This is a genomic window from Saccharopolyspora sp. NPDC049426, assembly GCF_040676935.1.
In the GTDB taxonomy this organism is placed as follows: Bacteria; Actinomycetota; Actinomycetes; order Mycobacteriales; family Pseudonocardiaceae; genus Saccharopolyspora.
Genome location: NZ_JBFAPZ010000018.1, coordinates 1 through 54,662 on the forward strand (window position 1 = coordinate 1; position 54,662 = coordinate 54,662).

At 67.9% G+C, this 54,662-nt stretch carries 59 protein-coding genes and 2 pseudogenes; 20 read left to right on the forward strand and 41 right to left on the reverse strand.

Annotated features, from left to right (window positions below; genetic code table 11):
* Positions 1 to 116 precede the first annotated feature (116 nt).
* The 8 genes from AB0J78_RS29545 to AB0J78_RS29580 all read left to right on the forward strand — a co-directional run bounded on the left by AB0J78_RS29545 (position 117) and on the right by AB0J78_RS29580 (position 6,647).
* On the forward strand, positions 117 to 1,247 hold the full coding sequence (locus AB0J78_RS29545; RefSeq protein WP_363794664.1) for a C40 family peptidase: 1,131 nt from the start codon (positions 117 to 119) through the stop codon (positions 1,245 to 1,247).
* Positions 1,244 to 3,127 (forward strand): TraM recognition domain-containing protein, encoded by a 1,884-nt coding sequence (locus AB0J78_RS29550; RefSeq protein ID WP_363794666.1) that lies wholly within the window; start codon positions 1,244 to 1,246, stop codon positions 3,125 to 3,127. The genes AB0J78_RS29545 and AB0J78_RS29550 overlap by 4 nt, the downstream gene beginning before the upstream one ends.
* The gene (locus AB0J78_RS29555) at positions 3,124 to 3,798 is read left to right on the forward strand and encodes a hypothetical protein (protein ID WP_363794668.1); all 675 of its coding nucleotides are present in this window, start codon (positions 3,124 to 3,126) and stop codon (positions 3,796 to 3,798) included. Before AB0J78_RS29550 ends, AB0J78_RS29555 begins: the two co-directional genes overlap by 4 nt.
* Positions 3,799 to 4,012: 214 nt before the next feature.
* On the forward strand, positions 4,013 to 4,474 hold the full coding sequence (locus AB0J78_RS29560) for a hypothetical protein (RefSeq protein ID WP_363794670.1): 462 nt from the start codon (positions 4,013 to 4,015) through the stop codon (positions 4,472 to 4,474).
* Positions 4,475 to 4,521: 47 nt separating this feature from the next.
* Positions 4,522 to 5,220 carry a GGDEF domain-containing protein gene (locus AB0J78_RS29565; RefSeq protein ID WP_363794672.1) on the forward strand — a complete coding sequence of 233 codons (699 nt, stop codon included), beginning with the start codon at positions 4,522 to 4,524 and terminating at the stop codon, positions 5,218 to 5,220.
* Entirely contained in the window at positions 5,217 to 5,600 is a 384-nt protein-coding gene (locus tag AB0J78_RS29570) for a WhiB family transcriptional regulator (RefSeq protein WP_363794674.1), read from the forward strand. Before AB0J78_RS29565 ends, AB0J78_RS29570 begins: the two co-directional genes overlap by 4 nt.
* Before the next feature lie 62 nt (positions 5,601 to 5,662).
* Positions 5,663 to 5,911, forward strand: a complete 249-nt coding sequence (locus tag AB0J78_RS29575) for a hypothetical protein (RefSeq protein WP_363794676.1) — start codon at positions 5,663 to 5,665, stop codon at positions 5,909 to 5,911.
* Between the two features lie 544 nt (positions 5,912 to 6,455).
* A complete protein-coding gene (locus AB0J78_RS29580; RefSeq protein WP_363794882.1) occupies positions 6,456 to 6,647 on the forward strand; it encodes a MerR family DNA-binding transcriptional regulator in 192 nt (63 codons plus the stop codon).
* A gap of 269 nt (positions 6,648 to 6,916) precedes the next feature.
* Here the strand turns inward: AB0J78_RS29580 and AB0J78_RS29585 are convergent, their stop codons facing one another.
* The 8 genes and pseudogenes from AB0J78_RS29585 to AB0J78_RS29620 form a co-directional block, all read right to left on the reverse strand.
* Positions 6,917 to 7,108 carry a hypothetical protein gene (locus tag AB0J78_RS29585; RefSeq protein WP_363794678.1) on the reverse strand — a complete coding sequence of 64 codons (192 nt, stop codon included), beginning with the start codon at positions 7,106 to 7,108 and terminating at the stop codon, positions 6,917 to 6,919.
* Positions 7,109 to 7,120: 12 nt separating this feature from the next.
* Entirely contained in the window at positions 7,121 to 10,021 is a 2,901-nt protein-coding gene (locus tag AB0J78_RS29590; RefSeq protein ID WP_363794680.1) for an RHS repeat-associated core domain-containing protein, read from the reverse strand.
* A 64-nt stretch (positions 10,022 to 10,085) separates the two neighbouring features.
* The gene (locus AB0J78_RS29595; protein ID WP_363794681.1) at positions 10,086 to 10,685 is read right to left on the reverse strand and encodes a hypothetical protein; all 600 of its coding nucleotides are present in this window, start codon (positions 10,683 to 10,685) and stop codon (positions 10,086 to 10,088) included.
* Positions 10,685 to 11,305 carry a hypothetical protein gene (locus AB0J78_RS29600; protein ID WP_363794683.1) on the reverse strand — a complete coding sequence of 207 codons (621 nt, stop codon included), beginning with the start codon at positions 11,303 to 11,305 and terminating at the stop codon, positions 10,685 to 10,687. The genes AB0J78_RS29595 and AB0J78_RS29600 overlap by 1 nt, the downstream gene beginning before the upstream one ends.
* A gap of 801 nt (positions 11,306 to 12,106) precedes the next feature.
* On the reverse strand, positions 12,107 to 12,514 hold the full coding sequence (locus AB0J78_RS29605; RefSeq protein ID WP_363794685.1) for a vitamin B12-dependent ribonucleotide reductase: 408 nt from the start codon (positions 12,512 to 12,514) through the stop codon (positions 12,107 to 12,109).
* 288 nt (positions 12,515 to 12,802) lie between these two features.
* The gene (gene mobF, locus AB0J78_RS29610) at positions 12,803 to 17,896 is read right to left on the reverse strand and encodes a MobF family relaxase (RefSeq protein ID WP_363794687.1); all 5,094 of its coding nucleotides are present in this window, start codon (positions 17,894 to 17,896) and stop codon (positions 12,803 to 12,805) included.
* 332 nt (positions 17,897 to 18,228) lie between these two features.
* Positions 18,229 to 19,278, reverse strand: a complete 1,050-nt coding sequence (locus tag AB0J78_RS29615; protein WP_363794688.1) for a hypothetical protein — start codon at positions 19,276 to 19,278, stop codon at positions 18,229 to 18,231.
* 458 nt (positions 19,279 to 19,736) lie between these two features.
* Positions 19,737 to 20,572: pseudogene (locus tag AB0J78_RS29620) on the reverse strand (transposase family protein).
* Positions 20,573 to 21,131: 559 nt separating this feature from the next.
* On the opposite strand from AB0J78_RS29620, the gene AB0J78_RS29625 reads away from it, so the two are divergent.
* Positions 21,132 to 21,737 carry a hypothetical protein gene (locus AB0J78_RS29625; RefSeq protein ID WP_363794690.1) on the forward strand — a complete coding sequence of 202 codons (606 nt, stop codon included), beginning with the start codon at positions 21,132 to 21,134 and terminating at the stop codon, positions 21,735 to 21,737.
* On the opposite strand, the gene AB0J78_RS29630 is transcribed toward AB0J78_RS29625, so the two are convergent.
* The 6 genes from AB0J78_RS29630 to AB0J78_RS29655 all read right to left on the reverse strand — a co-directional run bounded on the left by AB0J78_RS29630 (position 21,633) and on the right by AB0J78_RS29655 (position 24,154).
* Complete coding sequence (locus AB0J78_RS29630) at positions 21,633 to 22,274, reverse strand: hypothetical protein (protein ID WP_363794692.1); 642 nt, start codon at positions 22,272 to 22,274, stop codon at positions 21,633 to 21,635. The genes AB0J78_RS29625 and AB0J78_RS29630 overlap by 105 nt on opposite strands.
* Positions 22,271 to 22,705: a hypothetical protein gene (locus AB0J78_RS29635; RefSeq protein WP_363794694.1), complete on the reverse strand. Its 435-nt coding sequence runs from the start codon at positions 22,703 to 22,705 to the stop codon at positions 22,271 to 22,273. The genes AB0J78_RS29630 and AB0J78_RS29635 overlap by 4 nt, the downstream gene beginning before the upstream one ends.
* 69 nt (positions 22,706 to 22,774) lie before the next feature.
* Positions 22,775 to 23,152: a hypothetical protein gene (locus AB0J78_RS29640; protein ID WP_363794696.1), complete on the reverse strand. Its 378-nt coding sequence runs from the start codon at positions 23,150 to 23,152 to the stop codon at positions 22,775 to 22,777.
* Between the two features lie 215 nt (positions 23,153 to 23,367).
* Positions 23,368 to 23,709, reverse strand: coding sequence for a hypothetical protein (locus tag AB0J78_RS29645; protein ID WP_363794698.1), 342 nt, complete (start codon positions 23,707 to 23,709; stop codon positions 23,368 to 23,370).
* The gene (locus tag AB0J78_RS29650; protein ID WP_363794700.1) at positions 23,706 to 23,906 is read right to left on the reverse strand and encodes a hypothetical protein; all 201 of its coding nucleotides are present in this window, start codon (positions 23,904 to 23,906) and stop codon (positions 23,706 to 23,708) included. The genes AB0J78_RS29645 and AB0J78_RS29650 overlap by 4 nt, the downstream gene beginning before the upstream one ends.
* A complete protein-coding gene (locus AB0J78_RS29655) occupies positions 23,903 to 24,154 on the reverse strand; it encodes a zinc finger protein (protein ID WP_210971765.1) in 252 nt (83 codons plus the stop codon). The genes AB0J78_RS29650 and AB0J78_RS29655 overlap by 4 nt, the downstream gene beginning before the upstream one ends.
* Before the next feature lie 156 nt (positions 24,155 to 24,310).
* Here AB0J78_RS29655 and AB0J78_RS29660 point away from each other — a divergent pair, with 156 nt between their 5' ends.
* Both AB0J78_RS29660 and AB0J78_RS29665 read left to right on the forward strand, forming a co-directional pair.
* Positions 24,311 to 25,144, forward strand: coding sequence for a helix-turn-helix transcriptional regulator (locus tag AB0J78_RS29660; RefSeq protein WP_363794702.1), 834 nt, complete (start codon positions 24,311 to 24,313; stop codon positions 25,142 to 25,144).
* 6 nt (positions 25,145 to 25,150) lie between these two features.
* Entirely contained in the window at positions 25,151 to 25,354 is a 204-nt protein-coding gene (locus AB0J78_RS29665) for a DUF397 domain-containing protein (protein ID WP_363794704.1), read from the forward strand.
* 370 nt (positions 25,355 to 25,724) lie between these two features.
* On the opposite strand, the gene AB0J78_RS29670 is transcribed toward AB0J78_RS29665, so the two are convergent.
* The 26 genes from AB0J78_RS29670 to queC form a co-directional block, all read right to left on the reverse strand.
* The gene (locus AB0J78_RS29670) at positions 25,725 to 26,279 is read right to left on the reverse strand and encodes a hypothetical protein (protein ID WP_363794706.1); all 555 of its coding nucleotides are present in this window, start codon (positions 26,277 to 26,279) and stop codon (positions 25,725 to 25,727) included.
* Between the two features lie 152 nt (positions 26,280 to 26,431).
* Positions 26,432 to 27,451 (reverse strand): DUF4192 domain-containing protein, encoded by a 1,020-nt coding sequence (locus AB0J78_RS29675; RefSeq protein ID WP_363794708.1) that lies wholly within the window; start codon positions 27,449 to 27,451, stop codon positions 26,432 to 26,434.
* Between the two features lie 399 nt (positions 27,452 to 27,850).
* Positions 27,851 to 28,126, reverse strand: a complete 276-nt coding sequence (locus tag AB0J78_RS29680; protein ID WP_363794710.1) for a hypothetical protein — start codon at positions 28,124 to 28,126, stop codon at positions 27,851 to 27,853.
* Positions 28,123 to 28,497 (reverse strand): hypothetical protein, encoded by a 375-nt coding sequence (locus AB0J78_RS29685; RefSeq protein WP_363794712.1) that lies wholly within the window; start codon positions 28,495 to 28,497, stop codon positions 28,123 to 28,125. Before AB0J78_RS29685 ends, AB0J78_RS29680 begins: the two co-directional genes overlap by 4 nt.
* A 102-nt stretch (positions 28,498 to 28,599) precedes the next feature.
* A complete protein-coding gene (locus AB0J78_RS29690; protein WP_363794714.1) occupies positions 28,600 to 28,893 on the reverse strand; it encodes a hypothetical protein in 294 nt (97 codons plus the stop codon).
* On the reverse strand, positions 28,890 to 29,402 hold the full coding sequence (locus tag AB0J78_RS29695) for a hypothetical protein (RefSeq protein WP_363794716.1): 513 nt from the start codon (positions 29,400 to 29,402) through the stop codon (positions 28,890 to 28,892). Before AB0J78_RS29695 ends, AB0J78_RS29690 begins: the two co-directional genes overlap by 4 nt.
* A gap of 301 nt (positions 29,403 to 29,703) precedes the next feature.
* On the reverse strand, positions 29,704 to 29,877 hold the full coding sequence (locus AB0J78_RS29700; protein ID WP_363794718.1) for a hypothetical protein: 174 nt from the start codon (positions 29,875 to 29,877) through the stop codon (positions 29,704 to 29,706).
* An 82-nt stretch (positions 29,878 to 29,959) separates the two neighbouring features.
* A complete protein-coding gene (locus tag AB0J78_RS29705) occupies positions 29,960 to 30,406 on the reverse strand; it encodes a single-stranded DNA-binding protein (RefSeq protein WP_363794720.1) in 447 nt (148 codons plus the stop codon).
* A 316-nt stretch (positions 30,407 to 30,722) separates the two neighbouring features.
* The gene (locus AB0J78_RS29710; protein ID WP_363794722.1) at positions 30,723 to 31,634 is read right to left on the reverse strand and encodes a bifunctional DNA primase/polymerase; all 912 of its coding nucleotides are present in this window, start codon (positions 31,632 to 31,634) and stop codon (positions 30,723 to 30,725) included.
* Between the two features lie 80 nt (positions 31,635 to 31,714).
* Positions 31,715 to 32,152: a hypothetical protein gene (locus AB0J78_RS29715; RefSeq protein ID WP_363794724.1), complete on the reverse strand. Its 438-nt coding sequence runs from the start codon at positions 32,150 to 32,152 to the stop codon at positions 31,715 to 31,717.
* Between the two features lie 515 nt (positions 32,153 to 32,667).
* Positions 32,668 to 33,258 carry a hypothetical protein gene (locus AB0J78_RS29720; RefSeq protein ID WP_363794726.1) on the reverse strand — a complete coding sequence of 197 codons (591 nt, stop codon included), beginning with the start codon at positions 33,256 to 33,258 and terminating at the stop codon, positions 32,668 to 32,670.
* A 155-nt stretch (positions 33,259 to 33,413) separates the two neighbouring features.
* Complete coding sequence (locus AB0J78_RS29725) at positions 33,414 to 33,833, reverse strand: hypothetical protein (RefSeq protein WP_363794728.1); 420 nt, start codon at positions 33,831 to 33,833, stop codon at positions 33,414 to 33,416.
* A gap of 232 nt (positions 33,834 to 34,065) precedes the next feature.
* The gene (locus AB0J78_RS29730; protein ID WP_363794730.1) at positions 34,066 to 35,913 is read right to left on the reverse strand and encodes a hypothetical protein; all 1,848 of its coding nucleotides are present in this window, start codon (positions 35,911 to 35,913) and stop codon (positions 34,066 to 34,068) included.
* Positions 35,914 to 36,024: 111 nt separating this feature from the next.
* Positions 36,025 to 36,189, reverse strand: a complete 165-nt coding sequence (locus tag AB0J78_RS29735; protein ID WP_363794732.1) for a hypothetical protein — start codon at positions 36,187 to 36,189, stop codon at positions 36,025 to 36,027.
* Positions 36,190 to 37,042: 853 nt separating this feature from the next.
* Positions 37,043 to 37,324 (reverse strand): PIG-L family deacetylase, encoded by a 282-nt coding sequence (locus AB0J78_RS29740; protein ID WP_363794734.1) that lies wholly within the window; start codon positions 37,322 to 37,324, stop codon positions 37,043 to 37,045.
* A 154-nt stretch (positions 37,325 to 37,478) separates the two neighbouring features.
* Positions 37,479 to 37,703 carry a 5'-3' exonuclease H3TH domain-containing protein gene (locus AB0J78_RS29745; RefSeq protein WP_363794736.1) on the reverse strand — a complete coding sequence of 75 codons (225 nt, stop codon included), beginning with the start codon at positions 37,701 to 37,703 and terminating at the stop codon, positions 37,479 to 37,481.
* Positions 37,682 to 38,032: a hypothetical protein gene (locus AB0J78_RS29750; protein ID WP_363794737.1), complete on the reverse strand. Its 351-nt coding sequence runs from the start codon at positions 38,030 to 38,032 to the stop codon at positions 37,682 to 37,684. Before AB0J78_RS29750 ends, AB0J78_RS29745 begins: the two co-directional genes overlap by 22 nt.
* Complete coding sequence (locus AB0J78_RS29755; RefSeq protein WP_363794739.1) at positions 38,032 to 38,211, reverse strand: hypothetical protein; 180 nt, start codon at positions 38,209 to 38,211, stop codon at positions 38,032 to 38,034. The genes AB0J78_RS29750 and AB0J78_RS29755 overlap by 1 nt, the downstream gene beginning before the upstream one ends.
* Complete coding sequence (locus AB0J78_RS29760; protein ID WP_363794741.1) at positions 38,211 to 39,335, reverse strand: glycosyltransferase family 4 protein; 1,125 nt, start codon at positions 39,333 to 39,335, stop codon at positions 38,211 to 38,213. The genes AB0J78_RS29755 and AB0J78_RS29760 overlap by 1 nt, the downstream gene beginning before the upstream one ends.
* Positions 39,328 to 39,909 carry a phosphoribosyltransferase family protein gene (locus AB0J78_RS29765; protein ID WP_363794743.1) on the reverse strand — a complete coding sequence of 194 codons (582 nt, stop codon included), beginning with the start codon at positions 39,907 to 39,909 and terminating at the stop codon, positions 39,328 to 39,330. The genes AB0J78_RS29760 and AB0J78_RS29765 overlap by 8 nt, the downstream gene beginning before the upstream one ends.
* Positions 39,906 to 40,691, reverse strand: a complete 786-nt coding sequence (locus AB0J78_RS29770) for a radical SAM protein (protein WP_363794745.1) — start codon at positions 40,689 to 40,691, stop codon at positions 39,906 to 39,908. The genes AB0J78_RS29765 and AB0J78_RS29770 overlap by 4 nt, the downstream gene beginning before the upstream one ends.
* A 191-nt stretch (positions 40,692 to 40,882) precedes the next feature.
* Positions 40,883 to 41,896, reverse strand: a complete 1,014-nt coding sequence (locus tag AB0J78_RS29775; protein ID WP_363794747.1) for a glycosyltransferase family 2 protein — start codon at positions 41,894 to 41,896, stop codon at positions 40,883 to 40,885.
* Positions 41,893 to 42,261, reverse strand: coding sequence for a hypothetical protein (locus tag AB0J78_RS29780; RefSeq protein ID WP_363794749.1), 369 nt, complete (start codon positions 42,259 to 42,261; stop codon positions 41,893 to 41,895). Before AB0J78_RS29780 ends, AB0J78_RS29775 begins: the two co-directional genes overlap by 4 nt.
* An 83-nt stretch (positions 42,262 to 42,344) precedes the next feature.
* On the reverse strand, positions 42,345 to 42,893 hold the full coding sequence (locus AB0J78_RS29785) for an SUMF1/EgtB/PvdO family nonheme iron enzyme (RefSeq protein WP_363794751.1): 549 nt from the start codon (positions 42,891 to 42,893) through the stop codon (positions 42,345 to 42,347).
* 4 nt (positions 42,894 to 42,897) lie between these two features.
* Positions 42,898 to 43,677, reverse strand: a complete 780-nt coding sequence (locus tag AB0J78_RS29790; protein ID WP_363794753.1) for a reverse transcriptase domain-containing protein — start codon at positions 43,675 to 43,677, stop codon at positions 42,898 to 42,900.
* Between the two features lie 200 nt (positions 43,678 to 43,877).
* On the reverse strand, positions 43,878 to 44,645 hold the full coding sequence (gene queC, locus AB0J78_RS29795) for a 7-cyano-7-deazaguanine synthase QueC (RefSeq protein WP_363794755.1): 768 nt from the start codon (positions 44,643 to 44,645) through the stop codon (positions 43,878 to 43,880).
* Between the two features lie 753 nt (positions 44,646 to 45,398).
* On the opposite strand from queC, the gene AB0J78_RS29800 reads away from it, so the two are divergent.
* From AB0J78_RS29800 to AB0J78_RS29840, 9 genes and pseudogenes are all read left to right on the forward strand, one after another.
* Positions 45,399 to 46,715 carry a helix-turn-helix transcriptional regulator gene (locus AB0J78_RS29800; RefSeq protein WP_363794884.1) on the forward strand — a complete coding sequence of 439 codons (1,317 nt, stop codon included), beginning with the start codon at positions 45,399 to 45,401 and terminating at the stop codon, positions 46,713 to 46,715.
* A 16-nt stretch (positions 46,716 to 46,731) separates the two neighbouring features.
* Entirely contained in the window at positions 46,732 to 47,616 is an 885-nt protein-coding gene (locus AB0J78_RS29805; protein ID WP_363794886.1) for a phosphotransferase, read from the forward strand.
* Positions 47,617 to 47,703: 87 nt separating this feature from the next.
* The gene (locus tag AB0J78_RS29810) at positions 47,704 to 48,549 is read left to right on the forward strand and encodes a helix-turn-helix transcriptional regulator (RefSeq protein ID WP_363794757.1); all 846 of its coding nucleotides are present in this window, start codon (positions 47,704 to 47,706) and stop codon (positions 48,547 to 48,549) included.
* A 63-nt stretch (positions 48,550 to 48,612) separates the two neighbouring features.
* Entirely contained in the window at positions 48,613 to 49,206 is a 594-nt protein-coding gene (locus AB0J78_RS29815; RefSeq protein ID WP_363794759.1) for a TetR family transcriptional regulator, read from the forward strand.
* A 57-nt stretch (positions 49,207 to 49,263) separates the two neighbouring features.
* Positions 49,264 to 49,782 carry a PaaI family thioesterase gene (locus AB0J78_RS29820; RefSeq protein WP_363794761.1) on the forward strand — a complete coding sequence of 173 codons (519 nt, stop codon included), beginning with the start codon at positions 49,264 to 49,266 and terminating at the stop codon, positions 49,780 to 49,782.
* A 10-nt stretch (positions 49,783 to 49,792) separates the two neighbouring features.
* Positions 49,793 to 50,080, forward strand: coding sequence for a recombinase family protein (locus AB0J78_RS29825; protein WP_363794763.1), 288 nt, complete (start codon positions 49,793 to 49,795; stop codon positions 50,078 to 50,080).
* Between the two features lie 401 nt (positions 50,081 to 50,481).
* Positions 50,482 to 51,863 (forward strand): annotated as a pseudogene (locus AB0J78_RS29830) (fatty acid desaturase).
* A 5-nt stretch (positions 51,864 to 51,868) separates the two neighbouring features.
* On the forward strand, positions 51,869 to 52,060 hold the full coding sequence (locus tag AB0J78_RS29835) for a ferredoxin (protein WP_075850121.1): 192 nt from the start codon (positions 51,869 to 51,871) through the stop codon (positions 52,058 to 52,060).
* A 3-nt stretch (positions 52,061 to 52,063) separates the two neighbouring features.
* Positions 52,064 to 53,287, forward strand: a complete 1,224-nt coding sequence (locus AB0J78_RS29840; RefSeq protein WP_363794765.1) for an FAD-dependent oxidoreductase — start codon at positions 52,064 to 52,066, stop codon at positions 53,285 to 53,287.
* A 674-nt stretch (positions 53,288 to 53,961) separates the two neighbouring features.
* Here AB0J78_RS29840 and AB0J78_RS29845 read toward each other — a convergent pair.
* On the reverse strand, positions 53,962 to 54,183 hold the full coding sequence (locus AB0J78_RS29845) for a hypothetical protein (protein WP_363794767.1): 222 nt from the start codon (positions 54,181 to 54,183) through the stop codon (positions 53,962 to 53,964).
* Between the last annotated feature and the right edge of the window lie 479 nt (positions 54,184 to 54,662).

Here is a 54,662-nt window from a genome sequence, read left to right on the forward strand (position 1 = left end):
CGGGATTGCCCCCCGATCAAGTGAACCAGTCCTCACCAGGCACGCAGCTCCACCTGCGGCGGATCGCCCCAGGCGAACCCGCTGCATTGGAGACAGGTGGGGACCGGTAGGCGGCCATGTCGGGGTCGAGCAAGGGCACCGTGTGGTCGATGGTCGCCGTCGCGCTGACGGCCTTCATCGTCATGCCTGCGGCGATGGTCGGGGTCGCGGTTCTGGCGGTCTCCGGAAGCCTGGGCATCGCGTTCGGCGGCTGCCACGGCGACGGCGGCCCCGGCGGGGGCGGGCAGCAGGTCGGCGACCAGCAGTGGTCCGGCGAGCAGATGACCAACGCCCAGACCATCACCTCGGTGGTCCAGCAGCGCCACCTGTCCAAACGGGCCGCGGTGCTGGCGATTTCGACCGCGATCGTCGAGTCCCGGCTGATCAACGTCCACTACGGCGACCGCGACTCGCTGGGGCTGTTTCAGCAGCGCCCGTCGATGGGCTGGGGTTCGCCGGAGGAAGTCACCAACCCCGCCTATGCCACCGGGAAGTTCCTCGACCACCTGGTGCAGCTCGACGGCTGGCACACCATGCCGCCCGGGGTGGCCCAGCAGAAGGTGCAGGCATCGGCGTTTCCCGACCGCTACGCCCCGCAGGAACAGCCCGCCAGCGCGCTGATGGACAAGTTCTGGACCGGCCCGGACAACCCGGTCCCGCCGCCGAGCGGCGGGGATACGGCCCAGCAGGCATCGGCCAGCCAGTCCGCGCTGGGCTGCCCGGACCAGGGCGCATCGAACATCCCGCTCGATCCGGCCAAGCTCCCGCCGGGCTTCCAGCTGCCGAGTGACCCGAAGCAGCGTGCGGCCGTGGAGTTCGCGCTGAGCAAGCTCGGCGCCCCGTACGTGTGGGGCGCGAAGGGCCCGGACGCCTTCGACTGCTCCGGGCTGATGCAGGCCGCGTGGGCCCACGCCGGGGTACCGATCTCGGCGGGCACCTACGGCCAGAAGGACGACGGCCGCGCCGTCGGATCACTGGCCGAGATCCAGCCCGGTGACCTGGTGTTCATCCCCGGCTCGCTCGGCTCCCCGTCCGATCCGCGGCACGTGGGCATGTACGCCGGCCACGGCGTGATCGTCAACGCCTACGACTCTTCAACCGGCGTGATCCTCGAACGCCTCGATGCGTGGGCGCCGCAGATCGTGTCCATCCGGCGGGTCGCCGAACCCACCACACCACCACCGCCGCAAGGGAGTCCGCAGGCATGAGCAGCAACCACCGCATTTCACCCACCGCCGATCGCGACCTCGCGCTGATGGGCGTGCTGGTCTCGGTGCTCGGCGCGCTGCTGGCCCTGGCCGCCGGGCTCATGGCCGGCGCCGCAGCCGCCACCGTGCTCACCGGTGGCCCCTGGGCCATGCCCACCTTCGATACCTGGGTATCTGGCGTGTTCGCCGTGCTCGGCAACCCCGCCGATCCGGCTGCGGGCCTCGGAGCACCGTGGGCCCCGGCGCTGGCCGGGCGGCCGGGCTTGTACTGGGCGGTCACGCTGGCGATCATCGCGATCGCGGTGGCTGTCCTGGCCACGCTGGCCGGGCTGGCCTGGCGCCGGTTCGGCCCGTCGCAGCCCGGTCACGCCAGCCGGGAGGACATCCGCCGCGAGCTCTCCCTGGAGGCGGCTCGGCGGACCGCCGAGTGGACCCGGCCGAGCCTGAGCCCGCGCGAGCGGCGCCGTGCACCGCTGGAACAGGTCGCCGCACCACTGCACCGCGGCCCACACCGCCAGGTCATGTGCACACCGCTGGAAAACCCCACCGGCGCCTTCGCACCCACCCAATCCGGCAAGTCCCGCACGGATCTTGTGCACAAAGCGCTCGCCGCACCGGGCGCGCTGCTGTGCAGCACCACGAAACCCGACTTGGTCGAGTTCGCCGCGCTGGCCCGCACCCGCCGCCGAGAAGCCGGTCCCGTGCTGGTCTTCGACACCACCGGCGAGGTGCACTGGCCCGCCAAGGTGCGCTACTCGCCGGTGACCGGGTGCCAATCGTTCACCACCGCGCGCCGCCGCGCCGAAACGCTCGTCGATGCCGCAGCGGTGGGCCTGGAAAACGTGGGCGGAAACGACAAGGTGTTCCGCGAGCGCGCGAAGATGGTCGTGCAGTCCTACCTGCTCGCCGCCGCCCACGCCGGGCGCGGAGTCGCCGACCTCGTCCGGTGGGCGATCACCAAACCGCCGGACCAGGAGCCGGTCGAGCTGCTGCGCGAGCACGGCTTTCCGGAGCTGGCCGACAACCTGCGCTCCGAGATCGGCATGGTCGCCGAGACCTCCGACGCGGTGTGGCTCAGCGTCCGCCGGGTCATCGAGCCCTGGCTGGACCCGCACCTGCGCGAGCTGTGCTCCCCGAAGCTGGGGGAGGAGTTCGATCCCCGCAGCTTCATCGGTCAGCAGGGCAGCCTGTTCCTGGTCGCCGGGGAGCACCAGGCCGACCAGGTCCGGCCGGTGCTGACCGCGCTGGTCGAGGACATCCTGACCAACGAGCAGGAGATGGCGCTGTCGTACCCGTCGCGGCGTCTTGACCCGCCGGCCACCAACGACCTCGACGAGCTTTTCGACGCCACGCCGGTGCCGCGACTGCCCGAGGTCCTGGCCGACTCGGCCGGTCGGGGCGTGATCATCCACTGGGCCGCCCAGTCTCTGGCCCACCTGGACACCCTCTACGGCGAGAACGGGCGCCGCCAGCTGCTGGACAACACCACGACGCTGACGCTCTGGGGCGGCATCAAGGACCCCAAGACCCTCGAGTGGATCTCCACGATCGCCGACCACCACGAGCGGCGGCGCTACCAGCAGCAATCCGACGGCCTGTTCGGTATCGGCCGCACCTCGGTCGGCACCGAGTCCGTGCCGACCTACCGGCCCGGCGCGGTGCGCACGGTCGACCGCGGCCGCGTCCTGGTCTTCCACCGCCACCTCAAGCCGATCCTGGCCCGCACGGTCGACGTCAAGCGCCGCCGCGACTGGAAGTCGCTCAAGGCCGACGTCGACGCGGTGCGCAACGGCGAGGTCCCCGTGTCCCCGGATGGATACGCCCTGACCACCTCCGCGCAGCCCACCGCGCCCGCCTACCAGGAGGTCAAGCCGCTGTGAGCGAGGACGACATCACCCCGAACCGCCGCCGTCGTGAACCCGCAACGGACGAGCCCAGCGAGCACGATCCGGCCGACACCGAGGAGCTGGACAAGCAGCTCGGCGCGCTCACCGAGGTCGTCGGCGGGCTGGCCAAGAAGGTCAACTCGCTCCGCGAGCGCATCGACGCCCTCGAAAACGGCGACACCGGCGACGACGGGGACGAGCAGGACGACACCCACGACCGGCCCGCCGCGTGGGTGGTGTTCACCCCGCCCGCCGCGGCCGAGGAGCACCAGCACCGCAAGGACGGCCACAGTCCGAACTGGACACTGGACAACTTCGTGGCCTGGTACAACGCCACCTACGTAGGACGGGCCGGTGGTCCCGCCACGCCGATTCCCGGGTGCTGGCGCCAGCATCCCGGCCTGGCGATGGAGGTCGCCACGCTCGCCTACAGCTGGCGGCGGGCCAACGTCGGCGCCACCGCCAACGTGCGCGACGCCCAGTACTGGCATCACACCTGGCGGCCCGGTTTCGCCGCCCGGCTCACCGAGTGGACCCACGCGCACTGCCTGGACGGACGACACCGCCCCGCTGGGGCCGACGCCCGCCCTGACCGCTTCACCCAGGCCACGTCCGGCCACACCAGCACTGAAGAAGTGCACGTCAGAAAGGAAGTTGCGTCATGACCGCTACCGCTCCGCGCCACTTCAGTCCTCGTCCAGCACCAGGACTGCGCTGCCCGGAATGCCAGGTACCGACCCGCTGGCTGCCGTACCCGTTGCTGCGGTGGTTCTGCGCCGATTGCGAGGTGTCCTGGCGCAATCCCTGCCAGCCAGGACTGCGTGAAAACCCCAGCGCCACCGCCAATCCGTTCGCACCAGCACTCGTGGAGATCCCGTCATGACCGACTACGACACCCGCTCCTACACGGCTCGCAGTGCCATTCCCGCTGCTGAGCCGACGCCACTGCACACCGCGCTCCGCGTCATCGGCGTCGAGCACACAGTCCCGGAGATCCTGCCCGGCAGCCTGCTGGCCAGCCGCGGCGAACGGGTGTGGGCCACCGGATCGCTGATCGCGATGTTGGAGGACGTGACCTGGGAAGTCATCGCTCCGCACGTGCCCGACGACCGCGCACTGGTCGGCTGCGGCGGCGTCTACGAGCACACCGCACCGACCCTGCCGGGCCAGCGGGTGCGCATCGAGGTCTACCGCACCTATGTGCCCGAGGGCGGAGGAAAGCAGCTGTGGACCGTGCGTGCGGTCAACGTCGAGACCGGTCAGCAGGCCGGCGTCTTGCACCACGAGGTCGCCACCCCGAATCGCGCGCGGTTCTACCGACGGCTTCGCGCGCGGATGTGAGGAAAACCAGCACGTGACCAGCACAACGACGCACAGGGAGCCCGACCATGATCTTCCTCGAATGGCGCCCCGCTGCACCGGCCTCGTCGCGCTCGACGACGGCCCTCGGCGCGGCCGCGGCCACCGCCGCAGCCGGGTGGGTGCTCACCGCCACCCGGCTGCACGCCCGCACGCGCCAGCTGCACCGCGCCCACCGTGACCCCGTCACCGGACTGCTCACCCGAGCGGCCTTCGAGCCGGCGGCCCAAGCGGCGCTGTGCCACCGAGACTGCACGGTCGGCCTGGGCGACCTGGACGGGTTCAAGGCCGTCAACGACACCCACGGCCACCAGGTCGGCGACGAGGTGCTGCGAGCCGTGGCCACCCGGTTGAAAACTCAGCTCGGCCATCTGGCCGTCGTCGGCCGGATCGGCGGTGACGAGCTGGCGTTCGTCACCCGCGGACTCCGCCCCGTCGATCTCGACGCGTTGGTCTCCGCGCTGACCGCACCGATCTCGACCAATGCGGGCCTGCTCCGGGTCGGGGTCTCGCTCGGCATCAGCACCCTCGGCCGCCAGGCCGTGCTTTCGAACGCACTGGTCGCGGCCGACCTGGCCATGTACGAGGCCAAATCCACCCGGCAGGGCGGCGGATGGCGCGTGTGCTCGCCGCGCTCCCACGCGGCCGCCTTACCCGCACTGTGCCCCGCGCCCCGCCAAGAAGCCCGTGGCCTCGGGCCCGCGACACAGGAGGTGAACCAGCGATGAGCGCACACTGGGAAGACGACGCCGCCTGCCGCGGCACGATGCTCGAGCTGTGGTTCGGCCCGGATGACTACGAGGAACCGGTGGACCAAGCCCGGTGGCGGCAACGGCGCGCGACCGAGTTCTGCGCGACATGCGCGGTGTGGACTGAGTGCCTGTCCGCCGAGCTGGTGCGGCCGCTATCCGAGCAGCACGGAATCCGCGGCGGGCTCACCCCTCGCGCGCGGGAGCGGCTGCTGGCGCGGTGGCGCGAGGCCGGGCTCGTGCCCGAGCACCGCCCGCCGGACGACGTCGACGTCGTGCGCACGCTACTCACCGAGTCAGCCGAGTCAGCCGAGTCAGACCTGCTGCCTGCCAGGCGCTACTGCTCCAGCAATCAGTGAGATAGTGGCGCCCGGCGAGGTGGCGCACGCGATCGCCCGTACAGGATCGTCAAGGGAGCAGGATGCCGATCTGGTTGCTCATCATCATCGACGTCGCGGCCGTCGGTTTCGCCGTGTTCCTGGCCTTCAAGCTGCCGCACGACCCGTGGCGAATCACCCCGTCGCTGGTGGTGACGTTCCTGCTGACGATTCTGCTGGGGGCCACCATTGATCCGCGGGCGTTCCTGCTCACCACAGGCCTGGTCGCCGCGTTCGCCACCGGCCGCACCGTCTACCGGCTCCGGCAGTCCCGCTCGACCTCGAACAAGTAGCACCGCGCACTTGGGTTTGGCTTAAAAGCCCGAGCCGGGAAAGTGCTTGGATCCCTGAACAGGCTGTACAGGCTGGCGTTTCCCCGTCTTTCGCCACAGTTGGTGACGGGCCAGTTACGGTGATCGGCATGCAGATGGGGACCGGGATCTACCTTCAGGTGTACGAGATCAAGTCGAAGTTCGTCTTTCACCACAGAACGCTGGCTGAGCCCGCTGGATCTGACCGACCCAGATGGTCCGACGACGCGCGTGGTGCAGTTCGGGCACATGATGGCCGTCTGAAAGCTCACCGCCCACGAAATCCCCACCCGGATCAGCCGCAACTCAGCCCTGCTCAGCCTGGCCAGCGACCTCCCCGCAGCAGTGCTCTCCACCCTGCTCGGACTCAGCGAAACCGCCGCCGTCCAGTGGGTGCACCGAACCAAACGTGACTGGCACGCCTTCCTCCGAGCCCGAGGGTACGAGCAAGACCAACAGCGGGAGCGAGGGAAACAGGCTTGACCTTCGAGCCGGGTCAAAGGTTTACCGTCGGGAGGTGAGCACGATGCGGATCTCCCAGCTCGCCGAACGCACCGGCACCCCGGCCACGACCCTGCGGTTCTACGAAACTGCGGGACCACTGCCCGCCGAGCGGACTCCAGCCAGCTACCGGATCTGGATCATGCTCTCAGCATGGGCGGTGACCAGTGGTGTCTCTGCTGAGAGCCTGGAGACTTTCCGCGTCTTGCTGCCTTAGATGTCGCCAGTGGTGGGCGAGGTAGAACCGCGCCCACCACTGACCACCAGGGCCCCGGCACGTGACCGTCAACACCGTCTCCAGCCCGACCTTGCCGGAGATCATCGCCACCGCGCGGAGTCGTCCCCGGCGAACCTGCTTAGCGATGTAGCCGTGTCCAACCTAAGCAAAGTGCGGACAAATTGCCCACTCTCGTCGTGCAGCATCTCGAACATCGCATGGATATCGTCGATACATGAGCGCAGCTAGTTAACCCGGCCCACGGAGGCCTACCTGTTGCGCCCGCGACTTACGCGGTCCACATACACGAGAATAGCAATATAGACGCCAAATGAGAGGATCAAAACCGGAATCCAAACGACAGCTGGAGCATCGTAAAGACTGGTGATAAGCATGGCGGTCGGGGTCAGGATGACACCAAGGGTGACGATCGTCCAGAACTTTATTCCTCGTCCGGCCATGCTTCTCTCCTCTTAGCAGACCAAGTTCGATGCGGCTCCAAATGCTACACCTGCCCCGGCAATGACAGCTCCTGGAAGAGTTCCAACTCCGGTTGCAGTGGCAGCGAGACCAGCATACGTGAAGATCTGGCCGGCTCCCCACAAAGTCCAAGTGCAAGCATTGAGGCCTATTGAATCCATTTTGTTGATGGGGTCGCCGAATGCGTAGGTGTAGGGATTGATTTCTTGTCCGCTGGGGTCGGGTTGGGTGAAGCGGGCGTGGTGTGGCTGGTAGTAGCGGTGGCCTAGGTGGTAGCGCCCCTGCGGGTCGTGGAGCATGCCGAGCCAGCGCAGGGGGTTGTGGTTGGCGGCTTGGCCGGTGGGTGTGGGGTCGCCGTAGGGGGTGTAGGCATACGTGCCGGTGACTTGGCCTTCTGGGGTGACCAAGGCGTGCACGGTGCGCTGCGGGTCGGTGTGCGGGATGTGGCGGGGACCACCGAGGGTGTCGAAGGCGATGGGTCGGCCGTCGGGGTCGCGGATGATGGTGGTGCGGACGCCGTCGCGGGTGTAGGCGCCGAGTCCGAGGGCGGTATGGGTGTAGGTGTCGTGCACGGTGCCGACGGCGGTGCCGTAGAGCCCTTCCAGCAACTGCACCGCGTCGCTGGTGGCGTAGGCGAATTCGGCGAGGCGCCCTTCGGGCCCGGTGGTACCGGTGAGCTGGTAGGTGGCGCTGTATTCGCTGATGACCTGTTGTTCGTCGGCGGTGAGTTGGCCGGCGCGGTCCCATCCGAGTGGGGTGGTGTCGATGTGGGTGTACTCATCGGCGGCGTTGATGGTGAAGGTGTGTTCGTTGGTGCTGGTGAGGTTGGTGGCGTCGTCAAAGGTGTAGGTGTAGGGCCCGGCTTGGGTGAGTCGGTTAAGCCCGTCGTAGGTGCACAGCGTGGGTTGACCGGTCGGGTGGGGGCTGAACCAACCGGTGATTTCGCGGATGAGTGTGGAGTCGGCGGCCGTATCGGTCTCGTAGCGGTAGGTGCTGCGGTCGAGCAGCACGTTGGCGTTGTCACGGGCTTCCACGGCGGTGACGCGGCCGGAGAGGTCGTAGTCAGTGTGCTGGTGGAACCCGCCCGGGTAGTGGGCGTCGGTGCGGCGGTTGGCGGTGTCGTAGTCGAAGGACATCACCGCCCCGTCGGGCAGCGTGAGGGTGGTGCACCGGTAGGCGGCGTCGTAGCCGTAGCGCACGGTGGCACACGGTTGTTGCAGCCAGACGATGTTGCCGGCCGGGTCGTAGCCGTAGCCGACGGTTTCCAGCACATCGCCGGTGGTGGTGCGTTGTGACTGCACCTGGCCGCGTGGGGTGTAGGTGTAGTTCATGCGGGCGCTTGGTGAGTGGGTGGCGGTGAGGTTGCCGTTGCGGTCGTAGCTGCGCTGCTCGCGCACGTCCCGGATTCCGCCGGTGACATCGGTGATGGCGGTGGGCCGGTCGAGCAGGTCGTAGGAGTGCTCCAGGACGGTTCCGTTCCCATCGCGAACTGTGTGCTGGCGGGAGAGTTCGTCGTAGGTGTAGTGCTCGACGCCGCGTGGGTCGGGCGGGTGCACCGCCGTTTGTTGTCCCAGGCTGTCGTAGTCGTAGGTGGTCACCGCGCCTTTGCCATCGGTGCGGGTAGCCACGCTGCCATCCAGGTTGTAGGTGTAAGCGAGGACTGTGATGCCGAGGTTGGTGTTGTAGGCCGACAGCAGGTTCCCGGCCGCGTCGTAGTCGAGTTCGACCTGGGTGCCTTGCGGGTCGGTGATGCTCGTGGGCTGGAACGGATGGTTGGTGTCGGTGTAATCGATGCTCATGGCCGCCCCGGTGGGCAGTTCGGTGCCGATGAGGTTGTTGGTCGTGGCGTCGTAGTCATAGGTGAACGAGGCCCCGGTGGGGTCGGTGGTGGTGTTGACGTCGTTGTTGGCCGTCCACGTCGTGCCCCGCGCGTGGCCGAGCGCGTCGGTGGCTGAAAGCTGGCGGTGGGTTGAGTCGAAGGTGAACGTCGAGGTGTTGCTGTTCGGGTCGGTGACCTCGGTGGTCGATGTGCCGTAGACGTAGGCCCAGGTGGCCACTGCCGCCCCGCCCGGTAGGGGTTCGTGCACGGCGGTGACCCGGTTGGTGGTGTCGTACTCGGCGGACCAGGTGTGGCCGTTCGGGTCGATGAGCTCGATCAGGTTGCCGCTGGTGTCGTAGCTCAGGTACGTGGTGTTGCCGCCGCGGTCGTCGAACTGCAGCAGGCGCCCGTCGGTGTCGTGGACGTAGTTGCCGAACACGTGCCCGGTGGGGTCTTCGATCGATTCCAGCTGGGCCTGGGCGTCGTAGTGCAGCGTGGTGACGCGCCCGCGGGTGTCGGTGATGGTCTCCACCCGCCCATCACCGCGGTGCGCGAAGGTGATGGTTTGCCCGTTGCGGCAGGCCTGGCTGGTCAACAATCCGGTGGTGTCGAAACGCCAGACTTCCTCCGAGCCGTGGAACACGAGCCGGTAAGTGGAGTCGGGTTCGGTGTGCAGGGTGGCGTTGATGCCAGCCGGACTGATCCAGCCCCCGCTGCCGTCGGGTTGGAAACTGGCGTACCAGCCGGTGGGGTCGACCAGGGTGCGAACACTGCCGGTGTCGGCGAACAGGTGGGTGTCGATCAGGCTGGCCCAGTGGGTGCCGAAGCTCGGCTCGATCGCTCCTGGGGGTAACACCGGCGGTGCTTGGGCGTTGAAGGTGTGGTTGAGGTTGAGCGCGAAGTCGCACCGGCCCTCGATGGTCAAGTCACGTACGTGCACCACGAGGTTGCCCGTGGACAGGTGGACGAGTACTTCGATGCGATCGGAGATGGGGTGACGTTCCAACGGATACCACGGCCGAACGCCGAGGAACTCACCGCCGGTCACGATCTGCGTGTGGATCGGAGCGGACATGAACACACACCTCCCAGGTGTGAAAAAGCCTGTGAAAGTCGAAAAAGTGAAAAGGTCCTAGCGATCAGAGGTTGGAGACGGTGATCGTGCCGAATAGTTCCAGCAGTCCGCCTTCGGGCCAACCGCTGGGAATGGAGGGCACGCTCCAGGCGCGATCGCCCGGATTGGGCCCGGCGATGGTGTAGAGGCCCAGACGGGTATCGCCCTGTGAGTAGGAGAACATCGGTTGCAGCCGCGTCGAGTCCGGCTGTATCAGGGTTGAGCCCCACCAGTCGGCATAACCGGCGCTGGTGGTCCACAGATGGTTGTGCAGGAAATGGTGGCTGCCGGGCGGTGTGCGCAACCCCGCGGGCAGTTCGGAAACGACCTGGCCCGCGCCGGCATCGAATGGTGGGCTGCCCCAGAGGAATTCGCAGTGCAGATGCAGTCGCTGGCCGATGCGGATGAACCAGCCGCGGCGTTGGCTACCGGTGCCCAGGTTGACCGGAGTCTGTTGTGTGCCGGTCTGGCCGAGGCTTACCAGCGGCGGCGTATAGGCATGCCATTCGCCTAAATCCGCTTGCCATGCCGCGAATTCGGCCCGCATACGTTCGTATTCGCGCCGCAGTGCCGTGAGCCGCTGGCTCGTGGGTTCCCCGGAGGAACAGGTCGTGGACGGGCTCATCACACCCACCTCGCCGAGAGCGCCGCGTCGTCTGCGAGCTGCACCGTGCCCTGGATGACCAGGAGCCCGCCCTCGGGGAAACCGCTGGCGATGTAGGGCACGCTGTTGGTGTTGTTCCCCGGTGTGGGCCCGGCGATGGTGTAGAAACCCAACCGCGCATCGAGCTTGCTGAACGGAAACATCGGCTGCAGCCACGTCGGCGTGCCGGGCTGGATCAGCGCCGAGCCGGCCCAGTCCATGGCACCCTCGGTGCCGCTGGTGGTCCACAGATGCGTGTGGAGGTAGTGATGGCCACCCGTGGCGGTCATTCCCGGCGGTAACTCGGTGATCACCCGGCCCGCGGCGGCATCGTAGGGCGGCTGACCCCAGTAGAAGACCATCCGCAGATGCAGCCGGCTTCCCACGCGGATGTAGAAACCCTGCCGAACCCCGCCCGTGCCCATGTTGACCGGGATCCGCTGGTTGTTGCTGTAGACATCCAGCGGCGGGGTGTAGCTCTGCCACACACCGAGCTGGGCCCGCCAGGCCTCCCACTCGCCGCGCAGCTCAGCGATGTCTCGCTCCAACGCGCTCGCCCGCTGCGAGCTGCGATCACCCGTCGGACAGGTTGTCGTGTTCATCAGACCTCCAGTCGTCACAAGCCGCGAGGTCGTCGCATAGAAGACACACGTGTCCCCCATAAAGGCGCAACGCGGAAACACACGGTGATAAGCGGCTCGATCAGCGCGACCGTCAAACCCGGCCGGATACCCCAGGAACCTGCTTCCGACCAGCACGAACCGCGCCAGCACCGTCAACGAGGAACGGTCACGCGACTCATCGAACCCATGACCGACCGTAGTCCTCCTCGCGGACACGTCAACGCCCCTAGCCAGGGCAAGATGATCAGTCCACACACGACCCAGCTCGCTCCTGGACAGCCGAAACCCACTCACAACACCGCCCGAACCTGCACTGTGCAAGCGGAAAAGATCGACCGTATGGAGCAACACAACCCGCCTATGCAGGACCGACACCGAAGACCCAACCCTCAGCCGGACAGTGTTGACGCGGTGAACCGCAGTCCACTCCACGCGGCGCCCACCCCCTGTCGGGTGCAACGGGGTCAGGCAGACGTAGCTAGTCGTGCACAGCTGTTGATCAGCGCTGTGCTGCGGCGACGGTCCGGCTCGTGGTCCAACCGAGCACCTTGAAGCGCTGGCCGGTGCGGTAGGCGCTGGCCAGCGGATGGGTAATTGATCAGGTCGTCTGGTGGGGCGGTGCAGACATGGAAGCACCCGACGAATACGGCACCTTCCGAATAAGTGCACTACGCCAGCTATCCCTCGTAATACCTGGCGGTAATCCGTTCTCGATCGACTGCGTAGCGGGGTGGTGTGGTCGGTGAACCCGGAGCACCAATCGAGGACTCGATGTAGTGCTCACGCCGCGTCGGTGGCGATCACGCCGAGCGCCACACACCGGTGACGGGGCAGGAACTCCAGGGCCAGGAACCTCGCCAGGTAGTCGATCGGGCTGGTCACGAACGGGATGTCGCCGTCGTCGGTCCAGCCCTGCGGCTCGAACCGGGTGTTCAGAAACCGGGCCACGACTTCCTCGAGCGGCATCCCGTAATGCAGCGCCTCGGTGAGCAACTCACCAAACGCCTCCACCATCCCGCGTCCGAAGCTCCCATGCTTTGCGTGCGCGATGTGGACATCCGCAGGCCGGCCATCGGCATCGGCGGAGACGAACACCGTGAAGTCCGTACCGCCGATCGAGACGTCCGTGGTCATGCCCGGCCGCGCCCGGGGGAGATGCTGCCGGACGACAGCCGGGGTGACGCTCATCGGGCGGGCTCGGCGACGACCACAACAAGCTCCTCAAACACAATCAATAGATGCACACCGACTAATGGACCACTAGATGTGGTGATCGTATCGACGGGTACCGACAATTTCGGACAGCGGCGCGTCACCCGTTCGGTCAGAAGCCGGGGGTCACCAACCGATCCGACGGCAGCCGGCCCGCACTGACCCGCCAAATAGCCGTCCAGCCCATCAACCACGTCCATCTAAGAGAGAACCCCGGAAACACCTGGGTTTCCGGGGTTCTCTGGCTTTCAGGGTGATACGAGGTCAGAGGCCCATGCCGGAGTGGAACCCGCTGCCCTGGTCGAGTTCTTCGTCGTCGTCATAGCCGTAGCGCTCGTAGGAGCCCTCGCTCTCGCGGCGGGATTCGTCCTCGTCGTGGTAGTCGAGTTGGCGCTCGACGTAGTCGTCGCGGTAGTCCTCGCGGGTTTCCAGGACCTGGTCGCGCAGGGCTTCGATGCGTTCGGTGGTGTCGTCGCGTTGGAAGTTCTCGTTCGGGCTGGTCATCGTGTTCCTCCACTTGTCGGTGATCGTCCGCCAGGCATCGGCCTTGGCGTTCTGGCCGCCGGGTTCGGGCCCCAGCGGCACGTCCGGGTCGTTCGTGCGGATGCCGTAGGTCTCGCGGTAGGCGGCCGCGAGCCCGGCGACGTCGTCCCAGCGTTCGGCGGCGGTCGCCTCCTGCGGCCGCGGGCCGAGCTGCGCGGCCCAGTCCGGGCGGTCGTGGGCGACGTGGTCACGGAGTTCGTCGACTCGGGTCGACACGGCGGTGGTGATCTGGTCGAGGTGGTCGGCGAGCTCGGGGGAGGCGTCTCGCACCGTGCGGTGCGGGGCGGTCAGCCAGGGCACCACGGGCTGCTCGCCGGTGCCCTGGTCGCGCTGGTCGGTGAGGTGGTCGACGACGATCTGGGCGGCGTAGCGGTGGGCTTCTGTCGGGTCGGCGGGCCACTCTGCGAGCTGCCGTGCGGCGTCGGCCACCGCCGCTTCGGCGTCCAGTCCCTCGGCGGCGCCGGCGGCGGCGTGCCGCCACACCAGCGCCCAGTCGTCGGTGACGTCTTCGTCCGGTACGACTGCGGTGGTGATCGTGTGCCACCGGTCGATCTGCTCTGCGCTGGGTTCGGCGACGCGGGCGGGTGGCTCGTGGTCGGCGATGTGGGACTCGATGCGCCATCGCAACACCGCGGCTGGGTCGCTGCTGTGCTCGCGGCCGCTGCTGGCAGCGGCGCGCGCGACGAGCTGGTCGGACTGCCAACCTTGTGTTTCGGCGCGGCGCAGCGTGTCCAGCAGCTTGGGCTCGGCGGGCCGGCCGAGTGCGTGGGGGGCGTGCTCGGCCAGGGCCTGGCGCGCGACGTGGTTGAGCAGTTCGCGGCTGGTGTTGTAGTGGCGCTCAGCCAGCACCGACAGCGGTTCCTCGGTCCGCTCGCGCAGCGCCTCGGTGAAGGTGTCCAGCAGGTCGTCGACGTCGATGCCGTCGCGTAGCCGCTCCAGCTCGTCGTGGCTCGTGCCCGTGGCCTGGTCGGTGCTGGCGGTCTCGGTGGAAGGGCCCCACTGGTCGATGAGGTCGTGCCAGGCGCGGGCACGCAGGCCCTGGCTGTCGGGCTGTTCACCCAGCGGGTGCGCCGGGTCGTTGCTAGTGACGCCGTAGGTGTCGCGGTAGGCGGCGGCCAGACCGGCCACGGTGTCCCAGCGTTCGGCCAGTCCGGGATCCTCGGGGCGTGGCCCCAGTCCGGCCGTCCAGTGTGGCTGTTCGGCGGTGACCTGGGTGCGCAGTTCGGTGTGGCGATCGTGGATGGCGCCGTTGAGGCGCTGGAGGTAGTCGCGCAGCTCGTCGCTGAGGCTGGTGTGGTCGGGGCGTGCCATCCACGGCAGTGCGGGCGACCAGCCGGCGCCGCGTGCGCGCTGCTCGGACAGTGCGTCTGAGACCGCTCCGGCGGTGTAGCGGTGGGCGTCCATTGGGTCGGCGGCGGGCCGGTTGGCGAGCCGGGTGGCGGCGGTGGTGACGGCGCCATCGGCGTCGAGGCCCTCAGCATGAGCTGCTGCCGCCAACCTCCAGACCTGCGTCCAGGCCGGTTCTTCGACGTCGGCGGTGGCGTCGTGGCGTTCGACGATCCCGCGCCAGTGGTTGATCTGGTTCATCGTGGGCGCGGCGGTGCGCGGTGGTGGTTGTTCGTGCAGTAGGTGCTGCTCGATGCGCCATTGCAGCACCGCCGCGGGATCGTCGGCGTCGGCCAGCTCGCCCTGGGCGAGGGCCGCGGGTACCAGGTGCTCGGCCTGCCAGCCGAGGTCTTCGGCGTTGCGCACGGTCTGGCGCAGCGCCCCGGTGGCGGGCTGTTCCAGCAGGTGGGGCACGTGCTCGGTCAGCACCGCCTCGATGCGCTCCTGCGAGCCGAGGTGCGCGACGAAGTCGTGGTGGCCGACCAGGGTGCGCAGCGACTCGGCCTTGTCCAGGGACGCGCGCAGTTCCTCGGTCGCCGAGGTCTCGGCCGAGGACCGTTCGAGTGCGGCTTCCAGGACGCCCCGCCCGGTGCGTTCCAGCGGGGTTTCCTGGTGGCTGTCGATCGTGTGCTGGACGGTTTCGACGAAAACCTGGTTGTCGTACTCGGCGCGGGTCATCTGGGTGTAGAGCTGTTCACGGGACAGCCCTTGGGGCACGAGGCTGTGGGACGAGCCGCCCTTGACCGACATGCCCTGCGAGCGGTTCACGGTCGCGGCGTAGGCCAGCTCGACGTGCTCGGCGACGTAGTTGGGCGGCAGGATGATGCTGCCGCCGCTGACCTGGTGGTGCAGCTTGATCGCGCCGCTGGCGCGGACGTTCTGGACCTCCCAGGTGTCGCCGTTTTTCACGAAGTCCCGGCCTCCGAACAGCGTTTTCAGCCGGTCGTTGCGGCGGGTGACGACGAGATCGCCCTTGCTGGCTGCGGTGCCGTCGTGCAGCCGCACGGCGCGTCCGTCGTCGACGTCGCCGCGGTCCAGCCGCAGCTGGCGGGCTTGGTGGTTGAGGGCGACGACGTCGTCGTTGGCGGGCACGATCAGCAGGGACGGCCGTCCGGCGTCGAGGTCAGAACGCCAGGCGTGGTGCGCGGCCTCGCGCATCGTTTCCCGCGAACCTTCGTGGACCCAGCCCTGCTCGAAGTAGTAGTCCAGGCCGCTCGCATCGCCCCTGTGCAGCTTGAGCGAGGCCGCGGCCTGGTCCTGGTCGGCGAACCGCACGACCTCCCGCAACCGCAGCGCACCGTTGTTGTGCTCGAACCAGCGCACCGCGCCGCCGGCCTCCACTGAAGCGAGCTGCTTGTCGTCACCGACCAGCCGCACGTCTGCACCCCGATTCAGGGCGTAGCGCACGACATCGTGCAGCGTGTGCGTCCCGGCCATCGCGGCTTCGTCGATGATGAGCACATCCCCGCGCGTGAACGGGAACGCTCGCTCGGCGCTGCCCATCTGCATCGCCGTGGTGACCTGGTGCAACGTGTGCGGCCGCGCGTCGATCGAGGATCCGAGTTCCTGGGCGGCCCGAGCGCTCGGGCCGAATGCGTAGACCTCGCCGGCGTCGGCGCGCCAGGCGTCGGCGAAGACCCGCATCGCGGTGGTCTTGCCTGCCCCGGCTGGTGCATAGAGCAGCTGCACCCGCCGCCCGGACGTCGCGAAACCGGCCACCGCACGCTTCTGACCAGCGTTGAGTTTCGCGCCGCCGACGGCTCGCCGGACCGTGGCCTCGCTGATGCGCACCCCGTCGTGGCGCCGTCCCCACGCGGCCAGAGCTGCCTCTTCGCGCAGTGTGTGGTGGGTGGTGAACCGCTGGGCGTTGTGCTCAACGAACACCGATTCGCCGTCGGAGCGCCGCAACGCGGAGGGCTCTTCGACCGCAGGTGGGGCTTGGAGCGAAACGGTGTCGGCATCGCGGAGAACCGCATTGACGACCTGGTCAATCACCTGGTCACGGGTGCCCTCCGGCACCCTCAGATGCGCAGTCTGGCGGTGCGCTTCGGCTGCGATGTTCCACTTGTTGAAGTGGCTGAAGTGATCCGAGACCGTCGTCAGCGTGCCCGCGGCGAGTTCGCCGACGTCGACGTCAGCGACCGCCTCACCGTGGCCGGAAAACAGCCGGGTGCCGAGCGTGGCGAGCTCGTTCGGCCGGACCGTCTCGATCGCCTGATCACGCCACCGGCGCAGATGCTGCGCCAGAGAACGCGGTTCCTGTTTGGGGTCGCGGGTGTCGTACTTGGCGCAGCGGCTGATCTCACGCAGTTCGCTCGGGCTCGGTTCGCGGTCGTGCTCGCGCCGGAAGTCGACGATGCGGCGGGCGCGGTCGGTCTCCACCTGCGATGAGCGTTGTGAAAACCCTTCCAGCAGCGCGTCGGAGACCCCGTCGAGTTCCCAGCCCACCCGCTTGAGATCGAACCCGCCTTTGGCACGCTCGCTCCAGCTCGCACCGGCCTCGCGGAACAGGTCCCGCAGGCGGCTGTCGTAGTACTCGCTGGTGGTCACCGACGCGGCCAGCACAGTGCGCCCGTCCAGGCTCGTCCACCGCCCGTCGGCCCCTTGGACCTTGGTACTGATGGGCACATGGGTGTGCAAGTGCGGATCGCCCGCGCGCGAGTCCCAGTGCTCGAACAGCGCGGCGGTGATGCCTTTGACGTCGACCTGGGCGTAGCCGCCGTCTCCCTTGCGGGTGTAGGCGGCGTTGTTCTCGAAGTACTGCAAGGTGTCGCGCACGGCCTGGCGGTGCAGCTCGACGATCCGCTCGCGGGTGGCGTCATCGGACAGCGCCCACGCCACCGAAACCGACTTCGGCGGCGCGAAGACGAGCTCGTAGCCCGATGTGGCGGATTTCAGTTCCCGCTTCTGTTCGGCCAGCCACCGCTTGAGTTCGGCGTTGCTGGGGTGCTGGCCCTCGTGCTCGTCGGCGTACGCCTGCACCTGCACGCCGCGCCGGATGCTCGCGCGGGTGGCCTCATCGATCGGCGCGCCGATCGGCCGATCGTTTTCGAGGTTGTAGGTCTTGTAGGCGTCGATGACCTTGCTGCGGAGTTCGTCGGCGCCGCTGTGCTGCCGGAACCGGTAGCCGAGCTTGGTCGCGGCCAGGGCCTCGGCCTGCGACGCGCCATCAGCGATCATCTCGGCTTCGATGCGGTCGGCCTCCGGGTGTCTGCCCTCGCCGAACAGCGCGTTCATCTGCGCCGCGGTGACCTCACCGTCCACACCGAGCGCGGCCGCGCCGCGCCCGAACCACTGCCCGGGTGGGTAGCCGTGCGCGGTGTAGTAGTCGGACAGGGATTCGCCGGGTTCGAGCTCCCGATCGCCGCACGCAACCGACCCGGTCAGGTACTCGTACCCGCCGGGTGAAAGCTTGCGAACACCGATCACCCCAGCACCTCTGTCATCAGCGATTTCAGTCAGGCCGACGTACTCACGCTAAGCAGGCCAGGGCGGCTGCCCGTCGCAGACTCAATCGATACAGAACCGGGGAGCATGCAGAATGCAAGACGTCCTGTGTGTCGGTGAGGGGGCAGACCAGGGGGGACCGGCGGCACGGTCGGCGGGTGAGATGCCGGCCGAAAGGCGACCGGTGGGTTACAGCGCGGAAGCGGGCCGGGCGCGCGGCGGGATGTGGGCGGCGACCAGGCGGGAACCGTGGGAAGCGCGCACGAAAAAGACCCCCGGTCGCATGACCGGGGGTCTTCGGGGGCGGGTGGCCGCTAGGCGGCAAGCGCGGCGGGTTCGGCTGCGGCGGCGGGCACGTCGTCGGCGGCGCTGGGCACGACTGACAGCGCGGGCGCGGACTCCAGCGCGCGGCACCCGGCGCACTGCCCGTCGTCGGCTGGCAGGTGGCGGACGTCGCGCGGGCTGCGGTCCTCGCCGCAGGTCTGGCAGGCGGCCAGCTCCGGCGCGGCGGGCTGCTCGGCGGGCTCGCTGGCGTTCGCGGCCACCCAGGCGGCGACGGTGTCGCGATCGGTCTGGTGGCTGTAGCGGCTCCACTCGGTGCGGAGGTGTTTCAGCGCGCGGGGGTAGTGCTGGTGGATGTAGGCGCACAGGGCCTCGATCGCCTGGGCGCGGGTGGCGTTGTCCGGCACCTGGATGCCGGGGCGGCCCAGCTCGCGGCACTCCTGGCACAACCCGTCGCGGTGGGCGCGGTCGGCGCGGCTGGGTTCGATGTTGCAGCCCAGGGCCACGCACGGGCGGCCGCCGTCGCGAACGGCGGTGGTGCGGGGGTCGGGCCGCTCGCGGTCGCGCGCCACCAGGTTGATGGTCATGCGCTCGTAATCGACGGCGTAGCCATCGGGCCGTTCGCCGCGCTGCGGGGCGTCGTCGACTCCCGCACGGGTGGCGGCGTACTCGGTGACCGCGCGGGCCTCGGCGCGGGCCTTGCGCTGGGCGCGGCGGAGTTCCGGCCGCACCTCGGTGCGGACCGCGCCCCCGGCGCGGCGGCGGGCGTTCTCGATCGCTTGCCGGTCCCAGCGCGAGGCGCGGTCGGCCTGCGGCTCGGGCCGCTCGCGCTGTTCTCCGGGGCGCGGTGCGCACGCCGCGATAACGGCGCGGTCGCGCTCGTCGGCGCGCTTCCAGTACTCGCGGAGCCGCTTCACCCCGGTACGCGGGTGCTCGGCAAGGATCCGGCCGCACTCGGCCAGCACGGAGATTTCGCGGGCGTCCGCGCTGGTCAGCGTCTCGCGCCATTGAGCGCGGGCGGCGCGGAGGTCGCCGGTGCGCAGCAGTGCGGCGACAGACAGAACCGAGTCAGAAATCGTCACAGAATGCGACATAGAGAACCCCAAAGTCAGCGGTTTTTGCGCAATCGCCAGGCTTGGCCTTCCCGGCGGCTTGCGACTCTTATTCTATCCCGAATTGCCGACTCGCGGCAAGTTCAATCAGGGCTTTTATTCCTATTTTCTGCAATTCGCCGGATCAAGTGAACCACCCTCTGACCTGCGTGTTTGCACGAAAAAGGGCGGGTTGCCCTCGCTAAATGGGCCCGTTCATTAGTCGCGCATTCCCTTTCTTTCCCCGCCCCTTCGACATAGGCCAATCCCTCCCGTGTGGGGCTGTCGGGTCAAGGTCGGGGCCCCGCAAATTCCCGAAATTGTTCGGAGCTTGCGGAGAAGAATTTCGGGAATTTTGGGGTGGCCTTGACGCGACAGCCCCACACGTTGAGACAATCCGGCCGCGAAGGGCCGGGGGAAAGAAGGGGAATGTCTTCATTGAGGTGATCTCAGTGGGTTTTGCGGTGTTCGTGGTGGGTGAGGACGAGTGCAGCTTGGAGGATGTTGCCGATTTTGCGGGGGCTGGCTGTGATGTGGTGGAGGGTGCGCCAGCGTCCGGTGAGGACGGCGAATCCGCGTTCGCCGGGGCCGCGAGGCTGCGGAGGGCTTGGTTGTAGGCGTGGTTGTCGGTGGAGAGTGGGCGGCCTTTGCCGGTTTTGGAGCGTTTGATGAGGGTGTGCACTCCGGCACCGGTGCCTTGGTAGCCGCCGTCGGCGAGGGTGGGCAGGTCGAGTTGGGATGCGGCCCAGTACAGCGCGCCGAGGGCGTGGTGATCCGCGGCGGTGATGTCGTGAACCGAGCCGGGTTCCACGGGTGAGACCCAGATCGGGAAGCCATCCGGTGTGGTCAGGGCCTGGATGTTGCCGCCTTGGCGGTGGTGTTTGCCGGAGTACCACCGGTCGATCGGGGTTCCTTTCACGCTGGTGGTTTTCTCGGTGAGTCGGTCGCAGGGGAAGAGTTTGCCGTCCAGGATGAGGTAGGTGGCACCGTCGGATTTGGCTTGCCGCAGTGCGTGGTGCAGGTCCGGGGCTTGGGCGGCCAGCACCTCGATGACCTCGTCGATGTAGCGGTAGCCGGTGGCCCGGGAGATGTCGTTGTCCCGGGCGAGTGCGGGGATGGCGGTGCGATCTCGGAACCACCGCAGTCCCAGCACGGCCTGTTTAAACGTCGATAACGCGCGGCGTCCACGCCCGGTGCCACGACGCCGTCGCTCGGCGTTGAGGAGTCCGGCGAGGTAGAGGGCGAGTTCGTCAGCGACATCGAGCCTGGCACGATAGGTGATCACGTGGGGTCCTGGTTCGTGAAGATGATCTTGTGGTGAGACCTTCTTCTACCAGGACCCCACGCCCACATCTCCCAGCCACCCCACCCCTAATCCACTGAGATCACCTCATTGTTCGGAGCGCAGCGGAGAACAATCCCTGCCTCGCTCGCCCGGCACTGCGGCAGGCTCGCGTGACCGTGGCGAGCGGGACACCGGATATGGGCAGGCGCCCGGCCGGGCAAGGCGCCGGGCAGGGTCGGCCTGCCGCTTGTTGGCACCATGCGTCACGGGTGGCGGCTACACTGATCGGTGCTTGGCGACACGGGCCTCAGCGGGCCCTGCGCACGCCAGGCGAGTGTGTCGGCGCGGTCTTGGCCGAGCCACCTCGCGGTGGTAAGCCCTTCGGGGCTTCCGCGCACGGCACGGCGGGCGCGCCCGGCTTCGGCCGGGCGCGCCCTCTTCATCTGCCTTCTTCCTTCCCCTCCGAAGCCGCGGGTTCCCGGCGCGTCGGGACGCTGCGGGTTCGGGCGGTCTTAGCGTCGAGCTCGTACGGCACAACCGTCAGGGGAGGGAAGCGGACATGGCCGAGTCATCTACCCGGGGCCGGCGGCCGCGCCGGTCGACCAGGATCAGCCAGCGTCTGGAGCGGGCCCGGCAGCGCAACGCCGATCAGCTCGCCGAGCAGAGATGGCGGGAGCAGCGCGTTGAGGATGCGTTGCGCGAGTTCATCGAGGCCGGAGAGGCCATCGCCGCTGAAGATGCCGCCTGCGAGGAGAAGGTGGCTGCCCTCCAGCGCAAGATCGACGCGCTGCGTGCCGAATCGCGGGAGCGGGTCACCGGTGAGCACACCCGGCAGGCTCAGGCGGCGTTGGCGATCCACGAGGCGGGCCGAACGGTCGAGCAGGTGGGCGAGCTGCTTGAGCTGCGCAGTGAAAAGGAAGCAAGACGGCTGATCACGGCGGGCCGCACGGCCGCCGAGGCGGGCAGTGGCCCGGCTCAGGAACGGGATACGGTCCCGGCGAAATCGTCCGGGCACAGGCCGACGGGGGCAGCGGCGGGCGAGGAGACCACCGGAGCGGTGTCAGGGGAACAGCGACAGCTGCGCGGGGTCGATGGTCAGCAGCACCGCCCGGACTCGGGTTTCGTCCCAGCCGCGGTCGCGGACGGCGGCCGCCAGAACGCGTGAGTGCTCGGCGCGCTCGTGGCGCAGCAGGCCGGACCACCGGCGGATCCACCAGCGTGGCCGCCCGCCGCCTCGACCCTTGGCGGCCATGCGGCGCAGGTTGTCGGCCTGGGTCGACGGCCAGAGGTGCCCGATCACCGGGTCGGGATGGGCGCGCACGCAGATCGGGTTGTCGCAGACGGCGTGCTCGATCACCTGCCCGAACTGGACGGGAATGCCCAGCTGGTAGGCGACGGCGAACCGGTGGGCCTTGACCGTCCGCTCCCGACCGCCGCGCGTGGCCGAGAAGGTTCCGTACCCGTCGTCGGAGATCGCGCCGGTCCAGATCGCGCAGTGCTCGTCGGGTCCGAACACCACCCGGCGGTAGAACCGCTCGATCTCGGCGGCGTGGGCAATCGGGTCGACGACCAGCGCGTCGGTCAGCGGCGCCGCCGGTTTCCGGTCCGGGTGGGCGGGCGGGACTACCTGCTCGGGGAGCAGGCCCGGCTCGACCGGCTCCTCGAACAGCGGTCGCGTCTCCGGCCCGCCGTCGGGCGTCACCGGCCGGCGGGGCGGCCGTAGCCGTACATCATCGCCCGCACCTGGGCGGTTTCCCGGCGATACCCGCGCGCCCACAGCGTCACGGTCAGCACGACCGCGGCGGCGATGAGCGTGAACGCGATGACGGTGTTGGGCTCGCCCTGGGCGACCGCGACGGCCAGGGGCAGGGCCGCCAGCCCGGCGCCGGTGAACAGCAACCGCCGGCGCGGGGCCTGCGGGGCAAACCACCGGCGCGTGATCCAGGCGACGGCGAGCCCGACCAGGGCGCCCAGCACCGCGAGCACGGGCACGCCGGCCACCCAGGCGGCACCACGGGCGAACGCGGCGCCGGTGACGATGCTGATCAGGCCCGCGACGGCGGCCCCCAGGAACACGCCCAGACCGGCCGCACCGCAGAGCCGGGCGAACACGACGATAGGACGAAACCTCATGTCGATCGAGGGTAGAGCACGACGGTGACATGGTCGGCCTACGCGAGCTGCGCAGGTGGCGTTCAGGGGCTACGCGAGTTGTTGGTGCCTACGAAGCCAGTTGGCACCCCAGCAGTCCTTGACCTGCTCAACGGTGAGGTCGGCGGCCTCGGCGATCTGGTCCCAAGCTGCAGCGTATCGGTAGCCGTTGAGCACATCGCCGGTCGCGTCTAAGTCCGCTGCGCAGCAGATCCGAATCTTGACCAGGTGCCATTCGCGAAGGGCTTGGTGCTGCACGGTTTCGGAGAGGTCGGCCTGCGCCCGCAGCCACGCGACACGGTCGTTGTCACCGAAGGCCGGTCGGCCGAGGATGCAGTCGGCGAGCTGCCCGACGACCGCGAGGATCGCCTCGTCGCCGTCCAGCTCGCGGAGCTTGTCGGTGGTGAACGGGAGCGTGAGCAGGTGCATGGTGATCTCCAACGGTGGACGCCGAGGCGATGCTCTGGGCGGGTGTCGACGTGGCCCGGGCCGAGGGGGTCCGTGCTCGTGCCTCCTCGGCCCGGGCGAAACCCGCCACGTAGGGCGGGTGGCCACGCGGCGCGGTTGGGGGGTCCGCGGCTCGCGTGGCCGCTCCGGTGCCGCGGCGGCGATCACCTCGGGGTGAGGCACCGGAGAGGTAAGGTTCAGAGAGTGCGCAGCGCCGCCAAGACCTGCTGCAGCACTCGGGGTTCGGTCGAGTACGTGCCTGCGCCGATCAGCGGATGATCATTGTGGTCGAGCACGGGGCGCTGGAACTGCACGGTGTGCTCCAGCTGGGCGACGTCGTCGGCGAGATCACCAGACCAGGTGGTGCGGCGTGTCTCGCGCTGCTCGGCTGCCATTTCGTCCATGAGTTGCTTGACCAGCAGTGCGCCCTCGCTCGCGCCGCTGTGCTTGCCGCTGTTGCGGTAGTAGAAGGCAGCGAGCAAGCCGCATACCGTGATCAGCGCGAGGGTTGCGGCGCTCCATAGGGCAACGGTGATCATCGGTCGATCACCACCGAGATCACGTCGCCGTCGATGGCGACCGGGAGTTCGTCGGCCCGCAGTGCGTCGGCGAGGCGGTCGCAGACCCGCGCAAGTTCCTCCCGGTCGTCCGGGGATGCCTTACCTGCTTCGACGTTGTCGACGGCTGCGCCGATGGACATGATCGCGGCGCGCATGAGGCTCGCGGTCTGGTTCATGAGGCCACCGCCAGTAGCGCGGGCGGCGGTGGGGTGCCCGCGAGGTCGTAGGTGTGGGCTCGGCAGGTTTCGCACTCCGACCACAGCCAGGCGTGATCGCCGTTGTCGGCCTGCAGCGTGGAGTCGCCGCACAGCGTGGTGACCGCGGTTCCGTCGGGGTAGAGGTGGCCGCCGTTGGGATGCGCGTCTGTGCTCGCGTGCCGCTGGCCGCCGGCCGGTACCCAGTGGAACGGGTGAGGGCTCCACATAGGCCCCCTCCTATCGATGCTTGTGCGTAGCAAAGAGCCATGATGTGCGACATGGGCTCTGTGTGCGTTCTAGCATGTTGTGCGAGCACAATTTGGATCAATACTCCCACCGGGTGACATGTCGTTTGCCGGTGATCGCGGGATAGGATTTTGTGCATGGCCAACACAGCGGACAGCCCACGAGCGCGGGCGCTTGGCGCCGAGCTCCGGCGGCACCGTCGCGCAGCCGACATGACAACAACGCAGGTCGGCGAGGGTATTGGCAAGGCTCATAGCTACGTGAGCCGCGTCGAAAATGGCAAGCAGGTGCCGACCGAGGCCGACCTTGCGAGCCTGCTTTTTGTGCTCAGGGTAAACGGAGACGAGCGCGAGCAACTGCTCGAACTCGGGAAGGCCGCCAGCGATCCGGACTGGCTGGCGCCCGGCGTCGACCGCCAGCTCGCCGCGTTGACCGAGTATGAGCGCACCGCGAAGCGCATCATCGCGGTCGAGCCGCTGTTGGTTCCTGGCCTGCTGCAGACCTTCGACTACGCACGGGAGACCGTGGCCGCATTCGGGTCCAGCGGAGCCGAGGCCGAGCAGTCGGCGATGACGCGCCTCGGACGGCAGCATGTTCTCACCGATGAGCCACCAACCACCCTCGACGCGTTCATCGGCGATTTCGCGCTTCGCAACTCGATGTGCGCGCCCGAGGTCATGCGCGATCAACTGCACCGGCTCCTCGACCGCGGCCAACGACCCAACATCACGATTCGTGTCGTGCCGATGGCGCAGCCACCGGCGGAAGTGATCCGTGGATCGTGGACGCTCATGACGTTCGAAGACACACGCCCCGTGGTCTATATCGAACCGTTCGGGTCGACGGCGGCGATCACCGACCGTCGCACGGTGACCCGGTGCGAAGCCGCAGTAGACGCGCTGCACGAAAAAGCGATGAGCCCGGCCGCATCCGCCGAGCTCCTCGCTGATCTTGTTAAGGAAATGGAGTAAATTCCCATGACAACCGTCCCCCGCCCCGGTGCATGGCGGAAATCGAGCTACAGCGCAGAGAAAAACTGCGTTGAGGTTGGGCGCGTCGGTGACGGCGCCGCCGTCCGTGACACCAAGAACCGAGACCAAGGGTTCTTCACCGCGACCCGAGCACAGTGGACGGCGTTCATTGACGCCGCCAAGGGTGGCCAGTTCGACCGCCCTGAATGAGCAGACAACGAGGCCCCCGCACTGGATACCAGGCGCGGGGGCCTCGTCGTATCAGCATTCAGTCGCTATTCGACGCGCCTCTTGCCCTTCAGGGCAACCCGCAACGGCATGTCGTCCGGCGCACCGGTCTCTCGGAACTGGCGCAGCGTGGATTCGGCACCGGCAAGGGTCACGCTTCGGCGGGATCAGACGAGGGTAGAGGGCCGATCTCAACTCGTGACCGAGGTCGCGCAGGCGCCTCCAGAGTCGACTGGCACGGCTACGCAGGAGAGGGCCAGCGGCCGGGCGTCCGCGTCGCTGTCCGGGATTGCGGGGTGACCGATGAGGTGTTGGCTGTTGTCCGCGGTTCGTAGTGCGAGGGGCGGTGTGGTCACGAACATCGGCCGGAGTGCGGGTGGGTGGCCGGGGCGTAGTGGCAGGTGACGCGTTCGCCGTGGTGCAGTCCGGCGCAGTCGATGGTGCCGAGTTGGCGGTCGGGGACGGCGAGTTTCGCGCGTGTCTCGGCTTCGGCGTCGTCGATGCGGTGGCCGTGGAGGGTCTCGCGGTGTTCGTGGTGTGGATCGATGTCGTCGTGTTCGGGGAAGGCTTCGTGCCACATCCGAAACAGCAGTCCGACTCCGGTGTCGTTGAGGGGGGCGGTGTGGGAGGCCTGGCCGAGAGCGAGCACGATTTCGGCGGCGGTGGCCGGCCGGGTGTCCTCGCCGTGGGCGAGGCGGCGGAGGAGTTCGCGGGCGTGGCCGCGGTAGACGAATTCCGTTGACATCCGGTCGTGGGTCGGGCGCAGCAGCGAGAAGCTGTGGTGCAGCAGGTCGGCGATACCGGGATGGTGTTGCTGTGCGCGGTGGATTTCGTCTTCGCCCCACTGGATCATGTCGGCCACCGGTGACCATTCCCGGTCGACCGCGTCGAGAATGTCGCGAATCATGGGTCTCCCTTCGGGTGGGTGCCCGTGCCGTGCGGCACCGTGGGCGCGGTGACGGCGGCGGGTGGGCAGAGAAAAAGGGGGCCCGGTTCCGGGCGGTCGGGGTGTGACCGTCGGGAACCGGGCCTGGGCGTGTGGCGGGCGCATACGGGGGGTTAGTGCTGGGTGGTGGTGTCGACGGTGTCGGCGAGCAGGGACGCGAGGTCGCCGGGCGGGATGCCGTGGTCGAGTGCGCGCTCGAGGAGGCTGGCGAGGATGTGGTCGGGGTTGGCTTCCTTCGCGCGGGTTACGGCGATGCGGGCGAGTGCTCCTTCGCCTCGCAGGTAGGTCGATAGCGCCAGCAGCGCGGCGGGTTCGGCGAGTTCGGGCGCGGGGGCGTTGCGCACGAGTGCGAGCCAGAGGTGTTCGGCCGCGTGGGCCTTGTCGCTGCTGAGCAGGGTGGGCAGCATCGCGTCACGGATCAGGGTGGTCTGGAGCCAGTGCAGGATGCGCACCAGGGTGTGCTCATCCGGGTCCTGGCCGGCGGCGATGCCGTCGATGACCTCGTTGATGTCCTGCACGTGCTGGTCCAGCGCATCGCCCGGGTCGGGGGCCTCGAGGGCGAGCCCGTCGAGTTGGGTGGCCCACCGCGCGGCGGTGGCGCCGCTGTCTGCGGGGGCGATCAGTGCGCACATCTGCTCACGGCTGTCGAACACGATCTGGCCGCGGGCGGTGAGCTCGGCTCCCACCAGCGAGGCTCGGGGATCGCCGAGGCGGCCACGAAGCTCGGGGTCGAGGTAGGAGACCCACTCGGCGCCGTGCCGGATTTCCGGTGCCCACACGGCCTGGATCACCGGCATGCCCGCTGCCGCGAGCGCGAGCCGCAGCGTGCTGACCAGCCGATGGTGCGGAAGCTCCTCGCCGGGGGCGTTGTCGTGCGAGAGCAGGACTAGGGCCAGGGCGTCCGGGCACACCGTGTGCAGCGGGCCTGCGAGGAGGTAGGTGACGAGGTCGGTGTACTCCTGCGGGGTGGGCAGGCCGATGCGCATGGTGGCCCCGAGCCGGGCCTGCCCGCTGGCGTTGTCGTGGAGGCTGACCAGCACCAGCGAGTCGGTCGGGTAGTAGCCCAGCATGTGGGGTACGGCGGTGAGGAGCTCGCCGATGGTGTTGAGCGGGAGGGCGGCGGTGTTGTCCATCGAGGGTGTCTCCTTGCCAAAGGTGGTGTGCGGTGACGGCAAACAGCCCCTGGCCCACCAGCGGGCGGTGGGCCAGGGGCTGTCGATCTGTGGAGTGCGGCGGGACTTCCGTGAGGTGGCGCGTGGCCGGAGGAGGGCGAACCCGCTACCGGGAGTCGCGCGTCCTGGGGTTGGTGTCGGTGATGTGGCGCGGGCGTTGGATGCCCCACGCGAGACCGGCACGGACGGTGGTGCTGGCCTCCGTGGCGGCGTGAATCCGTCGCGTCCGATGTGTGACTCGACGGCCTCGCGCAGGGCAAGTCGGGGCCCGGCCGGGGAGCGGGCAGCGGGAGCCGGTGGTGAGGTGGCCGTGTCGTGGATGGCCGGAACGAATCCGGGAGTGCTGAGTAGTCCCCCGGATCAGATCGACATCCCCGCCTCGGCAATCCCTTTCGGGCTCGTGGTCCATTGGGGACTGCCAGCGGGTGTTCGGTTCTGGAGCTGTTGGTAGAGGAAGGCCCGGTAGGTGGCGGTTGTGACGTTGCGGCGGCCTACGGTCTGGGAGAGTTCGGTGAGTTCGCGACGCCGGGCTTCGTCGAGCAGGTTGCGCGCGTGGTCGCGCATGCCGATCTCCCCGGCGCGGGCTCCGGCGAGCGCCTGCCGCGCGAGGGCGCGTAGTTCGTGTGTGGTCTTCACAGGTCTTCCTCGTCGGCTTCGTCGAATCCGTGGGTTTGGCGGTCGATGTCGTCGACGCGAACGTCGTGGTCCTGTGAGGACACGGTGAGAGCGTCTTCGACCCATTGCCGGGCGGTGTTTTCGTTGTCGGTTCCGGTGACGTAGACCTCGGCGCTGAGGGTGACGGTTCCTTTCCATCCGGCGACGTACTCGGGGAGTCCGAGGTCGCGGAGCCCGCCGTTCATCCCGTCACGGCAGATGTCGCCGTCCTTGTGTGCCTGGATGATCCGGTCGCGCACGTGCGTGCGGAACGTCTGGAGCTCTGTGCGGGATTGCTCGAGCGCACGCTCGAGCGCCTCAATTCGCGCGCACGGGTGCTCGGGGAAAGTCATGGGTCCTCACTTCCTGTCCTGATCGCATGGAATTCGTTTCGCGCACGGGAAAGCCCGGATCCCCGAGTGCGGAGGGAATCCGGGCTGGCCGTGGAGTGGTGGTTAGCGGCGAAGTAGCCGTGATCGAACCGACGCGAGCAGCCGCGCGGGCCGTGATGGTGGGGGAGTGGGGTTGAACGCGAGCTCGATGACGACTTCGGCGATGAGTGTGGGAGGCGCCTGGAGTGTTCCGCCGCGCTGCGGGTAGCCCTGCCGGATCGAGTTGATGAAGATCGGGCACGGGCTTCCGTCGATGGTTTCGAAGAACGAGCGGGGCTGGCCGCAGCGGCGAACTCGGTCGGCGAAGTCGAGGACCAGGGGGTCGCGCCGCAGCTGGGTGCGGAGGTCGTCGTTCATCGGATGTTCCTCTCGTCGGTGGCCACCGCGTTGTCCGGCGCCAAATCCGGCGGCAGCGCCTGCGGGTGGTTCACGAGCGTGGCTGGGTGACCGGAAACGGCGGCATGGTCGACCGCGGCGCGCTCGAGCGCGGTGCGTTCATCGGTGTAGCCCATGCCTGCCGGGACACCGGCGCCTCGGCAGGTGGGACACCAGAGCACGAATCCGTTGCCGGTGTCGCGCACGGCGATCTCGTGGGGCTGGTAGTGGTAGCTCAACGCGGCGACGATCAACGACGCGGTGGCGCTGGAAGTGGTGTCGGCGTCCGGCAGCCGGAATCGACGGCCGGTGGGACCGGAGAAGAGCACGCCCACGCGGTTGTGTTCGGGGTGTTCGGTGAGCACCCCGATGAGGTGGCCGCCATAGAGGATGACAGTGTGGAAGGGGTCGCGGCGTTGAGCAACGACATCAGGCAACATCGTGTGCGTCCTTTTCCTCAGACAACAGAAAAATGGGCAGACGACCGCCACCGCAGGGGGTTTCAGCAGAGCTCGTGGACGAGCGGGTGGCACGGTGGTCGTTCTGCCTGCGGCCGCGTGAGCTGGAGGGTGGGGCCGGAACGCAACACGGCGGGGTCCCCTCCGGGGTGCCGTGTTGCGTGGAGCGGCCTACGCTCCAGCAGACTCACGGCGGGCAGAAAACCACTGCCACCGGCTACAACCGGCGCCGTCTAGACAGATGACGACCCTGCAGCAGCGGTGGCGTTCGTGCCACGGGGTGCGTGGGAGCAGCGGACGGGCGCACAGCCCCAGCGGTCGCAAGCGGCGAAGGTTAGTGGGTGTGGCGGTGGTGGCCTCGGCGTTGGCTGGCGTCGATGTCGCCTGGCTCGATCGCGGCGGTTCGCCGCAGGCGACGGGGCGGGTAGGCGAGGGCGAGCCAGCACAGCAGGCGGTGTTCTCGCCAGTAGCGGGCCGTGCGGATGAGGTGCAGGGCGATGTGCTGCATGAGCAAGGCCTTTCGGCAGGTCTGGTCATGAAAAACGGGGCACGGCACCGAAGTGCCGTGCCCCGTTGGGGGCTACTGCGGATTAGAAGGGCGGCTCACCGGCGGCGGCACCGGCGGGGGCGGCGTCCCAGGGGCCGTTGTCGGCGGCCTGGCTGCTCTGGGAGCGGGTGGCCTTGTTGACCGCCGCGGTCGCGTAGCGCAGGTCGGGGCCGATCGCGTCGACCTCGAGCTCCATGACGGTGCGCTTCTCGCCCTCCTTGGTCTCGAACGAGCGCTGCCGCAGGCGGCCCTGGACGAGCACCCGCATCCCCTTGGTCAGGGACTCGGATACGTTCTCGGCCATCTGCCGCCAGATGTTGCAGCGTAGGAAGGTCGGGTCACCGTCCTTCCACTCGCCGCTCTGCCTGTCGAAGTAGCGCGGGTTGTTGGCCACGGTGAAGTTGACGACGGCGGCGCCGGACTGGGTGAACCGCAGCTCGGGGTCCGCGGTCAGGTTGCCGACAACGGTCATCTCGATCTCGCCAGCCATGATGTACCTCCTGCGAAGTCGGTGCATTTCGGAATCACCGACAACCTGCTCGCCACCTGCACCAAACCCGGCTGGTGACCGGGTCCGTGCCCGAGGGGCTGTCGATCTGCGACTCCCGGATCAGGGCGTGGTGGGTGGTGCAAGGGGGCGCGTGAGCGCCTCGGCGAAGCCGACGCCGAAGGCGCCCTTGTGCCGCCTGCCTCGTCCTGATCTGATCCGCGTAGATCGACAGCTCCGGCACGGCACCCGGCCGCCCGCTACCCCGAACTACTCCCGGCGCACTGCCTGGGTGCCGGAATCGCCGAAGTCGCTGGATCTAGCTGGTGCGGTCGGCAGCGATGTAGCGCGGCCGCTCGCGGCCCCAGGCCAGGCCGTCCTGGATCGTCCGGGTCACCTCGTGCTCGGTGAATCCGTCCTGTCCGATGTGGCCTCGGGCTGCGTCGAACAGCGCGGCTTCGGCGGTGCGCTGGTCGAGCGCGCCGCCCCCGATCAGGAAGCCGAGCCTCGCGGCAGCCCGGAGCAGGGTGTTGTGTCGCTGGCCGGTGGGCGCGCTGGCGACTGCCCGCGTCTCGCCCTCGAGCGCGGCGGCGACGTAGGCGCCGGCCCGCCCGGCAGGAAGCTCCAGGCCGACCGGATCCGGCGGAGGCGGGGGAGTCAGAGCGGTGACCAGCCATTCCGGCAAGGGAGCGATCGCGGCCTGGTTCCTCGCCCAGTAGCGGCCGCGACGAGTGATCGACCCGGCGGCGACGACGTACCCGCCGGCACCGCGAGTGTCGACCCGCCACCAGCAACCGACCCGGGACCGCAGCTCTGGCTCGGCAGGGGCCCGGAAGTACAGGTGCTCACCGCCGGACGGAGTCCTCACCGTGTAGGTGCCGTCGGGGTACCGCTGGCCGTCCTCGGCGGCCCGTTGGGCGAGCACGTCGCGCCCGTGGTGGGCGCCGGACCACCGGTCCGGCGCCCGCTGGTCCTTGGCATCATCAAGATCAACGACGAGCAGGCCTGACGGACCGCAGGCGATGCCGACGTTGTAGGGCACCGCCTGCCACCAGGCCCGAATCTGCTCGGGATCGCAGGTGGCGACGGATTCCCAGTCCTTCGGCACCGGCTTCTTGCTCAGTGGTCGTAGCGGGAACACCGCCAGACCGGCCTCGGCGGCCTCCAGCGCGGCTCGCATCAGCCGCGGCGGTCTGGACGGGCAGGGGCGCATCGTGGCTGGACTACTCATAGTGCCGTCCTTCCTGGATGGGAGCGTAAGGGCCGACCACCCGGAATCCGTCGCACCAAACCCGCTGCGCACGCTGTCGATCAGCTCGTCGAGAGCAGCGCGCGGTGGACCAGCCACGGCAGCGACTGCGCATGGCTGTGGCGACCGTCGTCAGGCACGGCATCGTCGACGGAGAGCTCCCAGTAGTCACCACGCGGGCCGCACGGGACCGTCTCGAGGCGCGAGACCACGCTGATCCGCCGCCGGGTGTCGTCAACAACGGCGGTGACTTCGACGCCCATCGGCAGGCGATTCGGAGCTTCTAGCTCGCGGTAGTGCAGCGACAGCGGCGCCGCGCGCAGTCGACGGCTGACCTCGACCAGCACGCTGCGGGCGTAGTTCCACGAGCCGAACTCGCCCGCGCCTCCTGCTCTCGGGATGTTGGTGTTGACCTCGGAGGTCAGCACGTAGCTGCGGCGGTAGTCGTGCAGACCGAAGATGCGTGGCGATTCCGTCGGTGCCGCGAGCAAGAGCGTCATGGCGGTTTCCCTGGCTGTGCTGGGTGCCCGGCGGTCGTGAGACCGGAAGACGGAGGTCCGTGGTATGGGAGCTGCGTTACCCTGGCGGTGTGAAGCGGTAGCCGGCTCTGCCGGTCCTTCTTCACTCGGAAAAGATCGGTGGATTCTTTGGTCGGCCGTGGCTTCGGCCGCGGGCTCCGTACGGGGCGATGCGCCGGTCTGCTCGTGGCCCACCCGGCACGCGCCGGGTGGGCCACGGCGTTTCACACGGCCAGCAGGTCGAAGGCGCGCCGCTTGCGGTTGGCCACGGTGGGGCTGGTCAGCACCCGGTGCGCGCGGGGGGTCGGTCCACTCCGCACACAGCAGGTGGTTGCGCACGTCTCGCCGGGGCAGAGTGCGCACGCCCCGCCGGGACCGGGCACAACCACCGGAGATCTGGTGACGAAAGCAGTCCGGTGAGTCGCTCACTGGTCATCGGCCGCTCGGGGTCGGACCTCGTGCTGGCGGGAGGCTCGCGCAGTGGCAGCCGGTGCTGGCTAGAGCAGGCCGACCCGATGGGCTGCGCGGATCACCGCGAACCGGGATCGGCAGCGCGGGCAGTCCTCGCCACGCGGACGAGGCGGTACTGGTGCCGAAGGCTGAGGTGGCGGGGAAAGCACCTCATCGCGGTCGGGGTTCCACGCCGTGTAGTGCGTGGCCACATGACCGTTGTCCCAGCGCACCGTGATCGACCAGCGTGGACCCACGACGTCATCAGGGGCGGAGATGGAGATGTCCTCAACCGTGTAGGCCCTGCGCGAGTAGCCGGACCGGTAGCGGCCGCCGACGTGGCGAGGACCGATCTCCTCGGCGATGTGCTGCCGGGCCTGCTCGGCGTCGCGGCGGTCCAGTTCGGCCCTGAGCTCGGCCTGCCGTGCAGGGTCGTCCTCTTCCTCCAATCGGCCGTGGAGCTCGGCCTCGGGGCACCACAGGCAGTCGCAGGGCTGCGGGTAGCGCAGGTCGGGGTCCTCGTCATCGGTGACGAGGAATTCGCCAGTGCCGCCGCAGTCGGCGCACCCGGACAGTGCCCACAACCCGCGGATTCGGGTCTCGCGGTAATGGGGCGGCGGGGGGATTTCCGCGGTCATCGTCTGTCTCCCTCCTCGGTCGGAGTTGGTGTGCTCCCCGGCTCGGTGGGGCGCACTCGATAGGCCCCGGTGCCGGGGAAAGGGGTCAAGCCGCACGCTTGTCGCGGGTTGACCCCGGCCTGCCGCCGTCGGGCGGTGACGAAATCCAGCCTGGTTCAGAACGTCGGGCCGCCGTGTTCGTCGACGACGCGGTCGGTGAGGTCGTCCTCGACGGGAGCGGTGTTGGTGTTGACGCCGGTTGTTACGTCTAGGCCGTGGAAGCGGTGCACCGAGGCGTCGGCCTGGTTCACGGTGTCGGGATCGGGCGAAGCTGTGTCCTCGGTGTCCGGCGTGATGTAGCCGTCGTGGACCGTCTGGTAGGCCCAGCTGCGGATCCGGGACGCGGCCTGGGGTGAGGCCTGTGATGCACGCCTCTCATGCTGGTGGATCCAGTTGCCTGCCCGTCCTCGTTGGAGGAGTTTCGCGCGCGGGTCGATCTCGTAGACGGTGACTTCGGTTTCATGACCGTCGACGAGCACGATGGTGTGTGGACGTCCGTCGGTGTCGTAGCCGATGACCATCTCCACGGTTCTCATACCGGTTCCTTTCACTCGGGATTTCCGGACCTGGGGCGAGTTGGTCGGTCCCGTCCCCAGGGCCTGGGATTGCAGCGGCAGGTTGACGCCAGCGGGAGTTGGTCGGCGGTCGTGACGAGGTCGCTGAGTTCACTCGTGACGATCTCGACGTGGGGCTGACGTCTCGCCAGTCGTCGGCGGCGCGGGCGGGTTGGTCGCTCTCCCCGCGCCGCCCTGGGACGTGCGGCGCTCGTCATGCCATCTGCGGGTCGCCCTCGGCGGCTTCGTCGTCTCCGTCGGCCGCGTCGTCCTCGTCCTGGTCGCCAGCTGCGAGGTGCGCCCAGTGCTCGTTGTCGAGCTCGGGGTTGTTGACCAGCTGCTCGACGTGGGACAGCGGGTAGCCGAGCGCGTCCAGCAGCTCGAAGTAGTAGCGGGCGCTGTCGGTCGGCTGGCGCCAGCTGGCATCGGCGGATTCGGTGTAGGCGCGGTCCCAGTGCTGCTCGCAGGCGCCGATGACCTGGGCGAGGCGGATGAGCACGGCCTGGGGCTCGGTCGTGGACTTCTTGCGCAGGTGCACGACGAGCGGGTTGGCGTCGCGCCGGTAGCCCTCGGGCTCGCCGAGTTTGAGTAGAGCGCAGGCGTAGCGGTTGGCTGGCGCGGCTTCTTCGAGGTAGTCGCTGGCCAGCACCGGTGCCAGCGCGAGCCAGTGGTGCACGCGAGCGGGCAGGTCCGCGGGCTTGCGCTTGCGCCACCCGTGGAAGTACTTGGCAAGCCATTCCCGGCGGTCGGCCTTGGCTTCGCGCCACAGCTTGTTGTTCGCCGCCGCGCGCTTGATCTCGGCGGACTTGAATGCCGGGTCGGGCTTTGGCTGCGCGGTCGGGGAGGTGCGCAGGATGTGGCCGTGCGCGGAGTAGTCGGTGCACACGTAGTGGATGTCCACGCTGGACCAGCGGATCTCGGCGTAGGCAGCATGCCCGGGGCAGCCGGCGTGCTCGTCGACGGTTAGGGGACGTTCGGCCGTCTCGTCGGCGAAGAGCTCCCGCAGCTGGACCACGCCCTCGGTATCCGGGTCGGCGACCGGCACGCCGTCGGCCCGCAGCTGGTCCTCCGCGGCCGCGACTCGCACTGAGTCGATGGTGCGGTGACCGTGCGCGGCGAAGCCAGTGCACAGCTCGGTAATCCTCACCGCGACACCGGGGTCGACGTCGACGACCGCGGCGCGTCCGGGGCAGGCGCGGTGCTCGGCGGGATCCAGTGGAGTCTCGTCGTCGCCGGTGCACAGCTTGTCCAACCGCGCGATGCCCTCGGGCAGGTCATAGGCGTTGTCGAGGAGGACGTAGCCCTGCTCGACAAGGCGCTGCTCCTCCTCGGCCTTCTTGGCGTCCTGGTCGCGACGACGCCGCAGCTGGCCCAGCTTCCATTCGAAGTCGTGGGGAGCACGCTCGAGGACGGCGACCAGCTCGTCGTGCGCCTTTTCGTCGTCGGCGAACTCCGAGAGTTGGGCCAAGATCAGTAGGTCGGCGTTGGGCAGCGTGTCCACGGCCTCACGGGTGCGCGGTGTGGCGGCAACCGCGCGGCCCGCGCGGACCCGCTCGACCGGGCGCGTGAGCTTCTGGGCGATCGCGTCGTCTCCTAGCCCGGCCAGGGCCAGTTGCTCGTAGAGCCCCGCCTCCTCGGTCGGGCTGAAGCCCTCACGGTGGAAGTTCTCGATGCCCTGGGCTACGAGGATGTCCTGGCGGGTAGTGCCCGGCGCGTGGACCAGGACGTCGATGGTCAGATCGGGGTTCTCAAGGCCTTTGACTTCAACGGCGGCCGCGTGGCGGTGAAACCCGACCAGCACATCGAGGACTCCGTCTTCGGGGGCCGGGGCGACGTTGATGATCGAGACCATCGGGTTCACCCCGTGCTCGGCGACCGAGGCCACCAGCTCGGGGCGACGCTTGCGGACGTCACCGACTTCTCGGCTGTTGCCGTCGGCGCGCAGCTCGCGGGGATCGACTCCGCGCAGGACGTACGGGTAGGTGTCCGGCTCGGCGGTGGACTGCTCCGTGATGGCGGGCGCGGTCTCGGGAGTGGTCTGGTCGGTGCTGTAGGTGCTCATCGTGGCTCCGTTTCCGGGCATGGCTGTGCCCTGTGGGAACTCGGAAAAACGTGTGGCGGGGGGAGGCAAAAAGCGGCGCGAGCGGAGTGATCCGCTCGCGCCGCTTGTGCCCTACTTCTTCTTCTCGCTGGGGGTCTTGAGTCCTTCGGGGATCAGCCCCTGCCGCAGCAGCTCAGGACATCGTTCCTCGCGCCGCCGGTGGTCTTCGTCGGCGATGCGCGTGTGCTCCGGGCTGGTGATCTGGGCGATGTACTGCTGCTCCTCTTCCGGCGTCATCGCGCGGCTCCTTCACTCGGAATTGGCCGGGTGTGAAGGGCGAGTGGTCGGTCCCGCCTCCTCACACCGCTGTGGTGCGCCCCGCCGTGGCCGGTGGGGCGCACTCGCCAGGCCCCGGGAGCGGGTCGGGGTCCAGCCGCACGCTTTTCGCGGCTGGACGCCGGGCCGCTGCCGGGGCAGAGTGCGCACGCCCCACCGGGCGCGGGGGCGTGCCGCGCGTCCTCTACTTGCGGTGCGGTGCGTTGGCGGGTGCGATCAGCAGGTGGATGGCGTCCGCCGGTCACGCGCTCTACGCGACAGGCGGACTGCGGTAACGGGATCGAGCAGGAGGGTCTGCGGCGCGTTGGCGCAGGTCAGCCGCTCGCCGTGGTCGGCGGGAACGCGGTGTCCGTGGTGCGGGGCGGCTACCGCGGCGATCAGGAACCGATCGGTGGCCTCGCGTGGAAGGGGGCGACGAGCTGAAGCCCGGCTCCTGTTCGCAAGGCGGGCGCCTCGACCGAACACCAGTTGCCGGGGCCAGGCTGTGGGTGGGGTGCTCTATTCGGGTGGCGATGGAATCAAATGGGCACCCTCCGCGGCCCCAGTACGCCTGGTGCGCGGACAAGCCGATCACCACCGAGTCCGCCATCGAAGAAGGCGCTAAAGCCGCCGTGAAGGTATGGATGAGAATCCCGCCGTGGTCGGCTCCGCCATTGAGAAGGCGGTGTGCGGCTACCTCGACGACAACGGGATGCCGGAATCCGATCGGTGACGAGGGGGGCTCCGCCGCAGGCGGTATCGCCAGGTATCCCGTTGTAGGAATCGCCGGTGTAGACCCTGAGTGAGAACCCGGTCGCGATCACGATCTCCGCGGTCAGCGTGGCCGACAGGTGCCTGTGATCGGGAGGTACGTCCTCCAGCGGATGTGTGATGCGATCTCGGGACGAGTCGCGTCGAGCAAGTCGTGCAGCGTGTTCGCATTGACGGTCGGGTGCGGCTGGTAGGTGGTCCCCAGCACGTGTGCGGCTGCAGCAGCTTCCGCGTTGCGCGTGGTGTCGGTGTGTTCGGGAACCGCGATGGTCACGATGGCGCCTGCCTGAGTGAGATGAGCGAGCGTTCCGCCGGCCCACAGCTCGGCGTCGTCAGGGTGGGCCATGACCGTGAGCACCGTCGCCAGGCCTGGTTGTGGGGTTTGAGTCGCTCACCACAGCTCCAGCTTTTCGATCACTTCGGCTGGCTTGGCCAACTTAGCGCTGGCGTCACCGGTGGGTGCCAGCGGCAACGGCAGGTCGGTGCGCATGCGGATGAGGTCACGCCAGGCCAAGACCTGCTGCCACTGCTGCGACGAGCTTCCCCTTGGCGCCGGTGAGCCGACCGGAGGCCGGCAGGTAATCAAGGCTGAGCCCTCCGTCGAGAAGACGGGCAGCGGTGGCCGCGCCGATGCCGCGGACGCCGGGAATGTTGTCGGCGGGATCGCCTTTCAGCGCGCAGAAGGAGGGCCATTGCGCTGGACCTACGCCGTAGCGGGCGGCCACCTCGTCAGGGCGATGTGCCTCTTGCCGGGGTGCATCGCCGTGTTGAGCACTCGGACCTGCTCATCGAGCAGCTGGTAGTAGTCGCGATCGGTGGAAAAGATCCACGCGGGTCGGTCACGCGTGTGTCTGATGAGGGTGGCGATGACGTCGTCGGCTTCGGCGGTCTCGATCTCGATCCACGGGATGCCGTAGAGGTCGAGTCCACGCTGGACTACCGGGATCGCTTCCAGGGCCTTGCGCGCACCGTCGTCGAGCTCCCTGTTTGCCTTGTAGTCGGCATCGGAGTCCTGGCGTTCGACCGAGCCGTGCTCACCATCGAAGACCACCATCACCTCGGGGCCGCCGACAGCTCGTCACGGATCGCGACCCGTAGCAGGGCGAAGAAGCCGAAGGGGGCGGTGAGCTCACGGGTTTTGTCCCGCGAGCGGATCTCCGCGGGAAACCCGAAGGCTGCTCTCCAGAGCAGGTTGTGGCCGTCGACCAGCAACAATGGGACTTGAGCAGGCATCACCGCACCGCCTTTACAAACAACTCGGCGACTGTGGTGGGCTGGAAGTCCCTCGTCCGGTAGTACGCAGCCCTGGACAGGTGCCGGTAGCGTACCGGATCACCCAGCAGGTCCTCGGCAGCCTTCCACAGCGCGTGTTCACCACCTGCCCGCGGGACGACCATGCCGCCCGCTTCGGGGCCTGTACCGACCAGGGAGGGCAGGTGGTCGATGTTGAAGCAGACCACGGGGGTGCCCACCGACATGGCCTCCAGTGCGACGAGCCCGAAGGACTCTCGCCGGGAGGGCACGATCACTACGGCCGCCTCGGCAAGCCAGGCGGGCACCTGCGCCCAGCTGATACCGCCTGATCGCAGGTATACCCAGGGGCTGTGCGCTGCGGCGTGCTTGCACCGGGACCACTCGTCGCCTTGGGCGCCGGGTGCGGTCTCGAATCCGGCATCGGCGACTACAACCTCGGCCGGACGTTCGAGCGACCGCGCCTCATTGACCAGAGCTGCGATGTTTTTCTCTGCCCCGAGACGGCCCAGTACTCGGATCGGGCCTCGCCTGCGCAGCGTCTCCCGAGCAGTCTCGTCCGGGCATGGATGCTCGTGCAGCAGGCCGTTGGGGATCACCCACCAGCCATCGGTGTCATAGCCCCGCTCGCGGGCTTGGTCGAGCACCGTGCTCGATGGGGCGATCACGTGCTCGACGCTGGCTAACGCGACGGCTAGGTCCTCGTCGTGCCCGATGACGTGTGTGGCGAGGACCGAGCGCGCTCGATGCTGGACAGCCACCCGTCCCAGGCCCCACAGGGCGTCCACGTACACCGCGATGTCGACGCCGTGCGCATCGAACGTGGCGGTGATCTCTCGGTGCAGCCGGTCGCCTGCCTCGTGAATGGCTCGGCGCAGCGTGTCGTCGTCGCAGGGGAACGAGGCCGCGAGGGCGTTGAGCTGGATGACGTCGGGGTCGAGTTCCGGCTGCTCGGCGGCGGTGAGGATGATCGCGCGGTGGCCGAGCTGCCGCAGACCCTGCGCCAAGGCCGCGGTGGCGCGTTCCATGCCTGCCGGTGCGTTGGGCGTGTAGGACGCGAGCAGGAACGCCACGGTCAACGGAGGTGGGTCGTGTGCCTCAGCCACGCGTGATCACCCGTTTCGGAAATGTGAGCGGCGTGGTCGAGTGACCTGCGGGAACGTCCTCCCACGGGAATACGACCCAGTCGGCGACGTCCCAGCAGTAGAGGTCGGGCGGAGTCGATGCGCCGCGGTTGCGGCACAGGGCACAGGTGAGGAACCGGGTGTTGGGCTCGGCCCAGGGCCGGAGGGCATCGAGGACGGCGGTGAAGGTGGCGCCGGTGCCGCAGATGTCGTCGACCACCAGCACGGTTCCTGTGAGCCGATCGAGCTGCCAGGAGTCGAGGTCACAGGTCACGGTTCCGGTTGCCGGGCTGTACGGCGCGTCGGTGGCGTTGTGGCTGGCGCGGACGATGTGCGTTTGCACGTCCAGGCGCGCGGCGATGCGGTGGGCAGGAATAGTCCCGCCGTGCGCAATACCGATCACCGCGCTGACCTTGTCCAAGCCGGCGCTGGTGGTGAACTGACCGGCGGCGGTGGCCAGCAGGTCGCACGCCTGCATCATCACGGAGTTGTGCAGCCGCCACAGGCGGTGGCGCTCGAAAATGCGATCTGGCGAGGTCGAGGTGGCCGTGCTCATGCCGAACCATCCCTCCCGGTCAGCGCCAAGTCGGAGGGGCTGGTCAAGGCGCGCAGGGTGGTGATGCGGTCGGCAGTCGGATCGTTGCGCCACACGCGCCCGTCGGCTCGGACGACGGTGAAGCCCCCTGCGTCGTCGCGGGTCCGCAGCCGGACAGTGACGGTGTCGGGGATGTCGAGGTCGGCGACGGTGACGGCGGCTTCCTCATCGGTGAGTTGTTCGGCTCCTGCCAGCGTGGTGCCCTCGCCGATCGGAAGCATCTGCAGGAAGGTCACCCCCTCGACCCCCAGGTTCGCAGCGAGGTCGACCATGCGTTGCGCACTGCCGCGAGTGGAGGCCATCAGGACCATTTGCAGCTGCGTGGGGATGCCGTAGGCGACAGCGGCTCGGACGCCGGCGACAGCACGGTGAAAACTGTCCGCTCCGCGCCAGCGGTCATGGGAATCTGCCTCGGAACCGTCCAGGCTGACCCGGACGGCGTCGACCTGCCCGGCAAGTGCTTCAGCACGCCGCTGCAGATGCCAGCCGTTGGTGGTCACGCTCACCACGCACCCGGCGCTGGTCAGCGTGGCCGCGAGGTCACCGAGGTCACGTAGCAGCAGCGGCTCGCCTCCGGAGAGGTCCACAGCCAAGACGCCAGACTCGCCGAGCACGGCTGCGATCCGCAGACGATCGGCTCGGGCGAGTTCGCGGACCGTCTTGTCGTCCAGGCAGTGGGGGCAGGCGAGGTTGCAGCGAACCAGCGGGGACCAGCACACGCTGACTGGAACATCACGGTCCAACTCGCCAGGGTGGATAGTGGGCAGGCTCGCCACCGAATCGCTGGGCAGGTGGGCTCGCCCGAGAGCGATCAAGTCCTCGGTGCGGTGTGTCAGCCCCGTCAACGGGTCATGGACATAGCGGGTGTGACCGCACGCATCGGTGGCGAAGACTCGATGCATCGTGAAGGTGGTCGTGGTGTGCTGAAGCGTTGTCATCGCAAAACCTCGCAGGAGTGCAACAGGGAGTTCATCGAGGCGGTGAACGCAGCGCTCTGGCCAGCGCGGGCTGGCTCCGCAAGCAGGGCGCGATAGCGGGCCAAGGTGGCGTGCCAGGTGCTGAGCTTGTGCTGCCATTGCTCGGCGGCGTCGGGTGGATCGAGATGGAATCCGACCGCTTGGCGCAGCGGAATCACCAGGAGCCCGGCGGCGATGAGGCTGGCCCCAAGATGAGTGTCCTCCATGCCCCAGCCGATGCGCCCGAACTCTGGGTCGAAGCCGCCGACGTCCAGGACTGCGGTGCGGGGCACGGCCAGCAGCGCAGTGACGACCATGCGGGGCAGGTCCCAGTCGTAATACGTCCGGCCGTGCCCCAGATCGCGAAAGTCGCGGGTGTGCTCTAGCGGCTGGCCGTCGATCGGTTCTCGCAGGGTGATGCCGCTGTAGAGCAAAGGGGTGTTCACTAGTGGTCGCCAGGTGACCCGGTGGTCCGCGGCAAGCTCGGGGCTGGCGTCCGGAGCAACGCCGTACCGCAGGTTGTGGCGGAACCCGGTGAGAACGGCGTGGTCGGTGGCCCGCGCCCCAAGGTCAGCCACGGTCCCGGCCGGCAGGAGCATGTCGGCATCGACGTAGACCACGGTTTCGCCTTGGGCAAGGTAGGTGCCCAGATTGCGGGCGGTAGCCGCACCGCAACGGGTGGGAAGCCGTAGCCCTGTGGTCACGGCCGGATGCGTGGCGATGACCTTCGCGGTTGTGTCGGTGGAGGCGTCGTCAACGACGATCACCTCGAAGCGCCGACCGTAGGTTTGCGTCTGCAGCGCGTCGAGGACCTTCGGCAGGCAGTAGTCAACGTTGCGTGCGGGAAGGACCACCGATAGGCGCCGACCGCCGACCCAATTGGCAGGAACGGGGCGATGCCATGCGACTCCTGTGGCGCGCTCGAACTCCCGGGTGTGACTCGTGTGGTCGTTTCCGCGGTGGAGCAAGGTGTTATTGAGCGAAGAGGTCATGTCCACCCCCAGGTGTCGAGGACAGCTGCGGCCCGATGCCAATCCCGTGGGGCAGCGATCCAGTACAGGCGGATGGCGTCGAGGCGGTGCACCACGGGCCCCAGGGCGAAGAGGTAAAGGGGTTCGACCAGTGCCAACACGTGGGTCACGGCAGCCAACTGATCATTGAGATGCGGAGCTACGTGCTGACGCAGGGCGTCAGCGTCGGCCAGGTTGGTCAGGCGGCGGTCGTAGTGGACGACGGGCGAGTCGGCGTGGAGCAAGCCGTAGAGCGCCGAGATGATCCGAATCCGCTGGCGAAATCGGGCGTCGTCTCCGAGGCGATCCCGGAGTCCGGGTATGCACCCGCCCTCGTAGAGATCCAAGGCGGGTATGGGTTTCTCTGTCGGCTTCTTTCGCCGTGAGCAGCCCGCGATGATCAAGCCGCGTTCGACGGGAACGGGTGGGGTCATGGTTCGCGGACCACCCTGAACCCGATGCCGGGCGAACGGAGTTCGGCCGGGGCGGAGTTGAGGAACGTGCACTGCGCGTACAGGGGCGGCGAGGCGTAGGAGCCACCGCGGATCACGAATCCGTCGCCCATGGTGGAGCTGGCGGTCCACTCCCAGACGTTGCCTGCCACGTCGAGCAGCCCGTCGGGTGTTGCCCCGTCGGGATGGGCGGTCACATCGGTTGTATCTCCATGTCCTGAGTCCTGGAGGTTGGCCATTTCGGGACCCCATCGGGCGTCACCCCATGGCCACACTCGTCGCTTGGCGCCGGAGGCCATCCACTCCCACTCCACCGATCGGGGTAGCCTTCCTCCGAGCTGGGACGCGATGTGAGCAGCCGTGGCCTGGTCGATATCGGTGACTGGGCGTTGCTGGTGCGGGTTGTCGCCCAGCTGTTCTTGGGTGATCGGCGTGCGTGTCCACAGCAGCGTGGGCACCGTGACGGGGCGTGCTTGGTCTCCGAACAAGCAGGTGCCGCCCGGGATTTCGATCCAATCGAGACTCATCGCGCTATCCATCGATCAAGAAGAGATCTTCGGCATTGGCCTCGCGCCGAATGCGGCTCTTGGCCGCGTTCGGTTCCAGACGCACTGCGGCCATGGCATCGCTGATGCACCAGGCTGTTTCCTCGGCGGCGGACACCGTTTCGGTGAATGCGCAGTAGTTGTCGGCGAATCGCACGACCCGAAGCCCCGTGAGTCGTCTATCTACTTGCGATAGACGGAGGTTGATCAGGAGTGGTGCCAGACCGGACCCTGGCACCACGGGACTAGGCAACCCGGCGAGCATGGTGCGGAGAAGACGGAGGAACGTGCCGTCGTAGACGTACTCGGCGAACCAATCCACCGCTTCATCGACAGCGACTCCCTCGGAGACCTTGGCGGTGTCGAGGTCGGCCACGCATCGGTGTCCGCAGGTGAGGAATTCCGCGGCTTGGCGCAGTGCTGTGTTGCGGTTCCGCCGTGGCCGGTAGCCGGAGACCCAGCCGGCGAATGCCCGGGTCTCCAGGATCGGCTCGACCGCGTTCCGCACCGCTCGGTGCACGAGTCCATCGACCACCGTGGGGATCACAGTCGGCATGAATTTCCCGGTATAGGTGGGAATCACCAGTTCGCGAAGCGGGCCGGGGCGCCATGTTCCTGCAGCGAGCTGCGCTGCGAGATCCGGAAGTGCTTCTCGTGCCTGCCTGCGAAGGTCAGCCCAGGTCATCCCGTCGGCCCCGGCGCTGGACGACCGCCGCCCGCACTGGCGTAGTGCCTGGCGAAGATGCTTCTCGCTCAACAGCGGCATCAACGAGTGCGATTGGGGAGTCGCAGGATCAGTCGCTGGTGTTGCGATCTCCGAATGCGCTAGAGTCGGCTTCGCCTGAGTGGCGGGCACGATCCCACCATCCCCTGAGGCGAACGCGCATCCCAGCACACGCGTGTCGGGACGGGAACGACGGCCCCACTCAGGTCCTTCCGCAGGGCTTGGCTGAGCGTCGATCGTCATCATGCGCACCCCACGGCGTAGGTCGTCGGATCGGTCACGTCTGCGTCGTGGAACGCTTCTCGTCGCTCCGTGCAGGTTCCGCACGTGCCGCACTGTTGGGCGCCGCCGCGGTAGCACGACCACGTCTGCTCGAAGGGAACGCCGAGGGTGGCGCCGAGTCGCACGATGTCGGTCTTGGTACTGGCCAGAAACGGGGCGACCACCTGGAAGTCACTGGGGAGATGACCTTCGTTCGCGATGCTCGCCGTTTGGGCGAAGCTCGTGGCAAAGGGCTCCCGGCAGTCTGGGTAGATCGGGTGATCGCCGGCGTGAGCGCCGAAGGCGACCGCATCGGCCTGCGTGACGACCGCCAGAGCCACCGCGATGTCGAGCATGATGGCGTTGCGGTTGGGAACTACGGTGGCCCGCATCGACGCGTCGGTGTAGTGGCCGTCCGGAACCTCTACGCCTGAGTCGGTCAACGCCGATCCGTGGAGCACGCGACCCAGCGCGGAGAGGTCGACCACCTCGTGAGGCGTAGCCAGGGCCGACGCAGTTGCCGCCGCGTAGCGCAGTTCGACTCGATGACGCTGGCCGTAGTCGAAGGACACGAGGCTCAGCTCGGTTCCGCGGGCATGGAGCCAATAGGCCAGCACTGTCGAATCGAGCCCGCCCGAGGCGATCACGACCGCATGGCGAGGATGGCGGTCAATGCCGGGCTTTCCCGGAGCTGCAAACGTGTCGATCTGGTGTGACTGCGAGGAAGCAGTGTTGATGCTGGCGCTCATACTCTGGATTCCTTGATCGGTGGTGCGCGGTGGAGGTGAAGGTCGGGGCGCGCTTCACCTCCACCGCGGCCTGCGCGCTGCGGCTGCGAAGCCGGCGGCGGTACGGAAGCTCGGGAAGACCTATGCGCTAAAGCGGCCTCGCGGAGCACTCATGGCTGTTCACGCGACGTGGCGGCCGACCGCAGTGCCCGACGCAAACGCCCAACGTCGAGGGGTTGCACGACGACGCGACCGTGCGCTGGAAACTCGACCCGTACATCGCCGCATGGCAGCTCATGGACGGTGATGTGTGCGCGTCGTCCACGCCCATCCCGGCAGGGGATTCGTTCGTGCACATGCGCCTTGTCGCTACGAACGAGCCAGCGACGGCGGGTCGTCAGCAGTCGTCTCATCAGCACCGGTTCCTCCAGATCGCTCGATACCCGGAGGGCGGCACGCTCGCTCTAGTCGGGCGATGCGGGATGGCACGCGGTGCGAGCCGACGGTCTACGCAACGGGATCGTGGCGCGCATTCGCCCACGAATCGCTGGGGGAGCGTCACAATGTCTCCTCGTAAGCAGCGAGCCCCTTATTCAGGTCCGAGCACCGCTCTTGGCCGAACGGTCGGTGTCCGCCTCGGTGGGTGCTCAGCTGGTAGTCAACCGGTGGGATGCACGATGAACCAGAGCAAAATCGCTGCACAGATGCTGCACGGTTGCTGCGCGAAGACCTGTGACCTGCGCATATGCTGGCGAGATTAAATGGATGCAGTCGATGGCGAGGGGTGGTCACGTGCCAGGTAAACGAGACCGGCTCGCGCGTCAGCGCCACGCAGTGGGGATGACCCAGGAACAACTCGCCGCCGCGCTCGGTGTTGAGCGCTCGACGATCTATCGGTGGGAGTCCGGGAAGGTGGCACCGCGGCCCGACGTGCAGCCCAAGCTGGCACGCGCGCTGAGCGTGAGCCCTGATGAGCTAGCGAACCTTCTCATGATCGAGGCTGGCCTCAGTTTGGCGCCAGCGACGACGGGACCACGCGACGCCTCTCGACCTCCGCAGACGTTGACCGAGTTCAGGATTTCCAGGCGTGCCCACGACTACTCGGGCGGTATCGACCTCGGTGGAAGCCCACTCGACTTCCTGGCCGGCACCGTCGTCGAAACCCCGCTACCTACACGGCTCGGCTGGACGGAGGTTGAGCATGTCCGGGCGACCACGCGTGCGGTAGCGATGTCGGAGAACTTGTTCGGCGGCGGACTCTCGTGCGAGGCGGCAGCAGCGCAACTGCGCTGGGCCGGACAACTGCTGGAGGTTCAGGCTCCCAGGGACGTTCACCGCTGCGTCACTGAAGCAGTCGGCAACCTCGCCAGCGTCGTTGCATTCTCCGCGTTCGACATCGCCAACTACTCCGCCGCCAATCGGTGCTTCGAGTTCGCGCTCTGGTGTGCCAACGAGTCGGGTTCCTGGGCGCTGCGGGCGAACACGCTGGCGGAGATGACGCGCAAGGCCGCGTATCTGGGCAACCTCGACGACGCCCTGGAACTGATCGAGTTCGCCCAGGTACGTTCCGATCGGCTCACCGCCACGGCTCGGGCGATGCTGACCACGATCCGAGCCCGGCTGTTGGCGCTAACCGGACGGTATGCCGAAGCCCAAGCGGATGTCGATCGCGCGGACGCTCACTTTGCCGACCACGATCCCGACGCCGACCCGCCCTGGCTGTGCTACTACGACGCCGCCGAACACCAGGGCAGCACCGGTAAGGCGTTGATCCCCATCGCGCAAGCATGCGGGAACCCGGAGCTGGCTGCCGGTCGGCTCACCGCTGCGGTCGAGTTACAGGCCGCTGACTACCCGCGTTCGCGGACGTTCTCCCGAGTTCGGCTGGCCTCCTTGATGATGGCCACCGGGTATCCACGGGAAGCTGTGCCGATCGGCCGTCAGGCCGTGATCGACACGGCCGCACTACGGTCGAAACGGCTCACGACCGAACTCCGCGGCCTTGCTCGGAGTGCTGCTCCTCACGTGCAGCTGAGCGGTGTCGCCGAGCTGAGGCACGACATTGCCACGTTGGGGCGGCCGTCGACCTGACACCATCAGCAGGGTGATGGCACCTCGCGAGACAGCAGACGACGTACTCGCCACCGCGGCGCAACGGGCTGGCCTCGATGCCACGAACGCGGTCTTGATCCGCGATGGCTCCAACGTGATGTACCAGCTGCCCGGTCGTGTCGTTGCACGGATCGGGCCGGAGCACACCGGCGACAACGCTGCACGACAGGTCGAGATCGCTCGATGGCTCACGGACTCCGACCTTGCGGTGGTCAGCGCGCTCGACGGCGTTCCGCAGCCGACCCTGGTGGGCAGTCGACCCGTGACCTGGTGGGAACAGCTACCAGAGCACCGCCCGGCCACGACGGCAGAGCTCGGCGCCGTCTTGCGATCGTTGCACGCGCTCAGCCTGCCTAAGCAGCTGAAGCTACCTCGCTTCGATCCCTTCGCTGGAGTTGATGAGCGCGTCGCCGCAGCCCAGCACCTGCCCGGGGAAGACCGAGAGTGGTTGGTCCGGCGTCTCCAGGAACTGCGCCAACAACTGGGCAGGGTGGAGCTCGACCAGGCCGACCGTGTCGTACACGGAGACGCCTGGCAAGGCAACGTCGCCGTCCCTGAGAACGGCACACCGGTTCTGCTCGACCTCGAACACGTCTCTTGCGGTCGTCCCGAATGGGATCTGATCCCCATCGCGGTCGACCATGTCGACTTCGCCCGGTTGAGCAGCACCGACTACCGCGATTTCGTCGCGGCCTACGGCGGGCATGATGTCACGACCAGCTCAGCATTCCGCGTCTTTGCCGATATCCAAGAGCTGCGCTGGGTGGTGTTCGTCCTCGGCAAAGCCGCCGACAGCGCCCAGGCCGCACGCGAAGCACAGCACCGCATCGCGTGCCTACGGGGCGAGATTTCGCGGCCGTGGACCTGGACCGCTTTCTAAACCTTGGACAGTCGAACCGCCTGAATGTCCTTGACCTGCGAAAATTCGACGAGGATCATGGAGTTGCACAGGTCGATCGGGGGTTGCATGTCCGGCAAACGGCTGCGTCTTGCGCGGCAGCGCCGCGCGATGGGAATGACCCAAGAGGAGCTTGCCGCTGCCGTTGGCTTGGGAACCGATCGGTCGACGATCTATCGGTGGGAGTCTGGAGAGATCACCCCGCCCGCGCGCAAGCAACCGCGGCTCGCCCGCGCGCTCGGCGTTTCGCCCACCGAGCTGATCGACCTCCTCACGCCAGAGTCGAACCGAATTTGCCTTCCAGCAGGGGGCGGGTTGGGCGTGCGCTCCGCTTCCCGAGCAGAACTGACCCGGTCACCGTGGAGAGCTTGCGGAGCGGGCCACCTCGCGGGCAAGCGCGCTCTGGCGGTCGGCGGCGACTCCAGGAAGTCCGTGGCCTGGACGAGCAGTATGACCGGATACCCTCGACCTCCCTGTTGGCTGATACCGGCCAGGCCCTCGGCCAAAATTGGCTTTCTTGCCCGCAACGGTGGAGACGGCGCCTTGCAGCGCGACCTCTTCGCGGCCGAGGCCACGGCTGCAACGTTGATGGGCCAGCTGGTGTGGGATGCCTCCCAGCGTCGGGATCACCGGACCGCTCGGCAGTACTTCGAGCAAGCGACTGCTGCGGCCCGCGAGATCGATAGCCCGACTGCCGAAGGGCATGCGCTGCTGCGCACAAGCTATCTCGCGCTCTACGGGGAGCGCGATCCCATCGAAGGGCTACGGCTGACCGAACAGTCCGCCGAGGTCGCGCGCTCGGCCAACCTCCGGTATGGATCCGAACAACGCAGCAACACCGCACGCGGGCCGGTCACCCGCTGCGAGGGCCGACCACTGATGGACGGGGCAGTGGCCGACAACACAGGACGTTAGACACGTGCCAAACATGTGTCAATGGAATTGACTTACCGGAGAGATGTGCCCAGTATGGCGAGCGTGGCTGGCCAGTTCCGTGCACGCGCCCGTAACCAACTCCGCGACGAGGCCCTCGACGCGGCCTCACGACTCGTGGTCGCCCGCGGCTGGCAGGGCCTGCAGATGCGGGAAGTCGCCCGTCAGGTCGGAGTGAGCCGCCAGACGCTGTACAACGAATTCACCCACAAACACGGGCTGGCCCAAGCGCTTCTGATGCGGCTGACCGAGCGGTTCCTCGACGGCATCGAACACGCCCTGGACAGCGCCGACGAACCCCATCACGCCTGGACCGCGGCCGTGCGCTACACCCTGGAGACCGCCGCCGACGAGCCATTGCTCAAGGTGGTACTCACCACCGACGGCAGCGACGATTTCCTGCCGTTGCTGACCACCGAAGGCGCCCCCATCGTGCAAGCCGCCCGCGACCGCATCGTGGCGGTGCTGCACCGCCGGTGGCCGGGCCTGAACCAGGCCGATGTGACGGTCGCCGCCGAATCCGCCGCCCGACTGACGCTGAGCCACGTGATGCTGCCGCTGCACCCCGCCGACCAGGTCGCCGACGACGTCTCCCGAGTGCTCATCGGCTTTCTCGGAGACCCCCACCACACGCATTAAGCGTCCGGTGCGGTCCCTGGATATAACCCCTGTGGATGGAATCCGAGAGGAGAACCGGTGCGCCCCTTCGAGTCGACACCACACGGCTGGCCCCGCACCCCGCCCACTGCGGCGATTCACCATGCGGCCGCCGACGGCGTGCTGCCGGCCCACAGCGCCGACTGCCTCGGCTGCGGGCCGGACAACGCCCACGGTCACCAGCTTCAGGTGCACCGCGACGGTGCCCGCGTCCACAGCCGACACGTCTTCGACCAGCGGCACGTCGGCGCCCCCGGACTTGTCCACGGCGGAGCGGTGGCCACCGTCCTCGACGATCTCTGCGGCCATGTCCTCACCCTCATCGGCGTCCTCGCCGTCACCCGCCACCTCGCCGTGAACTACCATGCACCCACCAGGCTCAACGCGCCTTATGAGCTGTCCGCATGGCTGGTGCGCCGAGACGGACGCAAACTCTTCCTTCGCGCCGAAGGTCACGCCCCCCACGGCCAGTTGACCTTCGCCGGCGACGGCGTCTTTCTCCACGTCGACCCCGAACACTTCGCCCGCGCCACCAGCGCAGACCAACCACCGCAATAGCCCGCCCGCGATGGGACGTCGTGACCAAGGTCCTACGTGTCAGCGACGTGCTCGTGGCCACCCGCCGGGTCGGCAGCTTCACCGCCCACCTCGTGTCCCTCTGGACGACTTCCGCCAGCGCGGGATCGAGTTCCGGTTCCTGGAGCACCGCATCGCCACCACCACTCCTGAGGGCCGCATGGTCTACCGGATGCTGGCCGCCGTCGTCGAATTCCAACGCGACCTCATCATCGCCAACATCCACGAATGCCTGGCCGCGCCCGCGTCCGCGGCCGACACGGCGGCCGTAGCGACCTGAGAACTGCCTACCCGGCTACTCGACCGACTTCGCCCAGGCCGACGACACGGGGAGAGAGCGGGCCAGCGACGTCGCCGACCCTGTGCCTGAGCAAGCCAACACGACGGCGGTGTCTGCGTCTTCGGGGGCCTGAGTAGTCGGCGCCGCCGAAACTGATGCAACGTCCACGGTCCACTGGCAAGGACGGCCTGAGTACGCCGGGTTCGCAGCGCACGCTGTTGTCGATGCTGGTCAAGAAGTGGAAGTTAGACCCTCTGACCAGTAGGAAACCGCCACGCTGTTGGCGCCTTCATGCTCGTCGCACGTTCGCGCACGCTGTGTTTTACAAAATCTCGCTATTGTCAAATTCGGTTTACAGATCTACGGTTCTGTCAACCGATCTCGAGGTGAGGAGGCCTGCAGTGGCTACCGTGGCAGCGAACGTCAGCGGGACGGTCCCGGCGGGATCGACCCAGCGGTGGAAGGACAAGAAGCGCTACCTGTGGCTGATGGGGCTGGTGATGCCGTCCCTGGCTTTCGTAGCGATGGGGGCGTATGCGGCCACTGGGCAGGGAGTGTGGTTCTGGATTGGCCCCGTGGTGATCTTGGTGCTGGTTCCCGCGGTGGACCTGTTGGCTGGGCTCGACCGTTCGAACCCGCCGGATGATGTGATCGAGGCGCTAGAGAACGACAAGTACTACCGGTGGATCACCTTCCTGTACTTGCCGATTCAGTACGCCGGGTTCGTCGCCGCGATGTGGCTGATCACCCGGGGCGATCTGTCGGTGGTGGACAAGGTCGGTTTGGCGATCACGGTGGGCACCATCGGCGGCATCGGCATCAACACAGCCCACGAGCTCGGGCATAAGAAGGAGAGCCACGAGCGGTGGTTGTCCAAGATCGCCCTCGCGCAGAGCTTCTACGGGCATTTCTACATCGAGCACAACCGCGGCCACCACGTGCGCGTGGCGACGCCGGAAGATCCCGCCAGCGCCCGAGTGGGCGAGAACTTCTACCAGTTCTGGCCGCGCACCGTGTGGGGCTCGCTGACCAGCGCCTGGAACCTGGAGAAGAGGCGCTACGCGCGGCGTGGCCAGCACCCGTTCCGCCTCGGCAACGATGTGCTCAACGCTTGGCTGATGTCGGCGGTGCTGTGGGCCGGCATGGTGGCCTGGCTGGGCATCGGGATCCTGCCTTATCTGCTGATCCAAGCCGTGGTCGGTTTTTCGTTGCTCGAGGTCGTCAACTACATGGAGCACTACGGAATGCTGCGCCAGCGGACCGGACCTGATGGCACCGGCCGCTACGAGCGGGTCATGCCCAGCCACAGCTGGAACTCCAACAACATCGCCACCAACGTGCTGCTGTACCACCTGCAGCGGCACAGCGACCACCACGCCAACCCCACCCGCCGGTACCAAACCCTGCGCGACTACGAGGAATCCCCCGTCCTGCCGACCGGGTACGCCGGGATGATCCTGCTGGCCATCGTACCTGCGATCTGGCGGCGGATCATGGACCCGCGGGTGCTCGCACACTTCGGTGGCGACATGAGCCAGGCGAACATTTCCCCACGGAAACGGGCAAAGGTCTTGGCGCAGTACCCGGTGCCCGCGGCGTCCGAGGAGGCCGCATGAGCCAGTACCGCTGCCCCGGCTGCTACTACACCTACGACGAAGCAGCCGGCGACCCCCGCGAGGGATTTCCCGCCGGGACCGCCTGGGCGGACGTGCCCGACGACTGGTGCTGTCCCGATTGCGGCGTGCGCGAGAAGGTCGATTTCGAGCCCGGAGAAGGAAAGTGAGCCACGTGGAGATCACCGTCGATCGAGCCAAGTGCGAGGGCCTGGGCATGTGCGAGGCCATGGCGCACGAGTTCTTCGAGGTCCAAGACGACGGCACCATGGTCGTCTTGGACGAGCACCCGGCCGATGAACACCGCCAGACAGTCGCCGCCGCCGTAGACGCCTGCCCCGTGCTGGCACTCACCCTGAAGGGCTGAGGCATGGAGCGTCTCGTCGTCGTCGGCGCCTCATTGGCGGGATTGCGCGCGGTGCAGTCCGCCCGCCGCGCCGGATTCACCGGCTCGATCACCCTGATCGGTGCCGAGGAGCACGTGCCCTACGACCGGCCGCCGCTGTCCAAGGCATTCCTCGCCGCCGGCCACGATGGCGAGCCTCCGTCCTTTCACAGTGCCGACGAGCTGCGCGAGCAGTTCGGGGTCGAGCTGAGCCTCGGTGTTTCGGCAGAGGCGTTGGATACGGCGGCACGGGAAGTCCACCTGCCAGGCCGCGCGGTGCCCTACGATGGGCTGGTCATTGCCACCGGCGCCACACCGCGCACCCTGCCGGGAGCCGACGGGATCGCCGGCGTGCATCAGTTGCGCACGCTCGATGACGCCGTGGCGATCCGGAACGCACTGGATGCCGGTGCCCGCACCGTGGTCGTGGGAGCCGGGTTCATCGGGTCCGAGGTCGCCTCGGCGGCGCGCAAGCGCAATCTGCCTGTCACCGTGGTGGAAGCCTCTGACCTGCCGCTGTCCCGCTCGCTAGGCCTGGAGGTGGGTGCCGTGTGCGCGGGGCTGCATGGCGCACACGGCACCCACCTCAAGCTTGCCCGCACGGTCAGCGGCCTCGAGTCGCAGTACGGACAGGTCACCGGGGTGCGGCTCGATGACGCAACCGTGCTGCCGGCCGATCTGGTCGTGATCGGCATCGGGGTTACACCCGCCACGACATGGCTGAGCGACAGCAGCCTACCGCTGCACGAGCACGACGGCGGTCTGCTGTGCGACGCCACGCTTTGGACCGGCGCCGAGGGGGTGTACGCGGCCGGTGACGTCGCACACGCGGTCAATCCCCTCTTCGACGACGACCTCATGCGGCTCGAGCACTGGACCACCGCCGCCGAGCAAGGAGCCGTTGCCGCCCGGAACGCGCTCGACCCAGCCGCCGCCGTGGCCCACGCGCCAGTGCCCTACTTCTGGTCTGACTGGTACGAACACCGCATCCAATTCACTGGGACAGCACACGCCGACGAGGTGCACGTGACCAGGCCAGCCAGCGAGGGATTACTCGTCCTCTACCGCCGCGGTGACCGGCTGGCCGGGGCACTCACGGTCGACCGCCCCGGTGACATCATGAAGTTCCGCCGCCGCATCGCAGCCCGAGGAGACTGGACCGAAGCCCTCGCGTTCGCCGAGCAGAAAGACACCACCCCACGTGGCTAGCATGACTCCGATGGCAGCCCCAGACGGCAACGCAGGACAACCAGGCACGCCTGCACACGCGCATCGTGCAGGTCGCCGCTGCCGTCACCAGCGAAACTGGATGGTCTTGTCACCCTGACAAAACGACGTCAGACCGCGCTTCCTCCGTGAACTTCGCACGGCCACGCAAGCCCAGCGATGATGCGTCCCCTACAATGTCGTACACACGTACGCCAAGCAAAAGTGCATGTCAACATACCAAAGAGTCTGAACGCGGCCGGAAAAGTCGAGCGAGACTACTTCGTAGGACTGCACTCAAGGAGTGCGATGTTCCAGGTGGTGGGAACATCGAGCTGATCTCCACGGCTGTGCGGTTTGCACTTGATCGCGGGTGGCATTTGGTCAGCGAAGGCATCATGCACGCGGCGCGCTACTGCGACATGCTCGATGGGCTACGCCGTGATCATGTCGGCAGGACGACGTTCTACTACTTTGACGTTTCGTGGCGCGAGGCCCTACGACGACACAGGACACGACCGCAGGCCAACGAGTTTAGCCATGACGAGATGCAAGAGGGGTATCGAGCGGCAGATCAACTTGGCTTCGACGAAGAGCACATCATTCCTGGAGAATACTCGCTGGACGGTACCGTGCGCCGTATCCTGGGTGGAGCGCTTAGTGAGAGCGTCGATTCCTCAGCGCCCTGATTCCGTTTCAGGGTGTTGAATCATTTGACTGGCCGACACCGGGGGTTCTGTGCCGTGGTGACCAGCCGATGGTGCGCCTTCCGCGTAGGAATCGAGAGCGATGGATGTAGCGGCGAGCAGCGCGACGACTATCAGCAGGTTAAGGATGAATCGCAGCGTCGTTTCCGGTGTGCAATGGCTTGCTGATGTGGGTTTCTTGAAGTGCTGCACGGCAGTCTCCTTACATGTTCTTGCGCATTAGATCGAGTACGCGCGCTAGCTGGTCGGCTGTCAGTGGTGGTTGCACTGGCGTGGTCTTTGCTGTGACGCCCGGTTCGGTTTTGAACGCTGGAACGCGACCTCGGCAGCGCGTCGCTTTTCGGGGACGGCTCAACTGCCTACGCCGAGGACGTGCGCCGCGCCTTACCGGAGGCGGTTCAGGCCTCGGACCGATGGCATCTTTGGCATGGCCTGGCATGTGCGATGGAGAAGGCCGTGGCCGCTCACAGTCGATGCTGGGTGGCGGCAGGACCGAAACGGCAAGCTCTGACCCGCGAGAACACCACGCTCGAACGCTGGCGGGCCGTTCACAACCTGGTGGACCACGGTGTCGGACGGCTCGACTGTTCTCGCAGGCTCGGACTTGCGCTGAATATGGTGAAACGCTCCGCGCCCCGGAGCCCGACCGGTTGCGCCGCCCATCGCAATAC

Excerpts from the sequence above, each read along its gene's own strand:
- AB0J78_RS29715 (WP_363794724.1), bottom strand. The coding sequence starts at position 32,152 with ATGACGCTCTTGCTCGCGGCACCGACGGAATCGCCACGCATCTTCGGT.
- AB0J78_RS29590 (WP_363794680.1), bottom strand. The coding sequence starts at position 10,021 with ATGTCCGCTCCGATCCACACGCAGATCGTGACCGGCGGTGAGTTCCTC.
- AB0J78_RS29625 (WP_363794690.1), top strand. The coding sequence starts at position 21,132 with ATGGCCGAGTCATCTACCCGGGGCCGGCGGCCGCGCCGGTCGACCAGG.
- AB0J78_RS29565 (WP_363794672.1), top strand. The coding sequence starts at position 4,522 with ATGATCTTCCTCGAATGGCGCCCCGCTGCACCGGCCTCGTCGCGCTCG.
- AB0J78_RS29570 (WP_363794674.1), top strand. The coding sequence starts at position 5,217 with ATGAGCGCACACTGGGAAGACGACGCCGCCTGCCGCGGCACGATGCTC.
- AB0J78_RS29545 (WP_363794664.1), top strand. The coding sequence starts at position 117 with ATGTCGGGGTCGAGCAAGGGCACCGTGTGGTCGATGGTCGCCGTCGCG.
- AB0J78_RS29840 (WP_363794765.1), top strand. The coding sequence starts at position 52,064 with ATGGAGCGTCTCGTCGTCGTCGGCGCCTCATTGGCGGGATTGCGCGCG.
- AB0J78_RS29645 (WP_363794698.1), bottom strand. The coding sequence starts at position 23,709 with ATGATCACCGTTGCCCTATGGAGCGCCGCAACCCTCGCGCTGATCACG.
- AB0J78_RS29690 (WP_363794714.1), bottom strand. The coding sequence starts at position 28,893 with ATGAACGACGACCTCCGCACCCAGCTGCGGCGCGACCCCCTGGTCCTC.
- AB0J78_RS29785 (WP_363794751.1), bottom strand. The coding sequence starts at position 42,893 with ATGAGTCTCGATTGGATCGAAATCCCGGGCGGCACCTGCTTGTTCGGA.
- AB0J78_RS29710 (WP_363794722.1), bottom strand. The coding sequence starts at position 31,634 with ATGAGTAGTCCAGCCACGATGCGCCCCTGCCCGTCCAGACCGCCGCGG.
- AB0J78_RS29730 (WP_363794730.1), bottom strand. The coding sequence starts at position 35,913 with ATGAGCACCTACAGCACCGACCAGACCACTCCCGAGACCGCGCCCGCC.
- AB0J78_RS29765 (WP_363794743.1), bottom strand. The coding sequence starts at position 39,909 with ATGAGCACGGCCACCTCGACCTCGCCAGATCGCATTTTCGAGCGCCAC.
- AB0J78_RS29725 (WP_363794728.1), bottom strand. The coding sequence starts at position 33,833 with ATGAGAACCGTGGAGATGGTCATCGGCTACGACACCGACGGACGTCCA.
- AB0J78_RS29735 (WP_363794732.1), bottom strand. The coding sequence starts at position 36,189 with ATGACGCCGGAAGAGGAGCAGCAGTACATCGCCCAGATCACCAGCCCG.
- AB0J78_RS29665 (WP_363794704.1), top strand. The coding sequence starts at position 25,151 with ATGACAACCGTCCCCCGCCCCGGTGCATGGCGGAAATCGAGCTACAGC.
- AB0J78_RS29605 (WP_363794685.1), bottom strand. The coding sequence starts at position 12,514 with ATGAGCGTCACCCCGGCTGTCGTCCGGCAGCATCTCCCCCGGGCGCGG.
- AB0J78_RS29700 (WP_363794718.1), bottom strand. The coding sequence starts at position 29,877 with ATGCAGCACATCGCCCTGCACCTCATCCGCACGGCCCGCTACTGGCGA.
- AB0J78_RS29585 (WP_363794678.1), bottom strand. The coding sequence starts at position 7,108 with ATGGCCGGACGAGGAATAAAGTTCTGGACGATCGTCACCCTTGGTGTC.
- AB0J78_RS29595 (WP_363794681.1), bottom strand. The coding sequence starts at position 10,685 with ATGAGCCCGTCCACGACCTGTTCCTCCGGGGAACCCACGAGCCAGCGG.
- AB0J78_RS29600 (WP_363794683.1), bottom strand. The coding sequence starts at position 11,305 with ATGAACACGACAACCTGTCCGACGGGTGATCGCAGCTCGCAGCGGGCG.
- queC (WP_363794755.1), bottom strand. The coding sequence starts at position 44,645 with ATGAGCGCCAGCATCAACACTGCTTCCTCGCAGTCACACCAGATCGAC.
- AB0J78_RS29675 (WP_363794708.1), bottom strand. The coding sequence starts at position 27,451 with ATGGACAACACCGCCGCCCTCCCGCTCAACACCATCGGCGAGCTCCTC.
- AB0J78_RS29650 (WP_363794700.1), bottom strand. The coding sequence starts at position 23,906 with ATGAACCAGACCGCGAGCCTCATGCGCGCCGCGATCATGTCCATCGGC.
- AB0J78_RS29755 (WP_363794739.1), bottom strand. The coding sequence starts at position 38,211 with ATGCCTGCTCAAGTCCCATTGTTGCTGGTCGACGGCCACAACCTGCTC.
- AB0J78_RS29800 (WP_363794884.1), top strand. The coding sequence starts at position 45,399 with ATGGCGAGGGGTGGTCACGTGCCAGGTAAACGAGACCGGCTCGCGCGT.
- AB0J78_RS29575 (WP_363794676.1), top strand. The coding sequence starts at position 5,663 with ATGCCGATCTGGTTGCTCATCATCATCGACGTCGCGGCCGTCGGTTTC.
- AB0J78_RS29640 (WP_363794696.1), bottom strand. The coding sequence starts at position 23,152 with ATGCACCTGCTCACGCTCCCGTTCACCACCGACAAGCTCCGCGAGCTG.
- AB0J78_RS29580 (WP_363794882.1), top strand. The coding sequence starts at position 6,456 with ATGCGGATCTCCCAGCTCGCCGAACGCACCGGCACCCCGGCCACGACC.
- AB0J78_RS29810 (WP_363794757.1), top strand. The coding sequence starts at position 47,704 with ATGTCCGGCAAACGGCTGCGTCTTGCGCGGCAGCGCCGCGCGATGGGA.
- AB0J78_RS29635 (WP_363794694.1), bottom strand. The coding sequence starts at position 22,705 with ATGAGGTTTCGTCCTATCGTCGTGTTCGCCCGGCTCTGCGGTGCGGCC.
- AB0J78_RS29750 (WP_363794737.1), bottom strand. The coding sequence starts at position 38,032 with ATGGTGGTCTTCGATGGTGAGCACGGCTCGGTCGAACGCCAGGACTCC.
- AB0J78_RS29655 (WP_210971765.1), bottom strand. The coding sequence starts at position 24,154 with ATGTGGAGCCCTCACCCGTTCCACTGGGTACCGGCCGGCGGCCAGCGG.
- AB0J78_RS29775 (WP_363794747.1), bottom strand. The coding sequence starts at position 41,896 with ATGACCTCTTCGCTCAATAACACCTTGCTCCACCGCGGAAACGACCAC.
- AB0J78_RS29660 (WP_363794702.1), top strand. The coding sequence starts at position 24,311 with ATGGCCAACACAGCGGACAGCCCACGAGCGCGGGCGCTTGGCGCCGAG.
- AB0J78_RS29670 (WP_363794706.1), bottom strand. The coding sequence starts at position 26,279 with ATGATTCGCGACATTCTCGACGCGGTCGACCGGGAATGGTCACCGGTG.
- AB0J78_RS29560 (WP_363794670.1), top strand. The coding sequence starts at position 4,013 with ATGACCGACTACGACACCCGCTCCTACACGGCTCGCAGTGCCATTCCC.
- AB0J78_RS29685 (WP_363794712.1), bottom strand. The coding sequence starts at position 28,497 with ATGACTTTCCCCGAGCACCCGTGCGCGCGAATTGAGGCGCTCGAGCGT.
- AB0J78_RS29740 (WP_363794734.1), bottom strand. The coding sequence starts at position 37,324 with ATGGCCCACCCTGACGACGCCGAGCTGTGGGCCGGCGGAACGCTCGCT.
- AB0J78_RS29705 (WP_363794720.1), bottom strand. The coding sequence starts at position 30,406 with ATGGCTGGCGAGATCGAGATGACCGTTGTCGGCAACCTGACCGCGGAC.
- AB0J78_RS29825 (WP_363794763.1), top strand. The coding sequence starts at position 49,793 with ATGGGACGTCGTGACCAAGGTCCTACGTGTCAGCGACGTGCTCGTGGC.
- AB0J78_RS29550 (WP_363794666.1), top strand. The coding sequence starts at position 1,244 with ATGAGCAGCAACCACCGCATTTCACCCACCGCCGATCGCGACCTCGCG.
- AB0J78_RS29805 (WP_363794886.1), top strand. The coding sequence starts at position 46,732 with ATGGCACCTCGCGAGACAGCAGACGACGTACTCGCCACCGCGGCGCAA.
- AB0J78_RS29720 (WP_363794726.1), bottom strand. The coding sequence starts at position 33,258 with ATGACCGCGGAAATCCCCCCGCCGCCCCATTACCGCGAGACCCGAATC.
- AB0J78_RS29790 (WP_363794753.1), bottom strand. The coding sequence starts at position 43,677 with ATGCCGCTGTTGAGCGAGAAGCATCTTCGCCAGGCACTACGCCAGTGC.